54 protein-coding genes and 1 pseudogene (2 of these 55 running past the window's edge) are annotated in these 57,671 nt (G+C 53.5%); 16 read left to right on the top strand and 39 right to left on the bottom strand.

Translation table 11 applies throughout. The annotated features are described in order from the left end of the window. A protein-coding gene (gene icd, locus NST37_RS06885) for an NADP-dependent isocitrate dehydrogenase (protein ID WP_003387989.1) crosses the window boundary here: on the bottom strand, nt 1-885 show its 5' portion. Its footprint begins 399 nt before the window's first position; the window shows 885 of its 1,284 coding nt (coding positions 1-885); the start codon lies at nt 883-885; its stop codon lies off the left edge, out of view. Between the two features lie 152 nt (nt 886-1,037). Further along, on the bottom strand, nt 1,038-2,150 hold the full coding sequence (citZ, locus tag NST37_RS06880; protein ID WP_003387990.1) for a citrate synthase: 1,113 nt from the start codon (nt 2,148-2,150) through the stop codon (nt 1,038-1,040). Between the two features lie 423 nt (nt 2,151-2,573). Between citZ and ytvI the strand changes: the two genes are divergently transcribed. Continuing rightward, nucleotides 2,574-3,704, top strand: coding sequence for a sporulation integral membrane protein YtvI (gene ytvI, locus NST37_RS06875; protein ID WP_003387992.1), 1,131 nt, complete (start codon nt 2,574-2,576; stop codon nt 3,702-3,704). Between the two features lie 44 nt (nt 3,705-3,748). Here the strand turns inward: ytvI and NST37_RS06870 are convergent, their stop codons facing one another. Further along, nucleotides 3,749-4,147, bottom strand: a complete 399-nt coding sequence (locus tag NST37_RS06870) for an FxsA family protein (protein WP_003387993.1) — start codon at nt 4,145-4,147, stop codon at nt 3,749-3,751. Between the two features lie 2 nt (nt 4,148-4,149). Continuing rightward, the gene (locus NST37_RS06865; RefSeq protein WP_003387995.1) at nt 4,150-4,581 is read right to left on the bottom strand and encodes a thioesterase family protein; all 432 of its coding nucleotides are present in this window, start codon (nt 4,579-4,581) and stop codon (nt 4,150-4,152) included. A gap of 194 nt (nt 4,582-4,775) precedes the next feature. Between NST37_RS06865 and NST37_RS06860 the strand changes: the two are divergent. Continuing rightward, nucleotides 4,776-5,012 (top strand): annotated as a pseudogene (locus NST37_RS06860) (NIPSNAP family protein); the annotation flags it as partial. A 51-nt stretch (nt 5,013-5,063) separates the two neighbouring features. Continuing rightward, nucleotides 5,064-5,552 carry an NUDIX hydrolase gene (locus NST37_RS06855; protein ID WP_031932235.1) on the top strand — a complete coding sequence of 163 codons (489 nt, stop codon included), beginning with the start codon at nt 5,064-5,066 and terminating at the stop codon, nt 5,550-5,552. A 63-nt stretch (nt 5,553-5,615) separates the two neighbouring features. Here the strand turns inward: NST37_RS06855 and nrdJ are convergent, their stop codons facing one another. From nrdJ to NST37_RS06805, 10 genes are all read right to left on the bottom strand, one after another. Continuing rightward, nucleotides 5,616-7,871 carry a ribonucleoside-triphosphate reductase, adenosylcobalamin-dependent gene (gene nrdJ / locus NST37_RS06850; RefSeq protein WP_003387997.1) on the bottom strand — a complete coding sequence of 752 codons (2,256 nt, stop codon included), beginning with the start codon at nt 7,869-7,871 and terminating at the stop codon, nt 5,616-5,618. A 460-nt stretch (nt 7,872-8,331) separates the two neighbouring features. Then, nucleotides 8,332-10,086, bottom strand: coding sequence for a pyruvate kinase (gene pyk / locus NST37_RS06845; RefSeq protein WP_003387999.1), 1,755 nt, complete (start codon nt 10,084-10,086; stop codon nt 8,332-8,334). A gap of 31 nt (nt 10,087-10,117) precedes the next feature. Then, complete coding sequence (gene pfkA / locus NST37_RS06840) at nt 10,118-11,077, bottom strand: 6-phosphofructokinase (protein WP_251237812.1); 960 nt, start codon at nt 11,075-11,077, stop codon at nt 10,118-10,120. Nucleotides 11,078-11,297: 220 nt separating this feature from the next. Continuing rightward, the gene (gene accA, locus NST37_RS06835; RefSeq protein WP_024983173.1) at nt 11,298-12,254 is read right to left on the bottom strand and encodes an acetyl-CoA carboxylase carboxyl transferase subunit alpha; all 957 of its coding nucleotides are present in this window, start codon (nt 12,252-12,254) and stop codon (nt 11,298-11,300) included. 2 nt (nt 12,255-12,256) lie between these two features. Continuing rightward, nucleotides 12,257-13,165, bottom strand: coding sequence for an acetyl-CoA carboxylase, carboxyltransferase subunit beta (gene accD, locus NST37_RS06830; RefSeq protein WP_003388003.1), 909 nt, complete (start codon nt 13,163-13,165; stop codon nt 12,257-12,259). A 21-nt stretch (nt 13,166-13,186) separates the two neighbouring features. Then, entirely contained in the window at nt 13,187-13,369 is a 183-nt protein-coding gene (locus tag NST37_RS06825) for a hypothetical protein (protein ID WP_003388005.1), read from the bottom strand. An 85-nt stretch (nt 13,370-13,454) separates the two neighbouring features. Then, nucleotides 13,455-14,126, bottom strand: a complete 672-nt coding sequence (locus tag NST37_RS06820; RefSeq protein ID WP_003388006.1) for a FadR/GntR family transcriptional regulator — start codon at nt 14,124-14,126, stop codon at nt 13,455-13,457. A gap of 91 nt (nt 14,127-14,217) precedes the next feature. Then, on the bottom strand, nt 14,218-15,462 hold the full coding sequence (locus NST37_RS06815; RefSeq protein ID WP_003388007.1) for a malic enzyme-like NAD(P)-binding protein: 1,245 nt from the start codon (nt 15,460-15,462) through the stop codon (nt 14,218-14,220). Nucleotides 15,463-15,618: 156 nt separating this feature from the next. Beyond that, entirely contained in the window at nt 15,619-19,047 is a 3,429-nt protein-coding gene (locus NST37_RS06810; RefSeq protein WP_024983171.1) for a DNA polymerase III subunit alpha, read from the bottom strand. A gap of 255 nt (nt 19,048-19,302) precedes the next feature. Beyond that, the gene (locus NST37_RS06805; RefSeq protein WP_221175480.1) at nt 19,303-19,395 is read right to left on the bottom strand and encodes a putative holin-like toxin; all 93 of its coding nucleotides are present in this window, start codon (nt 19,393-19,395) and stop codon (nt 19,303-19,305) included. A 181-nt stretch (nt 19,396-19,576) separates the two neighbouring features. Here NST37_RS06805 and NST37_RS06800 point away from each other — a divergent pair, with 181 nt between their 5' ends. Further along, nucleotides 19,577-19,888: a YtpI family protein gene (locus NST37_RS06800; protein WP_031932232.1), complete on the top strand. Its 312-nt coding sequence runs from the start codon at nt 19,577-19,579 to the stop codon at nt 19,886-19,888. 443 nt (nt 19,889-20,331) lie between these two features. On the opposite strand, the gene NST37_RS06795 is transcribed toward NST37_RS06800, so the two are convergent. After that, nucleotides 20,332-21,642: a DRTGG domain-containing protein gene (locus tag NST37_RS06795; protein WP_003388010.1), complete on the bottom strand. Its 1,311-nt coding sequence runs from the start codon at nt 21,640-21,642 to the stop codon at nt 20,332-20,334. 207 nt (nt 21,643-21,849) lie between these two features. Then, complete coding sequence (locus NST37_RS06790; RefSeq protein ID WP_003388011.1) at nt 21,850-23,007, bottom strand: DUF445 family protein; 1,158 nt, start codon at nt 23,005-23,007, stop codon at nt 21,850-21,852. A 93-nt stretch (nt 23,008-23,100) separates the two neighbouring features. Here NST37_RS06790 and NST37_RS06785 point away from each other — a divergent pair, with 93 nt between their 5' ends. The 6 genes from NST37_RS06785 to NST37_RS06760 all read left to right on the top strand — a co-directional run bounded on the left by NST37_RS06785 (nt 23,101) and on the right by NST37_RS06760 (nt 29,718). Further along, nucleotides 23,101-24,516, top strand: a complete 1,416-nt coding sequence (locus tag NST37_RS06785) for a YheC/YheD family protein (protein ID WP_003388012.1) — start codon at nt 23,101-23,103, stop codon at nt 24,514-24,516. Nucleotides 24,517-24,520: 4 nt separating this feature from the next. After that, the gene (locus NST37_RS06780; protein ID WP_039071185.1) at nt 24,521-25,600 is read left to right on the top strand and encodes a YheC/YheD family protein; all 1,080 of its coding nucleotides are present in this window, start codon (nt 24,521-24,523) and stop codon (nt 25,598-25,600) included. 15 nt (nt 25,601-25,615) lie between these two features. Then, on the top strand, nt 25,616-26,989 hold the full coding sequence (locus NST37_RS06775; protein ID WP_003388014.1) for a YheC/YheD family protein: 1,374 nt from the start codon (nt 25,616-25,618) through the stop codon (nt 26,987-26,989). A 38-nt stretch (nt 26,990-27,027) separates the two neighbouring features. Then, nucleotides 27,028-28,341: a YheC/YheD family protein gene (locus tag NST37_RS06770; RefSeq protein WP_003388015.1), complete on the top strand. Its 1,314-nt coding sequence runs from the start codon at nt 27,028-27,030 to the stop codon at nt 28,339-28,341. 6 nt (nt 28,342-28,347) lie between these two features. Next, nucleotides 28,348-28,818 carry a GNAT family N-acetyltransferase gene (locus NST37_RS06765; RefSeq protein WP_039071186.1) on the top strand — a complete coding sequence of 157 codons (471 nt, stop codon included), beginning with the start codon at nt 28,348-28,350 and terminating at the stop codon, nt 28,816-28,818. Between the two features lie 171 nt (nt 28,819-28,989). Further along, complete coding sequence (locus NST37_RS06760; protein ID WP_339186471.1) at nt 28,990-29,718, top strand: hypothetical protein; 729 nt, start codon at nt 28,990-28,992, stop codon at nt 29,716-29,718. A gap of 72 nt (nt 29,719-29,790) precedes the next feature. Here the strand turns inward: NST37_RS06760 and NST37_RS06755 are convergent, their stop codons facing one another. The 4 genes from NST37_RS06755 to NST37_RS06740 form a co-directional block, all read right to left on the bottom strand. Continuing rightward, on the bottom strand, nt 29,791-30,339 hold the full coding sequence (locus NST37_RS06755; protein ID WP_031932229.1) for a hypothetical protein: 549 nt from the start codon (nt 30,337-30,339) through the stop codon (nt 29,791-29,793). 132 nt (nt 30,340-30,471) lie between these two features. Continuing rightward, entirely contained in the window at nt 30,472-31,020 is a 549-nt protein-coding gene (locus NST37_RS06750; RefSeq protein ID WP_024983167.1) for a peroxiredoxin, read from the bottom strand. A gap of 42 nt (nt 31,021-31,062) precedes the next feature. Beyond that, on the bottom strand, nt 31,063-31,308 hold the full coding sequence (locus tag NST37_RS06745; RefSeq protein ID WP_003388021.1) for a glutaredoxin family protein: 246 nt from the start codon (nt 31,306-31,308) through the stop codon (nt 31,063-31,065). Between the two features lie 25 nt (nt 31,309-31,333). Further along, entirely contained in the window at nt 31,334-32,257 is a 924-nt protein-coding gene (locus tag NST37_RS06740) for an FAD-dependent oxidoreductase (RefSeq protein ID WP_003388022.1), read from the bottom strand. Nucleotides 32,258-32,546: 289 nt separating this feature from the next. Here NST37_RS06740 and NST37_RS06735 point away from each other — a divergent pair, with 289 nt between their 5' ends. Further along, nucleotides 32,547-33,497, top strand: coding sequence for a cation diffusion facilitator family transporter (locus NST37_RS06735; protein WP_024983166.1), 951 nt, complete (start codon nt 32,547-32,549; stop codon nt 33,495-33,497). A gap of 198 nt (nt 33,498-33,695) precedes the next feature. Here NST37_RS06735 and NST37_RS06730 read toward each other — a convergent pair whose 3' ends face one another. Next, entirely contained in the window at nt 33,696-34,112 is a 417-nt protein-coding gene (locus NST37_RS06730) for a VOC family protein (protein ID WP_122958639.1), read from the bottom strand. A gap of 323 nt (nt 34,113-34,435) precedes the next feature. Between NST37_RS06730 and nhaC the strand changes: the two genes are divergently transcribed. Beyond that, the gene (gene nhaC, locus NST37_RS06725) at nt 34,436-35,782 is read left to right on the top strand and encodes a Na+/H+ antiporter NhaC (RefSeq protein WP_251246942.1); all 1,347 of its coding nucleotides are present in this window, start codon (nt 34,436-34,438) and stop codon (nt 35,780-35,782) included. 1 nt (nt 35,783) lies between these two features. On the opposite strand, the gene NST37_RS06720 is transcribed toward nhaC, so the two are convergent. From NST37_RS06720 to NST37_RS06675, 10 genes are all read right to left on the bottom strand, one after another. Continuing rightward, nucleotides 35,784-36,998: a GGDEF domain-containing protein gene (locus tag NST37_RS06720; RefSeq protein WP_003388026.1), complete on the bottom strand. Its 1,215-nt coding sequence runs from the start codon at nt 36,996-36,998 to the stop codon at nt 35,784-35,786. Nucleotides 36,999-37,061: 63 nt separating this feature from the next. Continuing rightward, the gene (locus NST37_RS06715) at nt 37,062-37,394 is read right to left on the bottom strand and encodes a DUF3870 domain-containing protein (protein ID WP_003388027.1); all 333 of its coding nucleotides are present in this window, start codon (nt 37,392-37,394) and stop codon (nt 37,062-37,064) included. A 332-nt stretch (nt 37,395-37,726) separates the two neighbouring features. Continuing rightward, nucleotides 37,727-38,629, bottom strand: a complete 903-nt coding sequence (gene murQ, locus NST37_RS06710; protein ID WP_003388029.1) for an N-acetylmuramic acid 6-phosphate etherase — start codon at nt 38,627-38,629, stop codon at nt 37,727-37,729. Then, entirely contained in the window at nt 38,622-39,608 is a 987-nt protein-coding gene (locus NST37_RS06705) for a BadF/BadG/BcrA/BcrD ATPase family protein (RefSeq protein WP_024983163.1), read from the bottom strand. The genes murQ and NST37_RS06705 overlap by 8 nt, the downstream gene beginning before the upstream one ends. Then, nucleotides 39,595-40,419 (bottom strand): carbohydrate ABC transporter permease, encoded by an 825-nt coding sequence (locus NST37_RS06700; protein WP_003388031.1) that lies wholly within the window; start codon nt 40,417-40,419, stop codon nt 39,595-39,597. Before NST37_RS06700 ends, NST37_RS06705 begins: the two co-directional genes overlap by 14 nt. Nucleotides 40,420-40,514: 95 nt before the next feature. Then, complete coding sequence (locus NST37_RS06695) at nt 40,515-41,462, bottom strand: sugar ABC transporter permease (protein ID WP_051925435.1); 948 nt, start codon at nt 41,460-41,462, stop codon at nt 40,515-40,517. A 75-nt stretch (nt 41,463-41,537) separates the two neighbouring features. After that, entirely contained in the window at nt 41,538-42,860 is a 1,323-nt protein-coding gene (locus tag NST37_RS06690) for an extracellular solute-binding protein (RefSeq protein ID WP_031932224.1), read from the bottom strand. Nucleotides 42,861-42,898: 38 nt separating this feature from the next. Further along, a complete protein-coding gene (locus NST37_RS06685; protein WP_311067695.1) occupies nt 42,899-43,945 on the bottom strand; it encodes a serine hydrolase domain-containing protein in 1,047 nt (348 codons plus the stop codon). Between the two features lie 17 nt (nt 43,946-43,962). Further along, nucleotides 43,963-44,814 (bottom strand): MurR/RpiR family transcriptional regulator, encoded by an 852-nt coding sequence (locus NST37_RS06680; protein ID WP_024983159.1) that lies wholly within the window; start codon nt 44,812-44,814, stop codon nt 43,963-43,965. Nucleotides 44,815-44,959: 145 nt separating this feature from the next. Next, nucleotides 44,960-46,219 (bottom strand): PQQ-binding-like beta-propeller repeat protein, encoded by a 1,260-nt coding sequence (locus NST37_RS06675; RefSeq protein WP_339186468.1) that lies wholly within the window; start codon nt 46,217-46,219, stop codon nt 44,960-44,962. A gap of 297 nt (nt 46,220-46,516) precedes the next feature. On the opposite strand from NST37_RS06675, the gene NST37_RS06670 reads away from it, so the two are divergent. After that, nucleotides 46,517-47,809, top strand: coding sequence for an amidohydrolase (locus NST37_RS06670; RefSeq protein ID WP_122958636.1), 1,293 nt, complete (start codon nt 46,517-46,519; stop codon nt 47,807-47,809). A 202-nt stretch (nt 47,810-48,011) separates the two neighbouring features. Here the strand turns inward: NST37_RS06670 and NST37_RS06665 are convergent, their stop codons facing one another. Next, on the bottom strand, nt 48,012-49,274 hold the full coding sequence (locus NST37_RS06665; RefSeq protein ID WP_339186467.1) for an MFS transporter: 1,263 nt from the start codon (nt 49,272-49,274) through the stop codon (nt 48,012-48,014). A 161-nt stretch (nt 49,275-49,435) separates the two neighbouring features. Between NST37_RS06665 and NST37_RS06660 the strand changes: the two genes are divergently transcribed. Continuing rightward, nucleotides 49,436-50,215 carry a MerR family transcriptional regulator gene (locus NST37_RS06660; protein ID WP_171506218.1) on the top strand — a complete coding sequence of 260 codons (780 nt, stop codon included), beginning with the start codon at nt 49,436-49,438 and terminating at the stop codon, nt 50,213-50,215. Nucleotides 50,216-50,327: 112 nt separating this feature from the next. Here the strand turns inward: NST37_RS06660 and NST37_RS06655 are convergent, their stop codons facing one another. Together NST37_RS06655 and NST37_RS06650 are read right to left on the bottom strand one after the other, a co-directional pair. Further along, a complete protein-coding gene (locus NST37_RS06655) occupies nt 50,328-50,786 on the bottom strand; it encodes a tryptophan-rich sensory protein (RefSeq protein ID WP_003388042.1) in 459 nt (152 codons plus the stop codon). Nucleotides 50,787-50,872: 86 nt separating this feature from the next. Next, nucleotides 50,873-51,466, bottom strand: coding sequence for an ankyrin repeat domain-containing protein (locus tag NST37_RS06650; protein WP_122958663.1), 594 nt, complete (start codon nt 51,464-51,466; stop codon nt 50,873-50,875). 260 nt (nt 51,467-51,726) lie between these two features. Between NST37_RS06650 and NST37_RS06645 the strand changes: the two genes are divergently transcribed. After that, nucleotides 51,727-52,596 (top strand): LysR family transcriptional regulator, encoded by an 870-nt coding sequence (locus NST37_RS06645; RefSeq protein ID WP_039071192.1) that lies wholly within the window; start codon nt 51,727-51,729, stop codon nt 52,594-52,596. A gap of 4 nt (nt 52,597-52,600) precedes the next feature. Here the strand turns inward: NST37_RS06645 and NST37_RS06640 are convergent, their stop codons facing one another. From NST37_RS06640 to NST37_RS06625, 4 genes are all read right to left on the bottom strand, one after another. Next, nucleotides 52,601-53,293, bottom strand: a complete 693-nt coding sequence (locus NST37_RS06640) for a metal-dependent hydrolase (protein ID WP_035979174.1) — start codon at nt 53,291-53,293, stop codon at nt 52,601-52,603. A 106-nt stretch (nt 53,294-53,399) separates the two neighbouring features. Further along, nucleotides 53,400-54,035 carry a cyclase family protein gene (locus NST37_RS06635; RefSeq protein ID WP_339186465.1) on the bottom strand — a complete coding sequence of 212 codons (636 nt, stop codon included), beginning with the start codon at nt 54,033-54,035 and terminating at the stop codon, nt 53,400-53,402. A 223-nt stretch (nt 54,036-54,258) separates the two neighbouring features. Then, the gene (locus NST37_RS06630) at nt 54,259-54,471 is read right to left on the bottom strand and encodes a hypothetical protein (protein WP_039071194.1); all 213 of its coding nucleotides are present in this window, start codon (nt 54,469-54,471) and stop codon (nt 54,259-54,261) included. Nucleotides 54,472-54,621: 150 nt separating this feature from the next. Beyond that, nucleotides 54,622-55,455, bottom strand: coding sequence for a sugar nucleotide-binding protein (locus tag NST37_RS06625; RefSeq protein ID WP_339186463.1), 834 nt, complete (start codon nt 55,453-55,455; stop codon nt 54,622-54,624). A gap of 157 nt (nt 55,456-55,612) precedes the next feature. On the opposite strand from NST37_RS06625, the gene NST37_RS06620 reads away from it, so the two are divergent. Then, on the top strand, nt 55,613-56,287 hold the full coding sequence (locus NST37_RS06620) for a MerR family transcriptional regulator (RefSeq protein ID WP_003388050.1): 675 nt from the start codon (nt 55,613-55,615) through the stop codon (nt 56,285-56,287). A gap of 131 nt (nt 56,288-56,418) precedes the next feature. Here the strand turns inward: NST37_RS06620 and NST37_RS06615 are convergent, their stop codons facing one another. Then, on the bottom strand, nt 56,419-57,671 hold the 3' portion of the coding sequence (locus NST37_RS06615; protein WP_003388051.1) for a sodium:solute symporter. It continues 223 nt past the right edge of the window; only the last 1,253 of its 1,476 coding nucleotides appear in the window; its start codon lies off the right edge, out of view; the stop codon is at nt 56,419-56,421.

Below are 57,671 nucleotides of genomic sequence, written 5' to 3'. Positions count from 1 at the left end.
CAGGAATGCATCGGCAATCACGTCTTTTACGATGATTTTGCCTGCTGCTTCTGCTTCTTTTTGCGCTTTGTCAGCGTCGCCGCCTTCTGCTTTGATGCGGTCGTATTGCGCCCATGTGAATACTTTGTCGCCGAATTCGGCTTCAGCTACTGCATAGCCCCAGTTTTTGAACGCGCCTTCGGTGAATTTCATGATGTTGCCTTTGTGTACGAGGGTTACGGATTTGCGCTTGTTGTCGATCGCGTAGTTGATCGCTGCGCGAACCAGACGCTCGGTACCTTCTTTGGAAACAGGCTTGATGCCGATACCGGATGTTTCCGGGAAGCGGATTTTCTTCACGCCCATTTCGTTTTGCAGGAAGTCGATTACTTTTTTCACTTCCGGTGTACCTTCAGCCCACTCTACGCCAGCGTAGATGTCCTCGGTGTTTTCGCGGAAGATCACCATATCTGTCAATTCAGGATGTTTTACCGGAGAAGGAACGCCATCGAAGTATTGAACAGGACGTACGCAAGCGTACAGATCGAGCTCCTGGCGCAGCGCCACGTTGATGGAACGGATTCCGCCGCCGACTGGTGTAGTCAGAGGGCCTTTGATTGCGATCAGGTATTCGCGAACAGCAGTGAGGGTATCCTCAGGCAGCCACTCGCCGTATTGGTTGAAGGATTTTTCACCTGCGAATACTTCGAACCAAGCGATTTTCTTTTCGCCTTTGTATGCTTTTTCTACGGCTGCATCCAACACGCGAACAGATGCATTCCAAATATCAGGACCCGTACCGTCCCCTTCGATGAACGGGATGATCGGGTTGTTCGGTACTACCAGTTTGCCGTTATCTACTGTGATCTTTTGGCCAGAAGTTGGCTGCGACAAGTTTTTAAACACAAGAAATCCCTCCAGTATATGGAAAATAATGGTAGAAAAATATTTCCAGACGTAGGAGAACTACCACACTCGGTGGTAGTTCTCAAGCAGGTGCTTAGGAGTGTGGGCCCGCTATGGTGCCGCCTCCTCCACGATCGGAATAGCAAGGGTCATTAGCGGCGGTCGATTGGCACGTAGTGCTGGTTGACCGGTCCAGTGTAGTCGGCGCGCGGACGGATCAGGCGATTGTTTTCGTACTGCTCCATGATATGCGCAGTCCAGCCGGACATTCGGCTAATCGCAAAAATCGGCGTGAACAGATCGCTTTCCAGTCCGAGAGCGGTGTAAACGGAAGCGGAATAGAAATCGACGTTTGGCTTGAGGCCTTTTTCGCCAGTCACCATTTCTTCCACCTTGACGGACATCTCATACAGCTCTGGACGTCCGATTTGAGCGGTGAGCGCTTTGGACATTTGCTTCAGCCATTTCGCGCGCGGGTCTCCGTCTTTGTACACGCGGTGTCCGAAGCCCATGATTTTGTCCTTGTTGTCCAGCTTTTGACGGATGTAGGATTCCACATTGTCCATGGAACCGATTTCTGCCAGCATGGCTGCTACAGCTTCGTTGGCTCCGCCGTGCAGAGGGCCCTTCAATGTGCCGATCGCCGAAACGATACCGGAATAGATATCGGTCAAGGTCGCTACAGTCACACGCGCTGCGAACGTAGAAGCGTTGAACTCGTGGTCCGCATGCAGAATCAATGCTACGTCAAATGCTTTTTCTGCGGTTTCGGTAGGCTCTGCACCAGTCAGCATGTACAGGAAGTTTTTTGCAATCCCGTAAGACGGATTCGGAGCGACAGGTTCCAGTCCCTTGCGCATACGTGCATACGCTGCGATCAGGGTTGGGGTTTGAGCCATCAGGCGAATCGATTTCCGGTAATTGGCCTCAGGAGTCATGTCCTGCGCTTCTGCGTCGTAGAGCGCTAGCGAAGAGACAGCTGTGCGCAACGCCGCCATCGGGTGTACGCCTTTTGGATAGGCGCGAATGCTGTCGATTACCTCTTTCGGTACCGCAGCATTTTCGCCCAGTTGCTTTTTCAAAGCATCCAGCTGATCGCGCTTCGGTAGGGCTCCATGCCAGAGCAGGTACACAACCTCTTCAAAGGTAGCGTTTTCAGCGAGCTCGTCGATGTTGATACCTCCATAGCAAAGTACCCCATCGACAATCGAACAGATCGAAGATTGAGCGGCGACCACGCCTTCAAGTCCGCGAGTAGCTGTCATGTAACTCTCTCCTTTTCCACTCTAAGCTATATGAAATTGTCCTGGTGGTTCCTTTTACGACCACCCTCCGCACATGAATGATTGACAAATCGGCTTACATAATCATTCGCTTTTATAAAAAACGCGTATTTCAGGGAGGAGAGACCCACGGGTCCTGCTGCTGCATGGTTATAAAAAGAATCCAACCATAATTCGACACAATTATAAAAGATTATTGCGATTTTGTGAATGATAAATGTACAAGATGCAAAAAAGCCGGTGTATATGGCAAAGCTTGCTTGCACCTACCAGCATACTGCATAATAGTTACAAAGCGGTCACGATCGTTTTTTCACGCTGATCGGAGGGACAGCCGCCTGGAAACATTTATGAAAACAACGAATCCATCTCTCTATTCCTCCGTGGATAGAAAGGAGAGTACTATTGAACCGGCATAACTGGGTTGAACGCCTCTTTCAAATCATTCGGTTTTTATGGGTTTGCCTTGTCATTTATCTCGGCTTCAAGCTCATTGTATTCGCATCACCTTTACTGTACCCATTTCTAATCTCCTTAGTCATCGCACTTGTCATTCATCGGCCTGTGACGTTTTTGACCAGAAAGGCCAAGTTCCCCCGGTGGCTGTCCGTAACGATCGCCCTCCTTCTTTTAATCGCGATTTCCGGCGGCGTCGTCACGCTCGTCATCACCGAGACAGTCGTAGAGATTGGAGAATTGGCGAGAAAGCTTCCCGGATTTTCCAACGAGCTTGCTCAATACCTGCAGCGGACGATTTCCCAGGATTTTCTGACCGGCCTGTATGAGCAGATTCAATGGTTCTACTCGCATCTGGACCTTGCGTACAAGGATAAATTGGACAACACGATCAGACAGGGAATTACATCGATTACGCAAGCTGGACAGCAGCTCATTGTGCAGTTTCTCGATGGCTTGAAAAACTTCCTCGTGTCGCTGCCGAACCTGGCGACAGTGTTCGTGATTTCCTTGCTCGGCGCATTTTTCATTGCCAAGGATTTCTTCCTGTGGGAAGAGCGCTTCAGAAAGCTTCTCCCAAACGGTGTCAACAACCGGCTTGACGAGATTTTCAAGGATCTGAAAGCCGCTTTGTTCGGCTTCCTCAAAGCCCAGCTTACGTTGATTTCGTTGACAGCTGCCATCGTCATCATCGGCCTTTTGATCCTGCGGGTCGAATACGCAGTCACGATCGGACTGATTACCGGTCTCGTTGATCTGCTGCCGTACCTTGGCACAGGGACGGTATTTATCCCGTGGATCATTTACCTGTTTTTCAAAGGGAACTACAGTCTGGTCATCGGCTTGTCGATCCTGTACGGAGTCGTGCTGATATTCCGGCAGATTATCGAGCCAAAGGTCGTTGCCGAAAACGTCGGATTGGACCCGCTGCTAACGCTGGTCGCTCTGTTCGTCGGCTTGCAGATTTTCGGATTTCTCGGCCTCATCATCGGGCCTGTTTCCCTGGTGTTGATCAACGCGCTTGTAAAGGCGAAAGTATTTACCGATATTTGGAGGTACATCAAAGGGACCGAAACGTAAGAAAAAGGAGGCGACGGCCTCCTTTTTTGCTTGTTTTTATGATGTCAGCGCCGGAAGAAGAAATGAACCCGCCCGGAAGAGATCAGCGACCACAGCCATCTTTTTATGAAGTGGCGAATAATCATCCGTGTATAGGGAACAAGGAAAATGACTCCGACAACATCGGAAAAGAAGCCTGGCATCAAGAGCATAATCCCGCCTGAGAGCACCAGCGCTCCGTCAATCAGGGTCTCTGTAGGCATTTGGCCTCGGGAGAGCTGCAGCTGGAGCATCCGCATGACCTGCAGCCCCTGCTGCTTGGCCAGCCACGCTCCGACAAAGCCGGTCAAAATCACCAGCGCGATCGTATACCATGGACCGATCACCTTTCCGACCGCGATCAGCCCCCAGAGCTCTACCGCGGGAACGACGATAAACAGAACAAGCAATATGCGAAAAAGCATGGCTATTTCCCCCCAGCACACCGCTCTTCCAGCAGCGCGTATACCTCCGGCACCACGCGGGCCAGCCGGATCGGCTTCATCTCCATCGTTGTAAACGCATGCTTGGTCTTGCCTGCAACGAGCAGTTGTTCGTCAGCCACCCGGTATATTTCATAACCGAACGTCAATCGGACCATAGACAGCTCCTCCAGCTGCGTCCTGATTTCCACCCAGTCATCGTACCGTGCCGGCTGCTTATACGATAACGAGACGTCTGTAACGGGCAAAAGGATTCCCTTTTCCTCCAGACTCCGATAGGTCACGCCAGTCTCGCGAATAAATTCAGTCCGTCCCACTTCAAACCAATTGAGGTAGTTCGCATGGTAGACCACTCCCATCTGGTCCGTTTCACTGTACCGAACACGTATCCGATGCGTATAAACAGTCGAGTTCAACGCGATCGCCCCTTTCTATCCTTATTGTATCACAGACAACACCTTTTCTACTTCTTTTGCCGACTCGATTATCGGCGTCGCCCATTCGTCATTCCGCTTCTTTCCCAACCCGGCGGCTCCATCCGGGAAACGGTTTTTGCACTGTTGCGTCTATCATACAGTTGGAAAAAATAGAAAAAGAGAGAAGGGATCAAATGCTGTACCGCCGACGTACCTATCAAATTGATCCAGCCAGACAAGCGGCATTTCAGTCATTTTTCCAAGAATACCTGCTCCCTGCCCAGCTCAAGCACGGTGCCCGGCTGGTCGGACGATGGTCGACAGAGCGCGGCGACGAAGTGACTGCCATCTGGGAGTACGACAGCATGGAAGCGTATGAAAGAATCGAGAACGCTGTCAAGTCTGACGAACTGCATCGCCTGGCTCAAGAAAAGCGCAACAGCCTCGAACCGTTGTACCTGTCATGCAAACAGGACTTCCTGATTCCTGCCAGCACCTACAACCCGCCCAAGCACATCGTGGCAGCTTTCGGCTATATCACGAACGACGACGGCGAGGTCCTCCTGGTGAAGGCCCGAAATCGTCAGGATACATGGGAGCTGCCCGGCGGACAGGTAGAGGTCGGCGAGAGTCTGCTGGATGCTGTCATCAGGGAAATCAGAGAGGAATCCGGCATCGAAGCCCGGCTCACGGGCATCACCGGAGTCTATCACAACGTAAGCAGCGCCATCGTCGCTGTCGGCTTTCGCGGAGTCGCCATCGGGGGCTGCTTGCAGACATCGGAGGAGACCACAGATGTCCGTTTTGTCAAACTGACAGAGGAAAACCTGCATGAATACATCACCCGTCCCCAACTGGCCAGCCGTACGCTCGACGCCCTGACAAAAGGCTCTATCTGCTTGGAGATGTTTCGGCTGTCCCCCTATGAGCTGATCTACCGGATGGAAGAACCGACAGCCGCACCGCAATAGCAAAAACCGGAGCAGAACGATTGCGCCGTTCTGGCTCCGGTTTCTTCATATCCATGTATGCGATTAACGAATCGGGCAAGCCCCTGTCTCGCAAGAATCTGCCGTCGAAAGATCGGAGTCTCCCCCGCTTTCGAACATTTGCAGAATCGCCGGATCAAACGGCTTCATGCTCGCCTTGAGCGCTTCGTACTGTTCTTTCGTGCACGCTTCGTAAGGCGCCAGTTGATAGGTTCCTCCGTCCAGCTGCAGGAAGGATACCCCGACGAAGTTGTCCCAATTGCTGTAGACGATCTCCTCTACCTCGTCCCACTCCTCTGGACGGACGGTAATGGTGTTGGACGAGTTGTGCTCCGTGTACTCTTTTTGGAAACGGAAGTAGGTGTCAAACTGGCGTTTGGCGTTTACTTCATTTTTCGTCTCGCGCGCACCGGAAGCAACCGGGAAATCGATTACCAGCGTACGGGCATTAGCCATGCGCTCCTCATGGGTTTCCCCAGGCGTCCCCACCTCGGGATGAACCGTCCAGCCCAAAGTCTGAACCGCTTTTGCCAACGGATCTTCGGCATTGATCCGAATCCGGCGAATGTAGTACGGAGAATGCGACCAGTGCAGACCGCTGGACACGCCGCCAGCTACCTGGGAGAGCGTTCCTTCCGGCTTTACTGTGGTCACCAGCAGCGGCGAGTTGACTCGCAGCTCATATGCATAACGGTCGGCCTCTTCGCGGGCTGCATTGCCGAGCAGGCGGAGCAGCTCGACTTCTTGTTCCTCCGTATATCCCAGCGATGCGATCGCATCCTTGACGCCTGTCAGAGAGGTTCCCAGCAGTCTGTCGCGCTGTTGAACGACATCCCAGTGAGGCAATTCGAGCGTCACCAGAGTCATGCGCAGGCCGGCACGTGCCGATTTGCGCTGTGCATCCAGAAGTCCGTCCAGATCGAGGTATTTGGAGCCGTCCGGACTCTCTTTTACAAATTGGACCAGGTTGACAGTCGTCAGGTTGCACACGCCGTAAGAGTCCAGCAGGATTTCGGCGCAAGGATTGAGACCTTCTGCATTCGGACGGCGGCGGTTGGCTTCCTCCAGATTGACGAAGCCCGGTTCGCCCTCCAGTTGCATCATCGTGAATACGAGATGCAGGAACTCGCGGCTCGGCATTTGGTTGAACGCGATCGAGTTGTTGGACATGCGGCGGTGATCCAGACCGAAACGGCCGTCGCCCACCTTTTGGATGTTGTCAAACCAGGAAGGCTTTTTGTCGCCGAGCAGCTCTCCCACTTTTTGGTGATGGGCGATCTGCTGCTCTGTCCAGAAGCCGTTGATACCGTATTTGGCAAACAGGCACTCATAGTCATCGTGGTCGAACAGGAAGATCTCTGCCGTACGGCGAACGCCGCCCACAACAACGTTTGCGCCGATCAGATTGCCGATATCGAGGACGTGGATCGGGCGAATCTTGCCGTAGCCTTTCTCGTCGACTTCGATCGGATCAAGGGAAGCGTCAATCTGGTTTTTCAGCACCTTGTCGATGCCTTCGAACATTTCGCGAAGCGGTTCATGGCCGCTGGCAGTTCCGCCAAAACGCTTCAGGCGCTCGCCTTTTGGCCGTACGCTGTTATAGGAAATCTTGACAGTATGAATTTGCTCATATGCAGGGTCGGTCAAAATATGCAGATAGTGGCGGAGCGATTCGACCCAGCCTTCCTTGCTGTCGCCAACGTAAATTTTGGCGTATCCGTTCCCCAGCACCTTCAGCTCGGAGCGCTCCAGTCGCTGATGCATCGGCAGCGGCTTGTACTCGGAAGAAAGCAGAGTGACATTCGTCCGGATCGGAGCCAAGCCTTCAGCCATTTGCTTTGTGCACTTGAAGCCCACTCCTGTTCCCACCAGCAGCAGGTAAAAGAGGTCGCACAAATCTTCCCAGGATTTGATGTTCAGGAAGGAGCAGTTGAAATTGGCCAGCGGATACAGATCGGCTACGCCATTTTCCGCGCCGCCAACCCAAAGTGTGCGTCCGGACAGGAATTGCTTCAGGTTGAACATGTTGTCAAACAGACCCTCGGCCTCTGTCTCCAATTCACGCAGATCAGGGGTGAGTCCGATTTTAATCATATGCTGGTAAGCCAGCTTCATATTGTAGTCGATCGAACGACGGCAGGTTTCTTTCCACGTCTCGCGTCTGCCGAGCTCAGGGATAAACCGGGAGTAGGTGCGATAGTAGACAAATTGCCCCAACGGGTTCATATGTAACGGAAAATCCGGGTATTGATTCAGGAAATCATCCCGCAGAAAACGGGTTCTTGTTTCTGTTGCCAGCATTTCGGTTCCTCCTTCTGATATAGCCAAACTACGTCCGATGTACCTGTCCGTAGCTACGCGCTTGTGCCCACATCTTGTCTTGCAATCTCTCTTTCTAGTTAACTATGTTTCCCCCAAAAACACAATAGATTTTTCTATATATTGTGCGAAAGATTTTTCGACAACACAATATATTGTGTTTTCCGCAAAAAACAGGACTTGACAAGCTTTTGCTGACAGACGATCAAGAGCAGGCGAAAATCCAATTTTACCAGATAAAATTCTGATTGGCACCCCTCGTCCGATAGGAACATATTCCTAATTGGACAAGCGTGCGACACAAAATACTCACTTCCTGCCTCGAACAAACCATACTTTTCTCCTATAGACTACCAGCGGACGATAGACAACAAGCACGACAAAGAGAGGGTACATATCGGCACCCTCTCCCCATTATATGGAAAACACTTTTGCCTAGTTCCTACAGTACGCGTGCATGTCCGGTGTAAATGTGGCCACGCTCTGCATCAACAGTCACGGTTTGACCGTCTTTCAGCAAGTCCGTCACCTTTTTGACGCCTACGATGACCGGTACGTTGAGGTTCAACCCGACGATTGCGGCATGGGACGTTAGTCCTCCCTCTTCCGTAATAACTGCCCCCGCTTTTTCAAATGCAGGCACCATATCGGAGTCTGTCCCGATCATCACGAGAACGCTCCCCGCTTCGGTCTTTTCCAATGCTTCAGCAGCCGAACGGGCAACGACAACCTTGCCACTCACGATTTTGCGGCCGATTCCCTGCCCTTTCGCTACAATGTCGCCAATTACGTGGATTTTCATCAGATTGGTGGTTCCGACCTCCCGTACCGGAACGCCTGCCGTAATCACGACCAAATCGCCGTGGCGAACGAAGCCGGCCTCCAGTGATTTCTGCACGGACAGCTCCAGCATCTCATCCGTTGTATTGGCTACTGTTCCGAGCACCGGATACACACCGTTGACCAGGGCCAGTCGGCGCATGACGCTCTCATGCGGAGTGACCGCCACGATCGGGGCCTTCGGACGATATTTGGACACCATTCGGGCAGTGTGTCCGCTCTCGGTAGCCGTAATCACCGCTGCCGCGTCCAGATCCAGCGCCGCATTTGACACCGCCTGGCTGATGGCGTCCGTGATCGTCACCTGTTTTTGCACCGCGTGAGCAAACAGAATTTCCCGGTAGTTCAGCTCTTGTTCCGCTCTGACCGCGATCCGGTTCATCGTCTCCACAGACTCGACCGGATACTTCCCTGCTGCCGTTTCGCCGGAGAGCATGATCGCGTCGGTGCCGTCAAAGATGGCGTTCGCCACATCGCTTGCCTCGGCCCTTGTCGGACGCGGGTTCCGCTGCATGGAATCGAGCATTTGGGTAGCGGTAATCACCGGTTTCCCCAGATCGTTGCATTTCTTGATCAGCTGTTTCTGTACGAGCGGCACTTCTTCTGCCGGAATCTCGACGCCAAGGTCGCCGCGCGCCACCATCAAGCCGTCGGCAACAGCGAGAATTTCATCGACATTGTCTACGCCTTCCTGGTTCTCGATCTTGGCGATGATGTCGATTTTGGCATGATGACGCTCCAAAATCTCGCGGATTTCCAGAATGTCCGATGCCTTGCGGACAAACGAAGCTGCGATAAAATCTACGCCTTGCTCGATGCCGAACACAATATCCTGTGCGTCCTTCTCCGTAATGCCCGGCAGATTGATCTTGACGCCGGGCACATTGACACCCTTTTTGCTCTTCAGTGTACCGCCGTTTTTAATCTCGCACACAATTTCGTTGCCTTCTACTTTTTCTACAAAAAGTCCGATCAAGCCGTCGTCGATCAGGATCGTGTCTCCAGCCTTTACGTCGCGGGGAAGCTCCGCATATGTAATCGAGACGCGTTCGGCTGTGCCTGCCACTTCCTCTGTCGTCAGGATCATCCGATTCCCTTCGACCAGCTCGACAGAGTCTACACCGAGTGTGCCTGTCCGAATCTCCGGCCCTTTGGTATCCAGCAGGATCGCTACCTGTTTGCCTGTCTCCTCGCACGCACGGCGAATATTCACGATGCGCGCGGCGTGCTCTTCATGCGAGCCGTGGGAAAAATTTAGCCGAGCTACGTTCATTCCTGCGTGAATCAGTTTTTTCAGCGTCTCGACTGATTCGCTGGCAGGTCCAATGGTACAAACGATTTTTGCTTTACGTAACACAAGAAGTCCCTCCTAAGCTATGTGCTCCCGATTAAATGGAGAGCGTACGTGCCAATTGATAAATGGATAAGTCAAGCTGATGCTTTTGTGAAAGTGCTTCCTGGAAATCGACGTCGACGATCGCATTGTTGCGAATGCCTACCATGCGGTCCCGTTTTCCTTCGATCAGCAGATCGACCGCTGCAGCTCCCATTCGGCTGGCGAGCATCCGGTCAAATGCAGTCGGCGAGCCTCCCCGCTGAATATGGCCAAGCACGGTTACACGCGTCTCCAGGCCGGTCAGCCTTTTGATCTCGTCAGCGTAATAATTCGCGCTGCCTACGCCTTCTGCCACGATGATGATCGTATGTTTTTTCCCGCGGCGGTGTCCCGATTCGAGCCGCTCTACGATATCCTCGATATCATTCTCCGCTTCTGGGATCAAAATAGACTCCGCCCCGGCTGCGAGACCTGCCCACAGGGCAATATCTCCGGCATCCCTGCCCATCACTTCAATGATGTAGGTACGCTCATGCGATGTGGCTGTGTCCCTGATCTTGTCAATGGCTTCGACAACTGTATTCAATGCGGTATCAAAACCGATGGTGAAGTCCGTGCAAGGGATATCGTTGTCGATTGTGCCGGGAATACCGATTGTCCTGACACCCTTTTCGGACATTTTCTGGGCCCCCCGGAAGGAACCGTCACCGCCAATGACGATCAATCCTTCGATTCCGCGTCTGTTCAGTTGATCCACCGCTTTTTGCTGCCCGACTTCGGTCTTGAATTCTTCACTTCGCGCTGAATAGAGAATGGTTCCGCCGCGGTGGATGATATCACCGACCGAGCCCAGCGTCATTTCCTGTATATCGCCATACATCAAACCCTCGTAGCCATGATACACGCCATACATTTGAATCCCGTGGTACGCGGCTCGCCTGACTGCTGCGCGCACGGCTGCGTTCATGCCGGGTGCATCCCCGCCGCTGGTTAAAACTGCAATTTTCTGCATGGAAACCACCTCATCCATTCTTTCCGTCATTAGGATGCCTTGAAACCAAAACAGTATGTACGATATTCCCTTTCTTACACGCTGTATTAGTTACAAGGACATATCTGTTACACTCACGGGAGCAATGTGCTATACTTTTAGAAAGATCTGACAAGTCCCGGTTACGAATACGATTGTATCAGATTTTATCGACAGAAAAAAGCAAAAAGCGCCCCCCATTTTAGAGGGAGGCGTAAGAACCGATCTGTTTAAATTTCTCGTAACGATCCTGTATCAATTCTTCTGGACTGAGCTGTTCTAGCTGTTTCAGCCCTTCCAGCAGCTTGGCCTTGACGAGAGAAGCCTGCAGCATCACATCGCGGTGAGCGCCGCCAAACGGCTCCTCGATGATGTCCTCGATAACTCCCAGCTCCTTCAGATCGGGAGCCGTGATCTTCATCGTTTCCGCCGCGCGCATCGCCAGACTGGCATCTCTCCACAGAATGGCCGCCGCGCTTTCCGGTGCGATCACGGAGTAATAGGAATTCTCCAGCATATAGACGCGGTTCCCCACTCCGATCGCCAAAGCTCCGCCGCTGCCGCCTTCACCGATCACGACACAGATGATCGGCACGCGAAATCTCGCCATCTCCAACAGGTTGCGGGCAATCGCTTCGCTTTGCCCCCGCTCCTCCGCCGCTTTCCCCGGATACGCCCCCGAGGTGTTGATGAAGCAGATGATCGGACGGCCAAATTTGTCGGCCTGCTGCATGATGCGGAGCGCTTTGCGGTAGCCTTCGGGATGGGCCATACCGAAATTGCGCTTGATGTTGTCCTTTGTATCTTTGCCTTTTTGGTGCCCGACAATGGTAACCGGACGTCCGTCCAGCTTGGCAATGCCCCCGACAATCGCCAGGTCGTCTCCGAATAAACGATCACCGTGCACTTCCAGAAAATCAGTAAAAATATGATCAATGTAGTCCAATGTGGTGGGTCGCTCCGGGTGACGGGCGAGCTGTACGCGCTGCCACGGCGTCAGGCTTCCGTAGATCTGTTCGGCCAAATCCTTGGCCTTCTGCTCCAACCGCGCTACTTCTTCGGAAAAATCAATCCCTTTTTCTTCGGTGAACCTGCGCAATTCCTTGATTTTATCCTGCAACTCCACCAATGGTTTTTCAAAGGGAAGTTCGTTCGCCATCTTTATACTCCCTCCCGAATCGTGTGCATCTCAACGAGCTTGGATAGCGTCGAGCGCATGTCCTTGCGATGCACAACCATATCGAGTTGCCCGTGATTCAGCAAGAACTCGGCTGTTTGAAAGTCTTTTGGCAGCTCCTGACGGATTGTCTGCTCAATTACGCGTCTGCCGGCAAAGCCAATCATCGCTCCAGGCTCGGCAATATTGTAATCGCCAAGGGAAGCAAAGCTGGCAGAGACACCCCCGTAAGTAGGGTTGGTCAGGACAGACACGAACAACTGGCGTTCCCGGTCCAGCTTTGCCAATGCCGCGCTTGTTTTCGCCATCTGCATCAGACTGAGCACGCCTTCCTGCATCCGCGCACCGCCTGAAGCCGAAAAAAGGATAAAGGGGAGCTTGCGCTCTGCAGCCTGTTCGATCGCCCTCGTAATTTTTTCACCGACGACCGAGCCCATGCTGGCCATGCGAAAACGCGAATCCATTACGCCGATAATGACGCGCTGCCCATCCAGAAGCCCTTCGCCTGTCATGATCGCCTCTTTCAGATTCGTCGCTTCCATATCCTTTTCCACTTTTTCCAGGTAGCCTGGGAAGCCAAGCGGGTTGGCTGTCACCAAATCCGTGTCGAATTCTTCGGTCAGCACGCCGTCGTCAAGCAATGCCGCAATGCGCTCCGGCGCCGACATCGAAAAATGGAACTGGCATCCCTTGCAAACGCGGAGATTCTTCTCCAGGTCCTTGGAGTAGTGAATCGTTCCGCAATGCGGACACTTATTCATCAGTCCCTCGGGAACTTCCTTGCCTTTTGTGACGGCTTCGACAGCGCCGTCAGCCTGGGGAGTTCCACGCGATATTGTTTCCGAGGGGACTGTAGCAAATTTGCGCTTTTTACCAAAGAGATCCTTAAGCACAGTTACACCTCACCTTTCCCTTCAGTGAAGGATCGTGCCGAGTACTTCCTGGACTTCGTGTACCTCGCTCTCGGGGACGAGAATCTCGTACTGTTTGGAGACCTTCGCCTCGCGAACCTTTACCAGGAATCCTTCATCTGTCAATCGTTGCTGTATCCGTTCCGCGATTTTTTCGCTGGGAGCGATATAGATGACCGTCCACATGGTGGCTTCCTCCTTGATCGTCCAATACAGGTCTGCATCATCATATCACAGCCCCAGCAACTGCCGCAAATCGGGCCGGGAGAAGTCAGAGCTTGGAGTTTTCCAGATGCTTTCTCATCCGTTCTACAGCCTGCTCCTCGTCTCCTGCTCGTATCGCTTCCATGATCTGACGATGCTCGTTTACTGCTGATCTGGCCCGTCCTTCACGGGAGAGCGATTCACTGCGGACAGAATCGCTGTATTCCACAAGCGGCGCCCAAATCCGGTGGAGGATGGAATTGCGGCTGGAGCGGCAGATAACGCGGTGGAACTGGTAATCCTCTTCAGTCGGAATTTCTCCCTGTTCGATCCGCTCCTCTGCCGCAGCGAGGATCCGCTCCATTTCTTCAAAGTGCTTCGCGGTAGCCCGGCGGCAAGCCATCCGAACCGCATCCAGCTCCAGGACCTGGCGCATCTCAATCAAATCTTTTTTCGTTTTGTAATCCCGGAGGATAAAAAAGCCGAGAATATCAATCAGGCGGTTGTGACGGTAATGCTTTAAAAAGGTGCCTTCTCCCCTGCGGGTTTCGATCAGGCCAAGCAGTTCCAATGCCCGCAGCGCTTCGCGTACAGACGAACGGCCGGCACCCAGCTGCTCGGACAGCTCCCGCTCGGAGGGCAGCTTGTCACCAGGACGCAAATTTTTTTCTTGAACGATCTGATGGATTTGCAGGAGAATGCCTTCGTATACCTTTCTCTCCTGTAGCGAATCAAGCATCCTTTCGCTCCTCCTCCCCGATTGCCTTCGGTGAAGCACCCTCCAAGGATCACTTTGTCCCGGAGGGTGTTAGTCACATGACGTCCGCAATTTACGCTTTTTGATAGGAAATGGCTGTCAGCGCCGCCGTTTTTTGGCGGATCGCCTCCGGATCGACGGAAAGGCGAGCTACGCCTGTCTCCATCGCCGCTTTTGCCACGGCCGCAGCTACCTGTGGAGCCACGCGCGGGTCAAACGGAGCCGGAATTACCTTGTCCGCAGACAGCTCTTCGGCCGAGATGAGGTCGGCGATGGCGTAAACGGCTGCCAGCTTCATCTCTTCGTTGATTGCTGTTGCGCGCGTATCGAGCGCGCCGCGGAAAATGCCCGGGAATGCGAGTACGTTGTTTACCTGGTTCGGGAAGTCGGAACGGCCCGTACCGACGACAGCCGCCCCAGCCGCTTTCGCCTCTTCCGGCATGATCTCGGGAGTCGGGTTTGCCATCGCGAAGATGATCGCGTCGCGGTTCATCGATTTCACCATTTCCGGCGTGACAGCGCCGGCTACCGAAACGCCGATGAATACGTCAGCGCCCTTCATCGCATCAGCCAGATTTCCTTCCAGCTTTTGGCGGTTGGTGATCTTCGCCATTTCTTCCTTGATCGGGTTCATGCCGAACGTACGGCCTTCGTACACGATGCCTTTGGTGTCGCACATGATGACTTCCTTCACGCCCATGGACAACAGAAGCTTGATGATGGCGATCCCCGCTGCCCCGGCCCCGTTGGCTACGACACGGATTTCTTCCAGCTTTTTGCCGACAACGCGCAGGGCATTGATCAGACCGGCAGCAGTAACGATTGCCGTACCGTGCTGGTCATCGTGGAAGATCGGGATATTGGTCTCGCGCTTCAGGCGCTCTTCTACCTCGAAGCAGGCAGGCGCCGCGATGTCTTCCAGGTTTACCCCGCCAAAGGTCGGCTCCAGCATTTTTACAGTTTCGACGATTTTGTCCACGTCGGTTGTATTCAGGCAGATCGGGAACGCGTCAACGCCTGCGAACGACTTGAACAGGACCGCCTTGCCCTCCATAACCGGCATAGCGGCCTCAGGTCCGATATTGCCCAGTCCGAGTACGGCTGTACCGTCGCTGACAACGGCTACGAGGTTTCCCTTCATGGTGTACTCGTATACTTTCGCCGGGTCGTCGAAAATCTCCTTGCAAGGCTCGGCAACACCTGGGGAATATGCCAGGCTCAGATCGTGCGCATTGCGCACCGGCACCTTGGTTACAGCCTCCAGTTTCCCCTGATGTTTTCTGTGAAGTTCCAGTGCTTCCTCTCGTAAATTGGACACAAGTACCACTCCATTCTTCATTTGTATGTATGTTTGGGCTATCTATACTGAACCTGCGCTTAGTGGTCAGACCACTTTTTTAAATTATGTTCTCATTATAGCAAAACCGTTTCTCCTGTAAACCTCTCGAAATCGGCAAAAAAGGGAGGACTTTGGTCATCCTCCCCCGTTTACGGGCAATTCTTTTTGAATTACGCTGTCACGTCCCACAATTTCTCGCGCTTGCTCCAAAAATGACTCGTCCACCTCTACCCGAATGGCATCCGGAAGGCGAATTGTCCGTCTTTTCCCCTCGTAGTACAGAACGACGGGAATCGTACCTCTTTTTTCGACAAAAAGGCGCTGCAGGCTGTGAAGCGTCGAATCATGCTCCTGCTCTGCCGATATTTTGACAAACAACACGGGTTCCATGGATGGCTTGGGCAGCGAGGCGGCATCCCAAAAGCGGTTGGCAATCAGCTTCACGATGTCGTCCTGATGATCGATCCGCGCCTCTGCTACGACGACCTGCTCTTTTTTCAACAGCTCCGCGTATTTGGCATACACCTTTGGAAAGACAACGGTCTCCACCTGGGCTGTCTTGTCCTCTAGCATGAGAAACGCCATCGGCTCCCCTTTTTTGGTCTGGATGCGCTTTTCCTCCGTAATCATGCCGACGATCTTGACGGTCTGCTCCCGGGAACATTCGGACAGAGCCGATACGGCGTGCACCTCCGGCCGGTTGAAGAGATGCGAATACTGATCCAGCGGATGGCCGGACAGATAGACGCCGAGCAGATCGCGCTCCTCCTTCAGCTGCTGGCTGCTGGAAAAAGGCGGCACCTCCGGATATTCCGACGGCTGACGGAGGGAATCCGCTTCGCTGTCTCCGGCAAACAGGTTGAGCTGGTCGGCATCCCGTTCGCTTCGCTTGCTTGTCGCCTTGCCCATCGCCTCGTCCAGGAGCACCATCAACTGGCTCCGGTGTCCCGGCAGCGAGTCCAGCGCGCCGCAAAGGATCAATGATTCGACGACCCTCCTGTTGACCAGTCGTCCGTCCACCCGGGCACAGAAGTCAAACAAGTCGCGGTACGGCCGTTTTGCCCGCTCCCGCACAATCGATTCAATCGCTCCGTAGCCGACGTTCTTGACGGCTGCAAGGCCAAAGCGGATGGCATCGCGGCTGACCGTAAAGTAAGCCTCGCTTTCATTTACATCAGGCGGCAATACCTGCAAATGCAGGCGGCGCGCCTCCTCCGTGTACTCCGCAATTCTCGTCTGGCTGCCGATGGACAGCGAAAGGAGGGCAGCCATGAACGCGAGCGGATAGTTGGCCTTGAGATAGGCCATGTGATAGGCAATCATCGCATAAGCGACGGAATGGGCTTTATTGAATCCGTAATCGGCAAAACGGACGATCAAATCGTAAATCTCGTGGCCAAGCTTCTCCCCGTAGCCTTGGCGGATACAGCCGGCGACGAACTTTTCCCGCTGCTCGTTTAACAGCTCCCGCTTTTTCTTGCCCACGGCGCGCCGCAGTATATCCGCTTCGCCCAGACTAAAGCCAGCCAGTCGGGAGGAAATCTGCATGATCTGCTCCTGGTAGATCATGAAGCCATGCGTTTCCCTCAGAATCGGCTCCAGATCGGGATGAGCATACTGAACGGAGCTCTCTTTGTGTTTGGCCCGGATGTACTGCGGGATAATCTCCATCGGCCCCGGACGGTACAGCGCCAGTACGGCGATGATGTCATCGAGTCCGGTCGGCTTCAGGTCCCGCAAAACATTGCGAAAGCCGGTCGACTCCAACTGAAAGACACCGGTCGTCTCTCCGCGGCTGAGCATCTGGAATGTCTTCGGATCGTCCGGCGGAATGTTCTCCAGGTCCACGTCTACGCCAGCCTGGCGCAAATGCCGAAGCGCTTCCTGAATAATGGTAAGGTTGCGCAGGCCGAGAAAATCCATTTTCAACAGCCCGATTTCCTCCAAATCCTCCATCGGAAACTGTGTCAGGGCCAAGCCTTCACTGCCTGTCTGCAGCGGGACATACGCAGTCAACGGTTCAGGGGCAATAACCACTCCCGCCGCATGCGTGGAGGCGTGACGCGGCAGCCCCTCTACTCCCTTGGCCGTCTCGATCAACTGGCGTGCCTGGACATTTTCCGCACACAGCTTGCCGAGGTCCGGATTGAGCTGGAACGCTTTGTCGATCGTCATTCCCGGCGACTGCGGGATCATTTTCGCCACGCGGTCTACCAGTGCCAGCGACATGCCCAGCGCCCTGCCTGTGTCGCGGACCGCTGCACGGGCGGCCATCGTTCCAAAGGTAATGATCTGGGCAACGCGGTCACGTCCGTATTTGTCCGCTACATAGTGGATCACTTCATCCCGCCGCTCCACGGAAAAATCGATGTCGATATCAGGCATCGTGACCCGCTCGGGATTGAGAAACCGCTCAAACAAGAGGTTGAACGCAATCGGGTCGACATTCGTGATCTTGAGGGCGTAGGCGACCAGACTGCCCGCCGCCGATCCCCTTCCCGGTCCCGTCGCGATTCCTGCTTCATGAGCAAAACGCATGAAGTCCCACACGATCAGAAAGTAGTCCGTAAAGCCTGTGCGGGTAATGATGGACAGCTCATGATCGAGCCGTTCGCGGATTTCATCCGTCATCGTCCCGTAACGCTCGATGCAGCCCCGCTCGCACAGCTCGCGCAAATATGCTGTCGGATCCTGTCCTTCCTCCAGCGGATATTTCGGCAGGATGTGCTGTCCAAACGACAATTCCCATTGGCAGCGCTCCGCAATCTCTACCGTATTGGCCAGTGCACCAGGCACATGGGCAAACAGCTTGGCCATCTCCTCGCCGCTTTTCAGATAGTACTGGTCCGTCTCGTAGCGGAAACGGTTTTCTTCATCGACCGTTTTTCCCTGTCCGATCGCCAGCAAAATATCATGCTCGCGGTGCTGCTTTTGGTAGACGTAATGGACGTTGTTCGTGACCACGAGCGGCAGTCCCAGCTCATGACCGAGTCTGAGCAGGCGCTGATTGAGGCGGCGCTCGATCTCCAGCCCGTGATCCTGCAGCTCCAGATAAAAATGCTGCGGGCCGTATACATCCCGGTACCACAAAGCTGCCCGTTTGGCCTCCTCCGCATCGCCAGACAGCAGAGCTCTGGCCACCTCTCCTTCCCTGCAGCCGCTAAGAGCGATCAAGCCTTGCCTATGCTTCGCCAGCGCCTCTTTATTCAAACGGGGCAAAATAAAATGACCATCCGTGCCTGCGATTGTGGCCAGCTTTAAAAGATTGGCGTACCCTTCCTGATTTTCTGCCAGCAAGACCAGATGGCTGGGCGGCGGCGCACTCCGGACCCGATCCTGAAGGTTTCCTTCTATTACATAGACCTCCATCCCGATGATCGGCTTGATCCCCGCTTCTTTACAGGCCTTGTAAAAGGGGACAGCCGCATACAAATTGGCATGGTCCGTCACAGCCAACGCTTTCATTCCCAGCTCTGCGGCTCGCTGCACCAGCTTCTCCACTCGTGCCGCCCCGTCGAGCAAACTGTATTCCGTATGCACATGCAAATGCACAAAGGGGGTCATCTCGATTCTCCCTTTCCTGCTTTCCCGTCTTCTTTTTCTTTCTCTCTTCATTATAACGAAGTGGTTCCCGATAAAAAACGCTTCGGTCAAAGACCCCGCATCCGCGCGGCCTGCCTTTACAATCACGCGTGCGGAAGGTATAGTGAAAGAAAAGGACCGAAGCGTTGCCGCGCTCCGGTCAAGTACAATCGGTGCCCGCAGAGGAGCGGCCCGCCGGAAAGAGGTAGCTCGCCGAAAAGATCCGTCAGGTGCGAGCTACTTCTTTTTGTTGCTCAGATCATGGGTGACGAGTAGAACGACCAGGGAACCGAAAGACAGCATAAGACTGATGGCTTCGAATACAGTCATGGCATCACCCCCCTTCCTTCCAAAGTGGGGATGAGCTCGCTGCCCCTGGCAAGCTGTCCGGATTGTACAAGAAAATTATACCACAAAGTATAACCAGAACAAACATTCCCATACCCGATTTGACCTGTTTTGCAAACTTTAGTAGGATTATCCTAGATTCCAGGAGAGGATGAATCCATTTATGTGGTTTGCTACCTATATGACGGGCGTGATCGCATCGTTGGTGGCCAGCGTCTATTACAGCGTGACAGCCCGTCAGCGAGGCATTCACCCGCTCGTCTCCAGAATGACGCTCGGCAAAATGAATATATCGCTCGGGGTATTGGTCACCTTGTTCGGGTTGAACCAATTTTCCTTTGATGAGCTGGACCAGATTCGGATCTTTGTCGCTTTGCTGCTCCTGTTCGTCGGAGTGATCAATCTGGTCCTGGGCACACGCAACTATCTCCGCTATCGGGCTGCCTGGCAGGCGGAAGTGAAGAAAAGCTCCTGACCATGGTGGAGCTGTAAGCTTTGGGGCTTGCGCGCCTTATCCTTTTAAAACGGGAAGCTTTTCCTTTATTCCCATCCGTTTTTTCTGGCTAAACGTTTTTTTCTTGCGCTATAATGGGCGTGTGTGACATTCTATGCTTCAGACAACCGGAGAGCTGTGCCGACGGTTGTCCTTTTTATTTTCTTGGAAACGATTTCCACTCTCGTTCGTAATACATAGCAAAACGAAACTGTTATGCAGGGGGGCTTGGACTGTATGCGCAAGCAATCACCGAATCATTTACTGCTCTACCTGGGGTATGGACTGATCGGTTTCTTCGGCTTTCTGGTGTTCGTTGGCATCATCAACTTCCTCCTCAGCAGCGCCAGATAAATATTTGCGAGAAAAAAGGAAGGCGAGCATGTAGGCTCCCTTCCTTTTTGTTTCATCTATTCGGTTCGATCCTACCGGTCAATAATCTGTGCAGTCACCATCGCCTGCCCTACCATTTGCTCTCCTTGATAGACGGACACTTCGACTTTCCCGAAGCGCCGGCTGATGTCAAGCAGACGCGGACGGACGTGAATCCGGCTCTCCATCTGAACCGGCTTCAAGAAGTAGACGGTGATGTTTTCCGGCACCATATCCCCTTTTCGGTGGATGCGCAGCAGGTTGCAGCCGACCTCAGCGATCACGGTCGTCATGATGCCGCTGGCGATTGTCCCCAGATGGTTGGTCATTTGAGGCGTAACCTCTCCCGTATAGACGATATCCTCACCCTGCCGCTCTTCGCGGAAATGGGACATGATCAAATTGGGGAAGGTCTCGCTCATCTGCGGCTGCTTGGCCGTGTACTGGAGCGCTTTCAACACGTCGTTGCGGCTCAGCACCCCGACCAGCTTGCGGTAATTGTCCACCACCGGCAACAGCTCGATTCCTTCCCACACCATCGTATGGGCGGAAGACGCAACAGAGACTCGCGGCGAAGTGGTAATCGGATTTTTCGTCATCACCTTGTCGATAGAGGCCGTTTGATCGTGGCCGATGATGTCCTTGGACGTCACGATTCCGATCAAGCGCATCTGCTCGTCCACGACCGGAAAACGCGTATCGTGGTACAGCTCCGTATACTGATGCCACTTGGCTACCGGATCGGTAGGCAGCAATACCGGCGTCTCTGCCAACGGCTTCAAAATATCTTCGACCATTACGATCTCTTTTTTGATCAGCCTGTCGTAAATGGCCCGGTTAATCATGGCGGCGACTGTAAATGTGTCGTAGCTCGACGAGATGATCGGCAGCGCCAGGCGGTCCGCCAGCTGCTTTACCTCTTCACTTGTATCGAAGCCGCCGGTAATCAAGACAGCAGCCCCTTGCTGCAGCGCGATTTTATGTGCTTGATAGCGGTTGCCGACCAAAAGAAGGCTGCCCGCATCGATATAGCGCATCATCGCTTCCAGCTGCATGGCGCCGATGACGAATTTGTTCAGCGTCTTGTGCAGTCCTTCCCGGCCCCCGAGTACGTGGCCATCGACGATGTTGACGACTTCGGCAAACGTCAGCCGCTCAATGTTTTCCTTTTGCTTTTTCTCGATCCGGACCGTCCCGACACGCTCAATCGTGCTTACATATCCTTGTGTCTCCGCTTCCTTGATGGCACGGTAAGCCGTTCCCTCGCTGACATCCAGATCTTTGGCGATTTGGCGCACCGAAATTTTTGACCCGATCGGTAACTTGTCTATATATTGAAGGATTTGTTCATGTTTGGTTGCCATCTGTTTCGTGCCCCCCTCCCCTTTCTCCATACACGCAATCTCCTTGGAACAATATACCCGATGAGCGGACAAAAAAAAAGGGTAGCTTTTCGGCTACTCCGGCAGAAAGTATATCATTAAGGGGGTTTTCATCGTGTCTTTATCTTACCCCTGGAATATTACAGGATGATTACAAGCCGTTTACAGTTTCGTTTCAATGTGACAAAACTACCCAAACAAAAGGGATAACAGGCCCTGCACAAGCCCGATCATGCCTCCGAGGATGAATCCGAGTACCGTAATCATGCGAAATTCCCGTCCCGAAATGCCGACAACCATCTCTTCAATCCTCTCGATCGGGAAACCTTCCACCTGCCGTGTTACGATCTCGCGGATCGGAAGCCTGTCAAACAGCTTTTCCACGTTTTTCTCAAGCGTCTCTACCAGCCAGCCGGATACCTTGGGGATCAGCACTGTAGTGACTGTCCCGCGGAGCGGGGCCAACAGCTCAGACAGAGGCTTGTCTGCCCAGCGGAGCACTTGCTCCTCCAATTTGTAGAAGGCTGCATCCGACCATGACTGGATTTGCTCGCTCCCGATCCAATTCTCCACATCCCCGACTGTCTTGTCCAGCAGCTTGTCGGCTTCTACGCGCAGGACCTCATAAATTTTCCGGGCCAGGGCCGGATTGGTCAAAAGCTCGTCCAGCGCAGGCAGAAGCTTTCCGATGATCTTTTCATCTCCGAGGAACATATTGACCAGACCGCCGAACATCCCCCCGCCACCGCCGACGAGTCCGCGAATCATCTGCTGCAGCGTTTGCAGGCCCTCCGGGGAATGCAGATAGGCGCGTGACTTTTCCAGAAAGAGGCGGCTCACTTCCTCCAAAGCCGTTTCCAGCTTGGCCATCCCCGCTTCGGGAATCATCTGGCGCAGCGGTTTTTCCCGATATTCGGCAAGCCGGGATTGAAGCCACTTCTCCCAGGCCTGTTTTACCGGCAGGCGAATATGCTCGCTGATACGCCCATTTTCATCGATTGCTTGCGGATACAAAGTCTGTGTCCACTGGTGTAGGGTGCGGCTGTCCTCCATCCATCCCCGGGCCGCTTTCTCCAGCCACAAGCTCAGATTTTGCTCCATTTCTGCTTGGGCGAGAGCCCTTTTCACACCCTCCTTGGTCAACAGATGCTCTTGGACCAATCGTCCCATCTGAACCGCGATCTCATCCCGTCTGCGCGGGATCAGCCCAGGCGTAAAAGGCACTTGCCACCTGCCGATTCGCCATGGGCGATGGGGGCGAAACAGCATGCGAATAGCCAGTTCATTCGTAATGCCGCCGATGGCGGAGCCCACGATTACGTTTATTGCCAGCATCCAAACGTTCATCTACATTAACAACCTCTCTTTTCCGCATGGAACCAAAGTAAGTGCCTGCTCATAAAATAGACCAACTTCATGCCTGATGGGAAGGGGATTGCCATGTCGTATGTTCCAGTCATTTTGCAATCGTACGAACCCAAAACAGACACCGACCTGTACCTGCCCCAGGCGCACATGCGCAAATGGAATCTCACACCGTCTTCGGTCACCGTTCAATTTGGCAGCAAAACTGCCAGGGCCAAAGTGAGCGGCCTGCAGCAAGCCCGAAATTCCCTGATCCGTCCGTCTCTTGCCCAGATGCTTCATCTGCCCAAGGGAGTTCCCCTGCTGGTACGTTATCAAGCGAGCCAGCAGCGTCTTGTTTTTGGACCCTATCTGGGCATACTCGTATCCGCGTACAATCCCCAGTACTCTTTATCCCCTTTTGGCGGACTCACCCCGTTCTTCAATGAGGTGGCCGATAGCTGCCGCAAACGCGGAGGAATCGTTTGCATCTTCCGGATGCAAGACGTCAATTGGAATACCGGGATTGTAAAGGGTATGGTACGGCAAAATGGGCAATGGAGGCAAGTGATTCTGCCGCTTCCGCAGTGCATCTACAACCGCGTGGTATCTCGCCGGCGAGAGCGCAGCGAAGCGATGAGCGACTGGATGCAGCGGTGCAAGGAAGCAAATATCCCGTTTTTTAATGAACAGTTTCTGAATAAGTGGCACGTGCATACCGCTCTGGAAAACGAGCCGGGTGCTTCCGAGCATCTGCCCCGCACCATCCTCTATCAAAGCAAACAAGACTTGGAAAGCATGCTCCAGTCCCACAAGACGGTATATGCCAAACCGGTAAACGGAAGCATGGGGCGGGGAATTGTACGCATTCGCCGTACAGGTGGCGGCTATCAGCTAAGCCGCTCCGGCGGCGGCTCCAGACAGTTTGGAAGCATCAGCGACCTGCACCGTCATCTGTATCAGCAAACCAAAGGCAAGAAATATTTGCTTCAGCAAGGGCTTTCCCTCATCGGCATCCAGCAGCGTCCAACCGATTTTCGAGTGCTGGTGCAAAAGGACCGGCAGGGTGCTTGGGGAATCACTTCGATGGTCGCCAGGCTGGGACAGAACCGGGTCGTATCCAACGTATCCCGCGGCGGCTCCATGGCTGCACCCGCCTATGCTCTTCGGATATGCGGTCCCTGGATGACAAGTGCGCGCCCGACCGTCCAAACGTTGCGCAGCGTTGCACTCAAGCTGTCACAGCTGCTGGAACAATCGCTCAGTGGCCATTACGCGGAGCTTGGGATCGATCTGGGAGTAGATGTCCGCGGACACGTCTGGCTGCTCGAAGTGAACAGCAAGCCTTCCAAGACGACAAACTCCCTCCCGATGCAAGGCGGAGAAGACGGAACGTCCAGACGGGTGCGACCATCCGTATTGCGGATGCTTGACTACTCCTCCTACCTGAGCGGCTTCCCGCGGTCAGGGAAAAGCAAATCAGAAGCACGCAAGAAATCAAGACGAGGGTGACCTTATGTTGGCAAACCAAAAAAGCCTGGGCATCATTACGATTTGCCGCGGCTCTTCCTTTGTCGAAAAAGGGTATTACAAAAAATTGACCTTGATCGGTCGCAAAGCCGGTATCCGCGTGTTCGTCTTTTCTCCGCGCCAGGTGGATTTTTCCACACGCACGGTGACAGGGTTTGAATATCGCGACGGCAGCTGGCGGAGCGGAACCTTTCCGTTGCCCGCCTATATCTATGACCGCTGCTTTGTTGGTCCTTCCTACCGCCACTATAAACCATTCGTAGAGAAGTTGCAAAACGATCCATCGATTACGTTTTTGGGGCATGGGCTGTCGGGAAAATGGCAGGTGCATCAGATGCTGATAAAATCGCCTCTGCTTGCAAAATGGCTTCCGCCTACGAGCCTCTTTTCCTTCCCCAAGCTCCAGCAGACACTCAAGCGGCACGGCTCTGCCATCATCAAGCCGATTGCCGGCACACATGGAATCGGTGTGGTGCGGATCGATCAGACCGGAGACAGCTACCATCTCACTGGCCGCAATCTGGAAAATCAGCCTTTCTCCAAAACGATTCGCACCCAGAATGGGTTAAACACCTATTTGGCCGGATTTATCGGCGGACGGACGTTTCTCGTACAGCCCTATCTCTCCCTGCATACACCAGACGGCACGCCGTTTGATGTCCGCGTGCTGGTACAGAAAAATGGAAACGGCGAATGGGAAACGACCGGAAAAGCCGTACGGCTGGGAAACAAGCAAAGCATCACGTCCAATTTACACGGCGGAGGAAAGGCGGCCCCGCTGCCGATCTTTCTCGCCAAGCACTTTTCCGAGAAGACCAGAAGCAAAATTGAGATGCAGCTCGATCAGTTAGTAGCAGAACTGCCTCCCTTTTTGGAGCTTGAACACGGCCGACTTGTCGAGCTTGGGATTGACGTCGGCATCGATACGTCAGGGAATATCTGGATCATCGAGGTGAACAGCAGGCCGGGGCGTACGGTTTTCCGAATGATTGATGATCCCAAGGCAAGGCTTCATTCCATTACTCAACCGGTCCGCTACGCCCGTTATCTTATGAAACATGCGTAGGAGGTAAATATAAGCATGGAATCGATCAGAGTGCGGCTCCGCTTCCTGTCTTATCCCCATGTATCCGGCATTATCCTGCCGTCTGCACTTGTTACGAAGCTGCAGCTTCGTCCACGGCAAAAAATCAGGATTTCTCTGGGGAAACGGGAAGTGGTGGCTACCATTTTTCAAGACCGTCGTAATCAAGAAGGCAATGTCGTCAAAGTAACCAGCATGCTGAAAACAAATTTGGGCATCCCGCACGGTGGTCTGATTCAGTTGAAGAAGGAAGGAGAAACCCTGCGGATTGGTCCCGCAATCGGCATCGTCACCACTGGCCTCAAACAAAACGCCCGCCAACCGATTGGCCAGCGCACATCATTTTTCCAAAAACTGCTCCAGGCCCAGGAAGGAAAAGGCGTCTTCTACTTCATCTTTGCGCCAAATGAAGTCGACTGGGAGACCAATCGCGTGAATGCCTGGTTTTTGCGGCCGAGCAAGCAAGGCGGATACATCTGGAAAAAGATGAATACTGCTCTTCCAGATGTGGTTTACGACCGGATACCGTCTCGGTCAGCCGAGCGCCATGAAGCAGTTCAGGAATTCAAGCTGAAGCTGGCCAATTATTCAACGCCGATGTTCAATCAAGGATTTTTCAACAAATGGGGAGTCCACCAGCTCCTCTATCCCAACCCGGAAGTAAACGAATTTATACCCGAAACGTACCCTTCCCCGTCTTTAGCCACTGTCCGCTCGCTGCTGCGCAAGTACCCGATCGTCTATCTCAAGCCGAAAAACGGCAGCTTGGGCTATGGCATCGTCAAGATCGTTCACTCTCCCGGCAAAGGATATGACGTGTCCTATCACAACGGGGGAGGAAATGTGAAACGGCGCTTCACAACCCTGTCCGCACTGTACCAGCATGTCTTCCGTACGCGCCGAGCCAGCGCCTACCTGGCCCAACAGGGAATATCGCTGCTGACATTCCACGGCCGTCCCTTTGACTTCCGGGTCCATCTCCACAAAAATCTGCAAAATGAGTGGGTCGTATCCTGCATGGCCGCAAAGGTGGCCGGTTCAGGCAGTGTGACGACGCATGTCCGTACAGGCGGCACGGTAATCCCCGGAGACGAGTTGCTGAACTACTTGTTCGGCAAGCAGAAAGGCCTGATGAAAGAACGCGTCTCGCAAGCAGCGATCCGGTTGGCGACTGCCATCGAACAGGCAAAAGGGATGGACCTCGGCGAGCTGGGTCTGGATATGGGCATTGATACGCACGGACATGTTTGGATGTTCGAGGCCAACTCCAAGCCTGGACGCTCCATCTTTAAGCATGCCCGGCTCAAACAAGCGGACATTGAGTCGAGAAACCTGCTGGTCGACTACAGCTGCTACCTCGCCAACTTTTGACAGACGACCAAACCACCGTACAGGAAGGAGGAACACCCATGCCTCAACTGCGCTCCGGGTGGTTGACCATCTTCCCCGGCGGCCGTTGGTTTTTGCAGTTACCGCGTCAAAATCTTCATATCCTGCGCGGACGCAAACAGCTGTACTCCAGACTGGGAGCGTTTGATACGCCCAAACGCGTGTACCTCGGCCTTCCCAAACGGCAGCCAGGCCGCATTCGCACCCGCATCAACTGGAGAACAGTGAATGACACCCTGAAGCTGGGCCCGTTGATCGGGATTTTGACAGTGGGAAACGGTCAACATTTTTTTGGCAATCGACAAAACTTTAAAGACATTGCTCTCTCCGGCAAAAAGCTCGGTGCTCTCGTGTATGTCTTCACTCCGCAAAGCATCAACTGGGACAAAAAAAGCGTCCGCGGCTTCCTCTACGACGAACAACAAGATCACTGGCTGGAGGCAGACCTTCCCTTTCCCCATGTGGTGTATAACCGCATTCCTTCACGCAAAGCGGAAAAACGCTCGGATGTGCAGGCGACATTGAACCAGATCGACAGCTTGCAAAATGTGACGTTGTTCAACCGCTGCTTTTTCGATAAGCAAAAACTGTTTCAAACGCTGAGCAATTATACCGAAGTAACCCCTTTTCTTCCGGAGACAAAGAAGTTTGATTCTCTCCAACGCTTCCGTCTGTTTTGCAACCAGCATCGGTTCGTATATCTAAAGCCGGTACTGGGGAAAGCAGGAGAGGGAATCATGCGGGTGGAGCACAAACGAGACCACTGGCTCGTACAGCGGCTCAAGGAGCAAAAAGCCGTTACACGCCAGTTTTCTACTCTCGAAGGTGTTTGGAAGCATGTAAAAGGGCACACACGCGGCAAGCATTACATCATGCAGCAGGGAATCCATCGGGCGCATTACTTGAGAAAGCCATTTGACGTCCGCGTTCTGGTCCAAAAAAACGGCAAAGGGGAATGGGGAGTGACTGGCATCGGCATTCGCCGGGCAGGTATCCAGAGCATAACGACCCACGTCCCGCGCGGCGGCTCGATCCACTCTCTGGGAACCGTCCTGCGAGCGATCTTCAAGGAGGATGCCGGCAAGATTGAAGGCAAAATAAAGGAGACGGCCTTGACCATTGCCTCCGCTTTGAATCATGCGATTGAGGGACTTGCAGAAATGTCGATGGATATGGGGCTGACAAAGGAAGGGCAGCTTTGGTTGTTCGAAGCAAATGCAAAGCCGGAAAAATTTGACGAACCAACGATCCGACGGACCTCGCTCTCCAATCTGATCCACTACTCGCAATACGTCTCCCGGCTCCAGAACAATCGGGAGCTTGCTTCGGGGTAGCACACAATGAAAATCATCAAGGTGTCCCCCATTGCCTTGACATCAATCAAAGCTACCCTGCTCCGCTTTGTCAGGCTGGAGGGTGAACGCCGGATTACGGCAGAGGCGCGCGACTGGCTGGCAGAGCTGACTCCGGAAAAACTGAAAAGACAGGAAGCCGTCTTGCTTGCAGCTGTCGAAGGAAAGCGTCTGGTCGGCTTGTTCGCCGTCTCCAAGTGCGGGCTCGCCCACTCGTTCCTTGTCGTCGACAGGCGGAGACGAGGGCACGGAATCGGCAAGGCGATGGCTTCCCGGATGTGCAGGCTGCTGCCCAAGCTTTATGTCAGGATCGCAATCGACAACGAACCGAGCCTTTCTTTATTCCGCAGTCTCGGATTTGCGCCGGCAAAAGCATGTATCGGCCCTACCGGCAAGCCGACTCTATGGCTCGCATACGGCCAATGGACTCCCGAGGATTTGCAGGTATCTGCAGGGTAGTGCCCTTCTGCCCTTACTCTCCCAAGCTGACCGTTTTGACCGGTACCTTGGGAGAGTTTTTTTTGTTATGCAGATATTTTCACAAACAGTACAAATCCGAATTCTCTTTTAACAGGGGGTGATGAATCAGCTACTAAACATTGGAAAATATAGTTAATGGAGGTGGTCAAAATGACCTTTCAAAATTACTTGCCGATCCAACAAGCTCCTTTTTCCAGCTCTGCCAACGCCGTTTTTCAACCCGGATTTGCCGGTACGAATGCACAAGAGGTCCGCTACTTGAATAACGGTGGACAAATTCCGGCAGCATCTACATACGGAGCTCCTGTGCAAGGCGGTTTTGGCGGGGTACAAGCTGTTTTCCAACCTGGCTTCGCCGGCACGAACGCCCAAGAGGTACGTCAACAGAACCAAGTCGGATTCGCTTCCTTTGGTCCTGGCCCAGGCTATCAGCAAGCCGCATTTGGCTATCCGCAAGCCCAGGCTGGCTATCAGCAGCAATTCACCGGATCGGCACAATCAATCTTCTCTCCTGGTTTTGCCGGTACGAATGTACAAGAAGTGCAGGCCCGGAATAACACCTCCTTTGGCGGAGGCTTCAACAATGCCTATACAGGCTTTGCCGGACCCGCAGCAGGCAATGTCGGCAGCATCTTCTCTCCCGGCTTCGCTGGTACGAACGTTCAGGAAGTACGCCAACTGAATCAGCCAGGCTACTCGTCGTTCGGTGCAGGCTTTGGCTTCCAGGCGCAGCCGCAGCAATCGTTTGCAGCGCCGTTTGGCGGCAGTGTACAAGCTGTGTTCCAGCCAGGCTTCGCAGGCACGAACGTGCAAGAAGTACGCGCTCTCAATGCAGGCCAGCAAGCCCCCTATGCCGGTTATAATTTCGCTGGCTTCTAAAGGAAATGACACTTATAGCGAGCAAGATCGTCTGGATGCGAAGTCCGACGGTCTTGTTTTTGCGCTTTACGTCTACTCGCTTTCGGCACGTACTGCCGCAATCGCTTCGTACAGGGCATGCAAGCTCTCCAGGCTTTGAGTGTCCACTGTAAAAAGGGTTTCGCCAAACCGGTACAAATCCCGTTCTGCTCCCGGCAGTCGCCGATTTTTGGGATCGCCTTCCCATTGGGCATCTACGCATTTTTCCGGCTGCTCAAGGTAATGGCGGACGTTGACATGGGTTTCCAGCACGTCCCGAAACTGCTCCATGATCCGGGCGTGTCGTCCATCGTTTTTCGCCAGACGGTAGAGGGCCATTTCGATCTGCAGCCAGCACGTTACATAGAAGTGAAACTCCAAAAACAGCGTCGTCAACGCCCCGTTAACCGCCTGCTGCCGCTGTTGCCGTTCATCCTCCTTTGCGCCTGTCCACTCTGCCAGCGCCCGCTTCACATCCGTTTTCTTCTCCTGGATCAGATCGTAGTGGTTCACAGCTCCCCGGTAAAATTTGCGGACGATGTTGTAGAGCATCTCCGGTGTGCGCGGCGGCAACCCCTGGTACCGGTTTTGTACATCTCGCATAAGCAGCTCGCCTCTTCTCTTCCTTATTCTCGCTGACGGCTTTTCTTTCTCTCATTGTACCCTACCAGCTAAAAAGAGCAAAAGCCCGCTGATGGCGGTCAGCGGGCAGGGGTTTGCTACTATGGGTACTGCTTACAGGGTTTTCATGCCTGGCTTCCAGTTTGCCGGGCAAAGGCCACCAGCCTGCAGCGCCTGCAGGATGCGGAGCGTTTCGTCAACGCTGCGGCCGACGTTCATGTCGGTAACAACCTGATAGCGGAGAATGCCTTCCGGATCGATGATAAACAGTCCGCGGTGAGCGGCACCGGTCTCTTCATCCAGAACGCCGTAAGCTTCCGCAGTCTTTTTGGTGATGTCGCTGGCAAGCGGAAAGTTGACTTCTCCGATGCCTTGTTGGTCGCGAGGGGTGCGAATCCATGCGCGGTGAGTGTGCACGCTGTCTACAGATACACCCAGTACTTCGCAATCCAGATCCTCAAATTCCGCGATGCTGTCGCTGAAGGAAGTCACTTCTGTCGGGCATACAAAGGTAAAGTCAAACGGCCAGAAGAACAGGATCAGCCACTTCCCTTTGTAATCCGCCAGAGTCGCGCGCTCCTCCAGCGTCTCCAGATTTTTTGTGGTCACCATATTAAAATCAGGTGCTTTTTTTCCTACTTGCAGTTGTACGCGATCGCTCATTGATGTCCAGCTCCTCTCATTTTTACAGATGTCTGTTCCTGATTATTCGGCTGCTTCAAGCGCAGCCAGCGCTTTCTTGATCCGATTCGGGTTGAAGCCGAGAATCTGCTTTTCGCCGATCAGTGTCAACGGAACAGACATCATTCCGAGACGGGCCAGCTCTTCGCGGTAGGCTTCATTCTCGTCAATATTGCGTTCATCATAGGAAATGTTTTGTTCTTCCAGATACGTTTTAAGCTGCTTGCAAAAACCGCAGTTTGTGCTGGAATATACGATTGCTTGTGCCATGTTCACTCTCTCCTTGCCGAGGGTTTTATTTGTATTGGGGAACGATCTTGCTCCGTTTGTTGATATACCTGTCGACAGCCATGGCCGCGATCGCTCCGTCAGCGGCTGCCACCACTGCTTGCTTGACAGGCGTTTTGCGAACTTCGCCCGCGCCGAATACTCCCGGCACAGAGGACTGCATAAATTCATCCAGGATCATGAAGCCTTCATCATCAAGCGGTACCTGATCTTCGAGGAAATCCGTTCCGGGCTTGCTTCCCGAGAGGAAAATAAACACTCCGTCCACCGAGACGAGCTCTTCCCTGCCATCTGCGTGGCGTATTTGAACACCTTCGACAGACTGCTCTCCGACAATTTCCACGGGACGAGTGCGGAACAAAAATTCCGTTTTGGGCAGCTCGGGTACTTCGTCTACCCCTTGGAGCTCAGCCCGGGGAACGATGAAGACAATCTTGTCTGCAAACTTGGTCAGTGCATGCGCCTCTTCCAGCGCTTCCTCGGAATCCCCGATCACCGCAACACTTTTTCCTTGGTAAAAAGCTCCGTCGCACGTAGCGCAGGTACTGATGCCTCGGCCCAGCAGCTTCTCTTCGCCCGGGAGCATGCGGTTGCGCCCCTTCGAGCCGGTTGCCACAATCACGGCCTTAGCCTCGAATGTGCCGTCTGCGGTGTAGATGCTTTTGACTTCATCCTCCACATCCACAGCGGTAATCGTTGTTTGCAGGAATGTCGCACCGAAGCTCTCCGCCTGCCTGCGCATAATGTCCAGCAGCTCTTTTCCCGTCATCTCGCCTTCCGCCCCTGGGTAGTTGGCGATTTTATGTGTCAGCGCCAAGGCCCCCGTATTGGGTGCTTTGTCGATCACCAGTGTCTTTAAGTTGCCGCGCGCCGTATAAATCGCTGCAGATGCTCCTGCTGGTCCACCGCCGATGATGATTACATCGTACATGCACGCATTCACCTCACGATCCATATTTTATAATGATTATTAACTAGTAACAGTTATCATTTTACCCAATACAATATAAAAGTCAATATCTTTTTGTAATTATTTTAAATAAAGGGCAAATTGCTCTTGCTTCTTTCCAAAAGATGCATTACTTTTTAAAGGAGGAAACTGTTCAAAAATCACCCAAAATGAAAATCCAGGTAACGAACGCTGCCACTAGATGGCAGCTTTCGCGCTTTACAGGGGATGAAACTGTTTCTCACTTCATATATGAAAGGAAGACATGCCGATGAAAAACATGGATTATCATCATCTCGATCACGTAAAAGACCAGCAGACATCCAAAAAGACGCTGTGGATTACGCTGTTCATTACCCTGTTCTTCACCATCGTCGAAATCGTTGGCGGACTGCTTTCCAACTCGCTCGCGCTCCTGTCGGACTCCGCACATATGATCTCGGACGTGCTGGCGCTGGGACTGAGCATGACAGCCATCTACATGGCCTCGCGGAAACCGAATAGCCGCTATACCTTTGGATACCTGCGTTTTGAAATCATCGCATCCTTTCTCAACGGAGCGGCGCTCGCCGTCATCGCGGTCGGAATCTTCATCGAGGGGATCAAGCGGATGATTACTCCGCAGGACGTGGATCTCAAGCTGATGCTGACGATCGCCTCCATCGGCTTGGTCGTCAACATCATCCTGACCGTCGTCTTGAGCCGCAGTTCGAAAGAAGAGGAAAATTTGAACATCCAGAGCGCCCTGTGGCACTTCATTGGAGATTTGCTCAGCTCGGTCGGGGTTATCCTGTCCGCCGTCATCATTTACTTTACCGGCTTCACCATTTTTGACCCGTTGATCAGCATGGTAATCGGCGCGATCATCTTTACCGGCGGAGCCAAGATCATCCGGGCATCGTACCTGATTATTATGGAATCCGTTCCGGAAAAGTTTGACCTCGAAGAAATCCGCCAGGACATAGCGGCGGTGGAGGGTGTCGAGGACGTGCACGAAATGCATCTTTGGGCAATTTCGACTGACCATTATTCGATTACCGCCCACGTGTTTGTCCGCGAAGATATTCAGCCGTTCTGCGTTATCCTGGCAGTGAATGAGACTTTGAAGAACAAGTACGGCATCAATCACTCCACGATCCAGGTGGAGCATGCGCAATTCCACGATCACGGAGAGTACGGGAAGATGTTTCTGCAGCAGCGGGAGGAGCAGTTTTCTTCCTGATCCGATTGCTTTGCGTCCTGGCTGGCAGCCATTGTCAATAATAAAAGCCGCTTTTCCGGGATTCCGGGAAAGCGGCTTTTTGTGCGAGTCGGCACCTGTTCATATTTGCGTGTGGAGATGGCCCGCCAAGCTGCCGGCGATAGCGTGCTCGTGCTTCTTCGCTTCTTTGCTTTTTTGCTTTTTTAGCTTATTCGCTTCTTAAACGGCTTCGCCGCCGCTTTGATCCATATACATGACTTCCCACAGATGGCCGTCCATATCCTGAAAGCTCCAGCCGTACATAAAGCCGTGGTCAAAGCGGTCATTTGAAGCTTTTCCGCCTGCTTCCAGCGCTTTGTTCACAATCTCATTGACCTGCTCCCTGCTCTGGGCCGATAACGCCATAATCACTTCCGTCGTTTTTGTTGCATCGGACAGCTCTTTTTTGGTAAATGTCTGGAAGAAGCTCTCGACCAGCAGCATGACAAAGGTGTTGTCATTGATAATCATGCAGGTAGCATTCTCATCTGTGTACTGGGGATTGAATTCGAATCCGATTTTCGAAAAAAAGTCGATGGATTTGTTCAGATCCTTTACTGGAAGATTCACAAACGTCATTTTCGCTTGAAGTCCCACGATCAATCACCTCTACGTTATTTTTTGCGGTTGGTTTGGCAAGATAGGCCTATTCTAGCATGTGCCTTTTGGCTTCATTTCTTATGAATTGCTATGTTTGCAATCTGCAGACAAATTCGTTTCCTTTATTCGAGACTTTCTGCCAATTAGACGAATATACTGTTTACATAATTATTTTGCGATTGCGAAAACTGCCGAACGCATTGACGTATTCAACCATTCAAGCTAAAGTACCCCTATCGCTTGAACGCGAAAAAGCGAAAAAGCACAAAAGCATAGCCGCACAAAAGCGGCGGTGCAGACGAGTAGGAGTCGTTATTGCCATGAACAAATCGATCACCTTTGGGCAGAGCCTCTCTGTTTTGCTTGTTGTCTTTGCCATATTGTTTCCCGCCCTGTTTTTCGGAAAAGCAGAGCCTCATATGCCATTATTGACCGCTCTCGTAGCATCCGCGGTTTTTATCCGCCTTTTCGGAGTGACGTGGGAGGAGATGGAGGAGGGCATTATCAAAGGCGTTCAGTCAGCTGTCGCCCCCCTGCTCATCCTGTCTCTCATCGGCATCCTGATCGGTGTTTGGATGATGAGCGGGACGGTGCCGACCATTCTGTATTACGGGATTTCTTTGATTTCGCCGGAGTATTTTACGATCAGCGCTCTGTTTTTGACCATTCTCGTCTCAACAGCCACAGGAAGCTCCTTTACGACTGTCAGTACGGTCGGGGTAGCGTTGATGGGGGTAGCCACTGCACTGGGGATGGACCCGCTTGTTACGGCTGGTGCCGTCATTTCAGGGGCCTGTTTCGGGGACAAAATGTCTCCGTTGTCCGACACGACGAATTTTTCTGCGGCTGTAGCCGGTGTTCCCCTGATGTCGCACGTCCGTTTCATGACCCGAACGACGGTACCTGCGATTGTCTTGACGGCTGTCTTTTTTGCCTTTCAGAGCCAGCCTGACGCCGTCAATCTGTCCAACATCGCGCTTATCCAGGCGGAGCTGGAGAAGCACTTCTCGCTGTCGGTCTTTACACTGCTGCCCGCTGTGGTCGTGATCGGGTGCTCCCTCTGGCGCAAACCGATCCTGCCCACGCTGATCGCGGGTATCGCCAGCGGAATTGTTACCGCAGCCATATTCCAGGGAGAACACTCGCCGCTTGCGTGGCTTTCCGTGATGCAGAACGGATTCCACGGCGAGTTTTCAAATGAAATCGTCGGCTCGATCGTGAACCGCGGCGGGCTGTTGTCGATGACGTGGTCGCTGTCGTTGATTCTGATCGCCCTTTCGCTAGGCGGTCTGTTGCAGCGAAGCGGAGTCTTTCATGCCCTCTTTGGTTCCTTGCTCAAGCGAATCAGGCACGAGGGCGGCATCATTACCATGGCAGGCTCGTCCTCCATACTCGTGAACGGGTTGACTGGCGAGCAATACCTTTCCATCCTGCTGCCGGGGCAGATGTTTCGTGATTCCTTCGAATCCAGAGGCATTTCTCGCGTAAGGCTCTCCCGCACGCTGGAGGATTGCGGTACGCTGATCAATCCCCTGATCCCATGGGGCGTAAGCGGTGCATTTTTCACTTCCACCCTGCATGTGGCAACACTGGATTATTTGCCGTACGCCCTGTTCCTCTGGCTGTCGCCGCTCTTTACCTTTTTGTTTGCCTGGATCAGGAGATAAGTTATCCCGCTCCGTAAACGGTCGCACAGTTTTTCCCTCTTTTCTTGGAGCGGTACAGCGCCTCATCCGCGGCCCGTTTCAATCCGTCCGCGCTGTCGGCATGATCGGGATAAAGCGCGATCCCGGCACTCACTGTTGCCGGGATGAGCCGCCCTTGATAAACCAGCGGGTGTTTGTACAGGTATTCACGGATGGCGAGCACCTTGTCCATCATTTCGCGCAGGGTTGCATCGGGAGAGAGAAGCATGAATTCGTCGCCGGCGTATCGGTAGACGCTCTCCCCTGCTCCCGCGTTCACTTTCAGCGCCTCGGCGATACAGCGGATCAACTCGTCTCCTACGTGATGACCGTATTGGTCGTTCACTGCTTTCAAATGGTCCGAATCCAGCATGATCAGTGCTACGGATGACTGCCCCTCTTCCAGAAGCTTCTCCAGATCGCGGTGAAAAGCCCGATAATTCAGGATTCCGGTCAAATCATCCCGAAAGGACATCTGGTACATCCGATCGTACAGCCTCGCTGTCTCGACCGCGCTGGCTACTTGAGAGCCGATGATTTTCAGCAGTTCCTCGTGCTCTTTTTTGTAGGCAAACTCCCGATACGATTGCGCGGAAATGACGCCTTTCATCTGATTCCCCAGCATCAAGGGGACAAAAATGCACGTATTTGTGTCGCTTTCGGGATTGCCCCAACGAACGGCAGAGGCGCCCACTGTTTCATCCCGGGAGGTTCGGAGATGTACGGTTTCACGAGTCGCAATCACTTTGGAAATAATCCCTTCCCCGTAAGGAAGCGTGATCGGACCGTAATTGACTCCTGAATCGATACTGATCGGGATTTGAATTTCACTGTCGCCTTCTTCGTAAAGCGCGATAAAAAAGGCATCCGTCCTCATTACACGGGAAACCAGCTCAAAGGCCTTCGTGAGTATCTCTTCCTCATCGTAGGTTCTGGAAAACGTGTGGCTGAGGTCATGCAGTATTTTCAAATGCTCGGATAGCCAGGACAAATGTGCCACTTTTTCATTTAGTTTGACTATTTTGTCCAGAATCTGCTCGTGCTGCTCCAGTTCGGAAACACCCAATATCCCTCCCAGTTCCCGAGAGATTGCGAATATTTCTTCCCGGTCAACAGACTCGATATGGTTTAGCCATTGGTTGTACCGATCGAGCAATCGCTTTACGGACTCTTCCCTTGACCACGTATTCTCTACCATGCACTACCCCCTCGTACACTCGGGCAATCCAATCAATTTTCATTGCAATCTAGGAATTCGGAATCAGGACTGCCTTTTTGTCTCCAGAAAGCGTTCGACCGCAGCCCTTATCGCCTGCAATACAGCCCCTTGTCCCGGCGCCAGAAAACGCTCCTGAACGACCTGGGTGATCTCCGTCATCCCGCCTGCAACCGACCTGCCGCGAAGCAGGCCGGCTAAAAAATCGCTGGTCTTATCCATCACAAAGGTAAAGCTGGCGTCACAAATGACTTCCTTCTCTACATCGATGATGAGCACGCAGCCAACTACTGAAGATACTTCATACAGAGTCGTTCCTTTTGGAATTTGAGCAAACCCAGCCGTAAGTACAGTTTTTGCTTGAGACCAGTCGGTCATCTGCCTCTGCCTCCCTTTTACTTCCGTGTCCAGGAGTGTTCCCGCCTGTTCGATGCATCTATTTGTCGTGTTCCTTCCCCCGTGGGACGAGAAAACGGCTACCCCGGTTGTTGGAAATAGCCTATCGCCTTTTCTTCTACTAAGTACAACCAATATTACCCTATTCCCTCTGTTCTTACCATCCCTAATGCAGTTTGCGTTGCGAAATCTTCTCCCAAGTCGCAACTTGCACATGCGCTGGCAGTTCAGCTTCGTTTACAGTGAACGAAAAAAAGAGGCACCGATATCGATGCCTCAAACGCATAGCCTGTATTTCACTCATAATTATCTCTCTACCTTTTTTCCATGGCCAACCGCAGCTTTCCGCCAGCCTGGTTCAATCGCTCCCGTGCTTCTTCTGCCGAAAGTCCGGTCTGCTTCATCACGATCGCTACCCGGGCGTCTCCGCCTGCGAGCGTGATATGCCGCTCCGCCTCCTCGTAGCTGGCCCCCGTCACCTCCATGACGATGTGCTTGGCCCGCTCCCTGAGCTTCTGGTTGGTCGCCTGGACATTTACCATCAGATTGCCGTAAACCTTGCCGAGGTGAACCATGCTGGCTGTCGTCAGCATATTCAGCACCATTTTTGTGGCCGTGCCTGCCTTTAACCGCGTTGAGCCGGTCACCACCTCGGGTCCGACCACGATGTTGATCGAGACGTCGACTCCCTGGCTGATGTCGGGGGTAGGATTGCAGGACAGCGAGATCGTCACAGCCTGTCTCGCTTTGGCTGCCTCCAGTGCTCCGATGACATAAGGTGTCCTTCCGCTGGCGGCTATGCCCACCACTACATCACCCGCGCGGACACCGCTGCGCATCACGTCTTCTTTTCCGAGTTCTGCCGAATCCTCCGCTCCCTCGATCGCCTCCACCAGCGCATCAACCCCTCCGGCGATCACGCCCCGGACAAGCTGCGGATCTGTGCCGAACGTCGGCGGGCATTCGGAAGCATCGAGGACTCCCAACCGTCCGCTCGTACCGGCGCCAAAATAGAAGAGTCGCCCTCCGTCCTCCAGCGCACGCGAAATCAAATCGACTGCCCTGGCCACCTGGGGCAAAACCTGCTCGACGGCATGCGCTACTTTTTTGTCCTCTTCGTTCATCAGTGTCACAATCTCCAGGCTGGTCATCTGGTCCAACGCTTCACTAGCTGCATTTCGCATTTCCGTAGTCAATTCATGCAAGTTTTCACCCATGGGCGTCCTCCTCTGCTCCTTCTGTTTGCTTCCCTGCAAGTCTTTTTTTCATCTGCTCATCGATTGGCAGCCCGGCCCGCAGCAAAGCTGCAGCCAGGCATCCCGATACGGGAGTTGCCTGCGGAATGATTACATCAAAGCGGGCCATTTCCAAAAGTCGTCTTCTCAGCATCGTATCTGACTCCAGCAGCCCGCCTGCCAGAACGACAGGCATGCTGCTGGAAGTCCGCGTCCGGCATGTCTCGACCAGCTCCAAAAGCGAGCGGGCAGCCTGGTTGATGCAACGAATCGCTGCTTCGTCGCCGCATGCAGCCGCCTTCTCAGCCAGGACGCTCGCTTCAGCCAGGTCCTTGCGGGGGTTTGGCGAGCCGTACAAGCGGGCGATCAATTGATCGGGCCGGTCGATTCCAAAGTGGCGATTCAAAAGCTCGCTCAAAAGCGTCGGAGCCCCGCGGCCGTCGAGTGCCCGCAATACAGCAATGACCGCCTGTCTGCCCAGATCATAGCCGCTGCCTTCATCCCCCAAAAGATACCCCCAACCGCCGACCCGATGGCGCTCTCCCGCAGGTGTCAGCGCGTAGGCGATCGAACCGGTACCGGCAATCAACACGATACCCGGCCCGCCCCACGTACCGGAATAGAGGGCACCTGCAGCGTCATTGTCGATGTGGAGACGTCCTCCCCACGACGGTCCGAATGCGCTCTCAATCCAGCCTTTTACCTCTGGCCGGTCAGCACCCGCTATGCCGAGGAAGATCCCCTCCACGTCATCCGCCGTACCGCCAGCCTGTACGATCAGTTCGTCTATGAGCTGACGCAAGGTGTTTTCGACCTGCGGCCAGGGCCGGGAAAGCGGGTTCGCACCTTCTCCGACGGCAAAACCGACAATCTCTCCCGTTTCATCACAGATCGCAGCCTTGGTTTTGCTGCCACCTCCATCCATTCCGATAAATAAACGTCGCGCCTTATTTAACTGCACCAGCCGTCAACCCTTCCATAAATTGCCTGGATGCCATCAAAAATACCGCGATCATCGGCAAGGCAGAGAGGGTCAAGCCTGCGAACAGCAGACTCCAGTCCGTCTCGTACTCGCCGAACAGCACCATCATCCCCACCGGAATCGTTTTCAGCGCTTCATCCTGAATAAAGATCAGCGGAAAAAAGAAGTCGTTCCAGGCATGAATAAAGTTAATGATTACGACCGTCCCCAAAGCGGGGCGGATGAGCGGCAGCAGGACTCGCCAAAATACCTGAAAGTGATTGCAGCCGTCGATCCTCGCCGCTTCCTCCAGCTCCACAGGCAGCGTCCGAAAAAAGCCTGTCAAGATAAACACGGAGATCGGGATGCCGCTGGCCGTATAGATCAAAATCAGCGACCAGAGCGAATTGAGCAGCCCCAGCTTTTTCATCAGCAAAAAGAGCGGGACGATCCCGAGCTTGATCGGAATCATCAGCCCGAGCAGAAAGAAGAAGTAGAGCAATCCCGTCCATCTGTACGAAAAACGCGCCAGATAAAAAGCTGCCATGGCGGACGTGACCGTGATCAGAAGCACGGATGTGACACTGACCACGACGCTGTTCATTAGAAAATCGGCAAAGGGCACGACCTCCCACAGCTTCCGGTACGTGTCCAGACTGAACGTCTTCGGCAATGCCAGCGGACTTGTGAAAATCTCCGCATTTGTTTTAACAGACGAGCTGACCATGAGCACGATGGGATAGAGGGCTACCAGTACGAAAAGGTAGGCAAAAAGATACTGCAGGGAACGTCTGCCGATGCCAGCTCTCATGCCGCTCTCCTCCTTTTGGGCGGCATATCTGCTACATGCCGCTTTGAATCACGCCGCTTTTTTGTAGTCGAAGGCCTGCTTCCTGGTTGTCTGGATCAGTGCTGGATTTCACGCTTACGCATCACCCTGAGCGAGAGAGCCGATACGGAGGCTACGATGAAAAACAGCACGACGGCAAGTGCAGAGCCGAGTCCGATGGAAACATCCCCTGCTCCTCCCGAACCGCTGAAGGCGAGCCGATAAAAGTAGACCGCGAGCGTATCGGTAGAGTGGAACGGCTCTCCCATCGAGCCCTGCATCGCATATACCAGCTCAAAAGCTTCAAACGCCTGAATAAACGTGAAAATGGTCATGATCGTGATCGACGGCATCATCAGCGGCAAAATGATGCGTCCCAGCATAGTGATCCCCTTGGCTCCATCCAGCCTCGCCGCCTCGATCAGCTCCTCCGGGATGGATTGCAGGCCCGCGAGGAAGATCAGAACGGCAAAGCCGATCCCGAACCAGCAATTGACCAATATAATCGCAAGCAGTGCTGTATCCGGGTCCCCCAGCCATGGCTTGGCCCACTCCTCCAGCCCCAGCTTTGCCAGGAACGTATTGAGCGCCCCGTAGTTCGGATTCAGGATCAATTTCCACAAAAACCCAACCACAATGACGGAAAGCAGCCGCGGCATGAAGTACGCAATCTTGAGAAAGCCCGCTCCGCGAATTTTGCGATAAATCAGAAAGGCGAGGATAAACGCAATTCCGTTCTGGACCACCATCTCGACGAGAAAATAGATGACGTTGTGTCCAAAGGCATTCCAGAACAGTTTGTTAAACGGCTCCACCTGAAACAGCGTCAGGAAATTTTGCAGGCCGACAAACGCTCCCCGGGCTATCCCTTTCCACTCGTACATGCTGTAGGTAAAGGCAGAAAGGATCGGATAGACAACGAACAGTGTATACAAAATGAAAGCAGGGAGAGGGAACAGATGCAGCAGCCAGCGCGCCTTCGATTTCCTTTTTGGCTGTACCTGCTCCCGCTCGGGTACGCCCATGACGACCACCCCTTGTATGTCGGCGGCAAAGGGCTGAGTGACCAGCCCCTCTACCGGCCGAATCCATTTTCTTTGTTATTTTTTGAATGCGGGGAACCAGCTCGCCGCCGATTTCTGCACCTCTTGGCTCACCTGCTCCGGTGTCAATTTGTTCAAGTACATGCCTTGCAGCGCGTTTTCAAGCGTTTGCTTGGTCGTCGGATTGCCTTCTGCAAAGTGGACCACCATCAGGTAAGGGGTCGAGCTGCTGGCTGACAGCTCCGCCATTTTGTTGACGAGCGCATCGCTTGTCGTTACACCGGGGATGGCACTGATGCGTTTGAATTCGTTGGCAAACAGCTCACCGAACTTCTTGCTGGCCATAAACTCGAGAAACTTGAGCGCTTCCGCTTTATGCTTGGACTTTGCGTTGACCGCGTAAGAACCGTCTACCCACGTCGTCAAAACGGTTTTTCCGTCATCCGTCGGCATCGGGAAGAAATCGAGCGGCAGATCGGGATTCATTTTCTGCAATCCTTCCAGCTCAAAGCTTCCGTTAATGAACATAGCGGCTTTCTCCGTGAAGAACATCGTCCGGGTGTCATTCAAATCAAGTCCAACAAAATTTTCCGGGAAATAAGGAACCAGCTCTTGCATGCGCTGAATGGATTTGACGAATTCAGGGCTGGTAAAGTCAGCTTCTCCATTCAGGATTTTACCTATGAAAGCATTGCCATTGTACGTTCCGGGAGCGATGACGCCGTGACTGAGCGAGAGCAGCCAGCCTTCCTTGGCTCCGAAGGCAAATGGCACCACACCTTTGTCTTTCAGCGTCTTGGCCGTATTGATCAGTTCGTCCCAGGACTTCGGTTCACTCAAACCGTTCTGTTCAAACAGTTTCTTGTTGTAATAAATTTGTGTCGAGTTGAGTGAGAGGGGAACGCCGTACACTTTTCCATCTTTGCCGGTAGAAGCTGCAAGTACGTCCTTCGAGAAATTCTCGATGCCTGGCAGTTGATCCAGCGGCTCCAGATGCCCTGCTTCGGCAAGAGAAATTCCGGGAGCGTACGGGCGAAGCTGCAAAATGTCAGGGCCGCTGTCGCTCTGCAGAGCAGTGTTGAGTATGGTGTTGTACTCCGTTGCCTTGAACGGCTTGAAGTCAATCTTGATGCCGGGATTCTCTGCTTCGAAAGCCTGAATGATTTTTTTGTAGCCCTCAGCGTCCTCCACGCGCCAGCTGTGCATGGATAACGTCACTTGCTCAGCCCCGCCGCCAGCGCTGCTGCCTGGATTGCCGGTCTGCCCCCCGCTCTGTCCATCTCCGGCAGGCGAACTATTCGTCCCTCCGCTGCATCCGGCGAGCACCAGCATAGCAGTCAGCATAGCGGAAACAAATGCGCGAGATCGGTACCTCCTCATCCTCTTTCATCCCCCTTTTTTCCACTGCTTTGGCTTTATTAGGTCAGGCTCTTTTTGAGTTGAGCCGTGACTGCGTCATGCAGAACAGGACGAAGCTTGCGCAGGCTGTGGTCCCGTCCCAAATGAACCGCATTGGTCAAAAAGACGACTGCCAGCTCCTGTTCCGGATCGATCCAGAGACTCGTTCCGGTAAATCCCGTATGCCCGTAGCTGGAGGGAGAAAAGCCGGAGCCGCAACTGTTGCCGCCCTCATGACCGTTTATCTCCCAGCCGTACCCGCGGTTTCCTCCCTTGCCTTCCGTGTGGTTGCGGATCGCTTGGCTTCGGATTTCCCCGGAGATTAGCGGCGGTGCGCCGGTCATCCACATCTGTGCATAGCGGCAAAGGTCATCCGCCGTCGCGAACAGGCCGGCGTGGCCTGCTACCCCGCCCATGACAAAGGCTTTTTCGTCATGAACCTCACCGGAAATGTACCGGTTTGTCAGACGGCAAAACTCCGTAGACGCAATATTCGGAAAAAATTTGGCATACGGACGGAAACAAGTCTGTCTCATCTGGAGCGGCGTCCATACCCTTTTCTCGAGAAACTGGTCAAAAGGCTCATGGGTGATCTTCTCGATCAACAGCCCCAGCCAGATCATGCCAATGTCGCTGTAGACGACGCGCTCTCCCGGGGCGTGTGCCAACGGAATTTCATAGAGCAAGTCCGGCAACGCGATAGAGCCGTCACGCCTGCGCTCCGCAAGGTCTGCGGGCAATCCGGACGTATGCGTCAACAACTGGGCGATCGTAATTTCCCGCTTTTCTTCCGGGCAATCAGGGAAGTATCGGGAAAGCGGATCGTTTTCGTGAAGCAATCCTTCCTGCAGCAAAAGCAGTACGGCAGGTAGCGTCGACGTCACCTTGGTAAGAGACGCCAAATCGAACAAGGTATCCGCTGAAACGGGCCGCCCCTGCGGGGTACAGCTTGTTTTGCCGACATCGGCGGCATAGATTACTCGTCCTTTTCGCATAATGCGCAAGGCAGCGCCCGGCACTAGTCCTTCCTCCACCCACGTCCGCAGCAATTGTCCAACCGCTTCCATCCTCTGCTCCCCTTTTCTCACGACCGCTTGGTACGGCTGACAGCCAACCGGGTCTTTTCCAGTAGTGGAATCACTTCTTCCTGCTGTCTGCTGACGAGGGTAATAAACAAAATATCAATCACATTCAGCTGCGCAATGCGGGACGCCATGGCCCCGCTGCGGATGCTTTTCTCCACGGAGCTGGTGAACAGCCGGATATCGGCCAGCTCCGCGACCGGCGAGGGACCGAATTTTGTCAGCGTAATAATCGTCGCGCCCTGCTGCCTGGCCTCCGTGAGCGATTGGATGATGTCCTCTGTTTGTCCCGAATAGGAAATGCCGAAGGCCACGTCCCTCTCGGACAGTGTGACTGCCGAGGTCAGCTGCGCGTGAAAATCGGAGTATGCTTCGCACCACAGATTGATGCGGGAAAACTTTTGCCGAATATCAGCGGCGATGACGGCAGATGCGCCGACTCCGTACACGTCAATCTTGCGGGCTTTCGCCAGCGCATCGACGGCCCTGGCAACCTCTTCTCCCGACAGAACGGAAAGCGTATCCTGAATCGACTGGATATTGTTCCAACTGACCGCCTGCATGATCGACTCTACCGAGCCTTCCATCATGATTTCCTTATAGCTGCCCGTCGCCGTCTGTTTATTCAGATCACCGGCGATGCGCAGCTTCAACTCCTGGTAGCCCTTCATGTTCAGAGAACGTGCCAGCCGGATAATCGTCGCCTCCGAAACACCACTCAACTCCGCAAGCTTTTGTACCGAAAGCTTGACCACCTCTTCCGGATGGGCGAGAATAAAATCCGCCACTTTCCGTTCGGATGGCTTCAAGTCCTCCAAAATGGCCTGCAAACTGACAAGACCTCCATGTAGCATCCTCACACCGACCTTTTACCAAATCTTACCTACATTGTATGAAATTTTATTTCCATCGTCAATTAGTCGATAATAAATAATATTACAGCACCGAACAAAAAATGTCCCTCTTTATCAAACGCAGAGGGACATTTTTTTCGCTATGCTAGTTTCTTTTTTGTTGGATCGAAATGATCCCCATGCCATCCGCAGTCATGAGCACCGCGCCGTTTTTCCCGGGCCAGACTTTGCTGAAAACAAACTCCGGATCGTTTCGCTCCAGAATAAACCTCTCCTTGCCATCCTTGTCGAGTCCGTACAAGTTTCCGCCGTAATCGGCAAAGTAGAGATTTCCCTCTGAATCCGAAAATCGTTCCCAACTGACGAACCCTGTCTCTCCCTCAGGTGTGTGATAGCTCCACAACACCTTTCCCGTCCGGTCTATTTTTCCTATGGTGTTATTGCTGAGGGGAATGTAGTAACCGCCCGTTCCATCATTCGGGATGCCCAGCTTGGACAGGATGTCATGATCTACGGGTGCCTCAGCGATATCCTTGCCATCGGCGGCGTTAAAGAAGTGAAGTCCTTTTTCCCCCAGTACGTAAACGATACCATCGGACGAATAGTACTGGTCTCCCCAGTCGAGCCCTTCTCTTTTCCACCTGATCTTGCCAGCTTCGTCCAACCCGATAAACGTTCGCCCGTCCAACCCGACGACCAGCGTGCGCTTGGACTCAACCCAGTCGATACTGTGCACGCTTGGGAACAGTGCTCCCTCCTGCAATGGGACTGTACTCAGAATTTCTTTGTTGCTCCAGCGTACGTTTCCTTCCTTGTCCACTGCCGTGACGCCTTGATCGGTGAGCAAAAAGAACGTGCCGTTACTGGCCACATCGAAATCCCGGTAGCTGCGGCTGAGCATATATGGAAACTCGATCGCCCGAAGCTCTTTTCCTGTTTTATCCACTACAATCACATAGCCGGGCGCTTCCCATTCGTACTCCAGCGTGTTGTCCCAGATGACGTACAGCAGTCCGTCACGCCCCATCTCCAGATAATGGGCCCAGTACATCCACAGATCGCTTTTGCCCAGCAGCTTTCCTTCTTGATCGAGACGATAGAGAAAACCGTCCGCCCCGGTCACATACATGATCCCTTGTTCGTCGGTAACCACGTTGGAGAGATATTCGTTTTCCAGCGAGTTTTGCCACTTTACTTCGTACTTGTCCCCACCCTTGAGAATTAGCGCCTTGCTTTCTCCATTTTGCGAGACGATAACGGAGGTCTTCACCTCGGGCAAAGAGACCGTTTCCGCAGTTTGCGGCTGCCCTGCTTGAGTCTGGCCGTGTGCAGCAGTCGGCAGAATCAAGGCGAGTGCAAGCGCGAGCAGTGCGACTTTTGTCTTTGCCCCTGTCCTTATGTTCATCAACGCAGCCCCCAATGCCAAAAATTTCCGTTCCCTACTCCATCTTACTTTCCTTCCGGTTTGCTTTATTCCTGCTTTGCTTCCTCTTACTTTTACGTTTCCGCTTCTTTCCTCCTGGTTTGCTCCCGTTTTTTTCCTGGTTTGCTCCTGGTTTATTCCTGCTTTGTCCCTATTTGTCCCTGCTTTATCCCAGCCGGCTAACCCGGCGCAAAAACCCGATTTTTCCGATACTCTTGACCTTTCCGCCGCGTCAACCCTTACACTTGAGCTCGCAGAATGGACGAAGGAGGAAATGGAATGAAACGTATCTTGATTAAAGAAGGCACCATTTTGAGCATGAAGGAAGGCGAGCAGGCCTTTACCGGCGATCTGCTGATTGAAGGGGATAAAATCGCGATGGTGGCCCCGATGATCGACCAACCCGCGGATCAAGTGATCAGCGCCAAAGGCATGGCAGTCATGCCCGGTCTGGTCAATGCCCACAATCACGGGGCGATGTCGCTTCTGCGCGGCTTTTCCGACGATCTGAAGCTGATGGATTGGCTGGACAAAAAAATGCTTCCGGCCGAAGCGAGGATGACGGAGGAAGACGTCTATTGGGGGACGAAGCTGGCGATCGCGGAAATGATCCGCTCGGGCACCACCACGTTTGCCGACATGTACGTCTGCATGGATGCTGTAGCGAATGCGGTCGTGGAAAGCGGCATGCGGGCCTCGCTCACTCGCGGGCTGGTGTTCCTGCAGGATGACGGAGGCAGGAGAATGCGGGAAGGAATCGATCTGGTGGAAAAATGGTCTGGTGCCGGAGATGGCCGCATCACCACCATGTTCGGTCCGCATGCCCCCTATACCTGCCCTCCTGAACCTTTGCGCGAGGTAATTGCGCTTGCGCGTCAGCGGCGCATCCCGCTTCACATCCACCTCGCGGAAACCAAGGAGGAGACCGTGAAGATTCGGGAAAATTACGGCGAGACCCCTACCGAATACCTCTACCATCTCGGCATGTTCGAGCATACGCACGTCCTGTTGGCCCACGCCGTCCATCTCACCCGCAAGGATATCGGGTATTTGCGCGGCATGCGCGGCGGTGTCGCCCACAATCCGGTGAGCAACCTCAAGCTTGGCTGCGGCATCGCGCCAGTCATGGAGTTCAAGCGGCAAGGCATCACGGTCGGGATGGGCACAGACGGGGCGGGCAGCGCCACGACACTCGACATGTTCGCCGAGATCAAGGCAGCCACCTGGATGCAAAAGCTCGACTACGGCGATCCGACTCAGCTTTCGGCAGAGGAAGCGCTCCGCATGGCGACGATTGAGAGCGCCAAGCTGCTCGGCATCGACCATGAGGTTGGGACGCTGGAAGCGGGGAAAAAGGCCGACCTGATCCTGATCGACTTGAATCAGCCGCACCTGCAGCCCATTCACAATCTGTTTTCACTAGTTGCCTACAGCGTCAATGGCTCAGACGTCGACACCGTTATCGTAAACGGACAAATTCTGATGAGACAGCACCAACTGACGACCCTCTCCTGGGAGGAGATTCAGCGGGAAGCCGCCAGTCGGGCTGCCCGGTTGGTAGAAGGGCTGTAGGGGAAAACGGGAGAACGAAACAATGCCGTCCTGTCGCGGGACGGCTTTTTTCATTTATGATGGCGGTATTAATATATGGCCTCACCCTTTTCCTCTCTCCCGACGGTACCGGCTCGGGCCATGCTATTCTCGATATCCCGTTTTTTGGTTTTGCTTTTGCACGGACGTTTGTTTGACTCCGATGATCTGCTTGTTCCCGTCGTTATTCTCGGGATCGGCATGGTGCTGAAGCTGCTCGTCCATCTTCTCTATTTGCAGTGGCAGGCCTCGCTTTGCAAAACGGCAAAACGATCAGTGCTGCCAACAGAAAGCATATCCCTGCCGCGCCATAGATGAGTTCCAGCGGGAGCGTCCTGGCTGCTATGCCGGATACGCTCATCATCACTACCATCGAACCGGTCATCAGCGGCGTCCGAATGCCGGTAACCCGGCCGATGTATGCTTGTTCGGTGTGCATCATGACCAGAGCGTTGTTCCCGATGAAAATGGCAGGCTGCAGAAGCGCGATCAAAAACTGGACCGCCATCGTCAGCCATAATACAGTAGACAAGCCAGACAGGATGATGCCAGCCGCATTCACAGCCAGCCCAAGCATGAGAAATCGCTGAGGCGCTATCTTGGCGGCCAAGCGAAAGGTCAACAGCCCTCCGATGATTTCGCCGACACCGTATGGGATTGTCATCCATTGCAAATCCTGTGCGGACAAACCCAGTCTTTCCGTGACGAGAAAGATTCCGAGCGGAGATATCAAACCGACGCCAAGTCCAACTGCCAAGAAGCACAGGTTTAAGGAGACGAGAACTTTTTTCGCCGCGACGTAACGGATACCGTCCACCATGTCTTGCATCACCGATGTCTGCATGCCCCTCTCGCCAGCGCCAGCCTGGTTGTCAGGCGGGATAAAAACCATCGCACACGCCGAGAAAAGAAAGGCTATCCCCGTCAGCAGGATAGAAAGGTAGATTCCGAGAGCTTGATACGCGATTGTGCCGAGAATCGGCCCGAGAACCATAAAGATGGAAAATACGGTTTGCAATAGCGACATGCCAGCCTGGGCCTGTTCGGCCGGCACGTGCAGCTTGAACAGCTTCATCCCGGCAGGCTGCGTGATTTGCGATAGGACAGCGGAGCAGCATGTCGCAAAAAACACAGCCGCCCACATCCCTGATTCGAGTGCAAGCAGCACGACGCCAACTGAAAGGGCGCTTGCCAGTTCAGACCAAATGATCGTCTTTTTCGGACGCCACCGATCCGCCAGCACCCCGCCAATCAACGAAAAAAGAAAGATGGGCGCGTATTCGGCAACCGAGATCATGGATACGGCAAAAGCGTCTCCGCCGGTTCTCTCCATGACATAAAAGAGGATGGCGAAATTTCGTATCCATATTCCGAGCTGGGAAAACACGTTTGCGATGAGGACCATCCGTATAAACGGGTTGCGCTGCAGCATTCCGAAAGTCGGCATGTTCATATTCCTCCCCTTGCTGCCATCAGGCAGGTGAATGTCGCATTCACTCTACCTCCTCCTGCAGCAGGAGAGTCAAACGTTTTTTTCCGTATTCAGAATGTCTTGACTCTGACCTAGGAGGAGCCTTTACGCTATGAACAGAGAGGAGTGGGATGAAAATGCTCTACACGGTAAAAGAAATCGCCGCGCTGTCAAACGTAACGGTAAAGACTTTGCATCACTATCACTCCATCGGCCTGCTGCTGCCATGTGAGATTAGCGAAGCGGGGTACCGCCTGTATGGAACAAAAGAGCTGGAGCGTCTGCAGCATATTTTGTTTTACAAGGAGCTTGATTTCCCGCTGGAAAAAATCAAGCAACTGCTCGAAGGCGCCCCTGATCGGCTGTCCATTCTGGCCAGTCAGAAGGAGCTTCTGCTCGCCCGCAAGCAACGGCTGGAAAGAGTCATTCAAACGCTGGACGAATCGATTTCACATGCCGAGAACGGTGAACAGATGAATCAGGCAGAGATGTTCAAGGGGTTTTGTGACGAAGAGGAGTGGATGGAGGCACTGGCCGAACAAAAACGGTATTTGGAGGAGACCTATGATTTTTCTCTTCCTTCCATCGACTCGTCCGAGGTCCCGGCGATGAACCAAATGGCGCGGGAAGCGAAGCGATTTACGGATGGAATGGCGGATTTTCTGGCGAAGGGCGTCAAATTTGACGATGAGAGTGTACACAGGCTGATTTCCGAGCATATCGCCTTCTTGAATCAGAGCGGACATGCGACCAGCGCTGACGATTTTGCGGCACGAACGCGCTTTTTCCTGGATGACGACTTTCACCGAAAGATGCTTGAGGAACAGCAGACAGGTCTTGCTTACTATTTATCCACTGCTGCGGAATCATTTGCAGCCAAGGAAAAAAGTACGACTGAAGCGAAAAAGTACGACTGAAGCGAAAAAGTACGACTGAAGCGAAAAAACCGCCGCAACGACTGATCGTTGCGGCGGTTTTCCATGCTTCCAAGCATCCATGCAATATTCAAACAAGGTGAGAAACATCCACCTATCGATTGAGCAAAAAGACCCCCCAAGACAGATACACCGTGTACAATGCCCACAGCAAATAGGGGATGAGCAGATAGGCCGCCGCCCGCTTGCGGGGCCGGATCATTTTGATCAGCAGCCAGGTGGAATAAGCGACAAGCACGGTGTCTGCCGCCGCTGGCAAGAGCAGATGCTTCTCTACGAAAAGCCAGGTAAACACCTGAACGACTGCCCAGTTGATAAAAAACAGCAGCAGGGTTTCTCCATCCATTTGCCGGCTTCTGGCCAATTGGACAATCGATAACGATATAAGTGCATATAAGATTCCCCACACGACGGGAAAGACGCTGGCGGGTGGAGTGCCTGGCGGTTTGGCAAGCGCCTCGTACCAGGCCCCACCCTCCGGATAAAGAAAGCCTGCCCATGAGTATATCGCATAGAGGGCGAAAAACAACAGCGCGGAGGTACCGATTTTCACCGCACATCCCATCCTTTGACATCTGATCTTCTTGCCATAGTTTATGAGACGTGCCTTCGTTTCATCACGATTTGTCCAACGGGATTTTAACGTCCTCCGGCTTTGATCAGCATCTCTTCGATTTCGCGGTATCCGCGCTTTTTCGCATGGGCAAGCGGCGTTACCCCGTCCTTGTCGGGAATATTCACGTCGGCTCCGTGATCGATCAGCAGCTGCACGATCTGCTGATGGGCCTCTCCTCCGTCGCTGAGCACGATCGCTTCCATCAGCGCTGTCCAGCCCAGATTGTTCACGTGATTGACATCTACACCAGAGCGGGCGAGCAGCTCCTGTACAACTTCTACATGCCCTCTTTCCGACGCAGGGATCAGAGCTGTCCCGCCGTATCTGTTGGTGAGCTTCGGATCGGCACCCGCATCAATGGCCAGCTTGACGATATCCAGAAGTCCCTCTGCCCCCGCATACAAAAACACGTTATCCAGGCGGTTGTCCCGGATATGAATATCGGCCCCGGCTTCGATGAGCGCTTTGACCGTTTCCGCGTGATTGCCATGCGTAGCTGCCAGCACCGCCGTCCGTCCTTTTTCATCCGCAGCATTGATGTCCGCACCTTTTTTGAGCAGCTCCAGCACCGCAGCCGTTTCCCCTTTTTCCGCCGCCTTGATGAGCTCCTGGCCCATTTTTTCCTGCATCACTTTTTGCACACTCTCCTTTGCCATATTCTGTGCATCTTGCAGAACTTCCCCTGTGCTGGCAGGCTCCTCGCAGCCTGCCAGTATCAATAAAGAAGAAAAGAAGGTCACAGCCAGACGGATCATGAATCCTTCCCTCCCTTTGCTCGTTCGCTTCCTTAATGCTATCATGGCAATTGATATACGAAAAATATTACTTTCATTATAAATAATTACTTTTCCCATATATTATTGAAAGGGGAGTCTCGGTGGATATCAAACAGCTTCGCTACTTTATCGCCATTGCAGAGGAGAAACAAATTTCTGCGGCTGCCAAGCGGCTTCATCTCGCGCAGCCGCCGCTTAGCCAGCAGTTGATCAATTTGGAGAAAGAGCTGGGCGTCGCCCTGGTCGTCAGGCACGCCAGAGGTCTGGAGCTGACAGAGGCGGGACGCATCCTGTACAAGCACGCCGTCAAAATTGCCAGCCTTGTGGAAGAGTCGGAGATCGAGGTAAAAGAGGTAGGCGAGGGCACGAAAGGGACACTCAGTATCGGTGTCAACACGCTCTCTTCCGAGCTATTGCCCATACTGTTGAAGCGGTTTCAGGAAAGCTATCCCCACGTAACGTACAAAATCCAGCAGAATGAATCCGATCAGCTTCTGAAAATGGTAAAAGAAAAAGCCATTGAGCTCGCGATCATCAGGCTGCCGCTTGAACTCAATGACTTTTCGATCCTGCATCTAAAGACGGAACCGCTGCGCTTCGCCAGCTCCACTCGCATTCCCGGCTCATCCGCGACAATCACCTATGAGCAGATTTGCCATCATCCGTTGTTGTTGCCCAGCATCGAAGGACTCGGCGTGTACCACTTGATCCTCGAGGAATTCTCCCGGCGCCGATTGGAGCCTGTCATCCTCGGCGAATGCTCGGATATCGCGGTCCTCTTGCAATTGGTTTCTTCCGGCTTTGGGGCGACGATCGTACCGGAAGTCGTTCTCAGGATGCACCCCGGGCATGATCTGCAGGTGTACGAGATTGCGGATGCGACGATGGCTGCTTCATCCGGCGTCATTTGGCTGAAGGACTACTACTTGTCAAAGGCGGCACAGAACTTCCTCGATCTTTTGAGAAAGTAACGCCTTACAGACGTGTCGACTCTCCCGGCTTCAGCGCGGCCCCGTCGATTCCTTTTTCTTTCAGGCTGTCGACAAATGCCTTCCCGTCCTGCTTGATCGGGGGGAACGTATCATAGTGCATCGGCACGACGAACTTGGCTCCTACCCACTCGGCCGCGGTTTTGGCATCCTCCGGTCCCATCGTGAACACATCCCCGATCGGAAGGAAAGCTGCGTCGATGTCGTGGCGCTCGCCGAGGAGCTTCATATCTCCAAACAGTCCGGTATCGCCCGCATGATAAACCGTCTTTCCGCCCATCGTGACGATAAAGCCGCCCGGCATTCCCAAATAAACGATACGCGTATCTTCTTCAAAAACCATGCCCGAGCTGTGGAATGCTTGGGTCATTTTTACTGTACCGAACGGAAAGGAAGCGGAGCCTCCTAGGTTTAACGCCATCGTCTTGGCACCTTGCCATCCCAGGTAGTTGGCCAGTTCAAACGTAGCGATGATGGTAGCGTCATTTTGCTTCGCCAATTCTACGGCGTCCAAAATGTGATCCTGGTGTCCGTGCGTCAAGAGAATGTACTGAACCCGAATATCGGACAGCTTCGTGGCAGCAAGCGGGTTTCCGGTGATGAACGGATCGATGATGATTGAATGTCCTTCGCTGGTCAGTTGGATGCAAGAATGACCGTGATACTGGATTTCCAACATGTGCATTCCCTTCCTTCTTCGCAATCTACTATTCATTCCTGATGATAGGTGGGAATGTCAGCCATGTCAAATCAGTTGGCGCATGTTGTTTCAAACATTTGAATAATCAGTCAAACAGAACCGCAAAGGCTCTCGTAAAAGCGCCGTCGCTCCCTTTAATCTTGAGCGGCGCAGCCGCGAAGAAGACGCGCTTGCGGTCAATTTGCTCCAGGTTTTTCAGGTTTTCCACGATCCCCAGCTTGTTGCCGAGAAAAATGTGGTGAGCGGGGAAGTTTTCAGTCTCGATCGGGTCGGGAGAGATGAAGTCGAGCCCGACTGCCCGAACTCCGCGCTCCACCAGCTCCTTGGCCATTTCTTCTCCGAAGTAAGGGTAGTCGGTTTCGTAAGCATCCGTCCCCCACTGCTTGCTGAGGCCCGTACGGAACAAAACGATGTCTCCCGGGCGAATGTCCGCGCCTTCCAGAACAGCCGGACTCATTTCCCGCTGTCCGTCGAGGTGGACGTCCACGATCACAGCTTCGCCGACAAAACGCTCCAGCGGGATTGCCTCGATGGTCTCGCCATTTTGAATAAAATGGGCTGGTGCATCGCAATGCGTTCCAACGTGAACGACTGCGTGAAAGTCGGTCACCTGAAACCCGTCCGACTCTACTTGAGAAACCTGCTTGAACTCAGCAACCGGCTGACCCGGGTACTGGGGCATTCCTGACTCGAGCACTTGCGAAAGATCGATAATGCGCATGAGACCCTCCATTTTCCCAACTTTACAAGTCGGAATAGTATGTGTTTTGCTAATATTATCCAATCCCAAAAGCGCTATCGCAAGTGTTTTTTCTGCCCTCCGCGTATGTTTTTGCTCTTCCGTCCGATTATGTAAAAGGCTGCGAGAGCCGACAGCCAGTCCGTTCCTTCACGGCTTTCGCAGCCAGTCCGTTCCTTGCCGGCTTGCGTTTGACACTACCGGCTTACGAGAGGAGATTGTCTTTGTGATGGGGATCCTTCAATTCGACGAGCGCGATGATTTTCGAGTCCCGAATGACAACGCGCTTGCCTTCATTGTCCCGCAGAATCAAGGTAGAGTTTTTCACATCCACCAGTTTGCCGACGAAGGTGCCATTCACTGTATCGACCTTCACTTTTTCCCCTTCGAGCTTTTTGGCCTGATCACGAAATGCCATGGTTGATCCCTCCTTTACCTGCATCCTATGTACATGCAACGCCATTCAACCAAAGCAAACGTGGATTTTTCTCCAAAATGTGCAGCCACCCTTTGGCAATGATCCCGGGTGACATTTGGCCGTTTACTCTGCCTTGCTGGACGTTCGGCACTATACAGAACGAAAGGACGTATGCAAGCTGCGGCAGGCCAATGATGTATCCAGCCTGAGGTCGAGCTTGATCCCTTTGTTTGCCGCGTCTTCCCTACTTATTTGGTCTTCTTCTACCATGGCCGGGTCGTATCCAAAGCGAAGCGCTGTCTTCTGTGCAAAGGTGTAATAGCTCTCAAAGCTGCTCGGTCCCACATGCAAAGTGCCCGTCCACTCGCTTCCGGCCAGCTCCAGCAAAGCGTTCGCGAGATCCTCCACGTGGATAAACGTGCGAAGGACATTGCTGCTGCGGACAACCCGCTCCCCTTTTTCCCATGCCTCTGTCAACTGGCGCACGCGATTGTCCCAGCGCCCGTCCGCATCCGGCCCGTAAATGGGACCTGATCTGACGATAGCATGATCCAAATGGCCGCTCCTCACCATCTCCTCGCCGGCAAGCTTGGCATTGCAATAAGCCGCCAAGCTGCTGTCCCTGTTCCAGAAGGAAGGAGCGTCCCGTTCCTGGTACGGTCCTTGAGCCCCTTCAAAAACGCCATCAGTCGACACGAACAGCAGCCTTGTCGCTGGCGAAATATGGGAGAGAACTCCGGACAGCCCCTTCTGAATCAGGGCAGTTTCGTTCTCTCCGCTCATCACTGCCCATATCACCACATCAGGATTCGCTTGCCGGAGCAGCTCTGCACAGGCGCTTTCTTCCCTCAAATCTACCTGACTGTACTGCGCATGGAGGTTTTGAAAGCACGTCCCCGTCACTTCCCATCCTTGCTTTTTTCCGTTTTCAACGATCTTGGAACCAAGATAACCGCTCGCACCGAGAATCAATAGTCGTGACATGAATCCTTTCGTTCCTCTCTTTATGGGTTATGGGACGAACCCTGATAGAATTTGTCGTACGTTTGCAAACAGGAGTTTACTTAGTGTCAGCGAAGTGTACAAGCATAATCATTTCACAATGTTCGGAATACTTTTGTCAGAACGGGAGGGAAGTCATATGAAGAACGTGATCGAACTGGTTGCCAAGGAGAAAACCTACTCCGGACGTGAACTGGCCGAAATTCTCGGAGTCGGAGCCAGCACGCTGCGAAAGTGGAGCATGCTCCTGGAGCAGCAGGGGTACCGGTTTTTGCGGGACAGTCAAAACCGCCGGGAATACAGACAGTCGGATGTCGACGCACTGCGCTCGTTTTATCAGTTGACAAAGGAAAACCTGATGCCGCTCGAGGAAGCGGCGCGGACCGTAGCCGGACGCACTTCCTTTCAACAGACCAAGCGGGAAACTGCCGCTTCGCTCAGCCTTGTTCCCCCGGTCGTGCCCTCTGCCGGCTCTGCACCTTTCCCGTCAAACCATTCGGCTGCACTGTCTGCGAGCACATCCGCTGCTTTGGCTCTTCGGACCAGCGCCCATGTCGATCGGCTGGAAGAGAAAATCCACTCTCTCGCCCAGCATGTACAGCATCAGGATGCAGTTCAGATGGAGCTGATGGAACGCTTGGAAAAGCAGGAAGCGTACATCCGCAATAGTCTGAAGGAACGCGACCGCCGCTTGATGAAAGCCATGAGCGACATCATCGAAGCCAAGCAGCAATTGGCCCAGCTCCGCGACGAGCAGCGAAAAAAATCGATCTGGCACCGCTTGTTTCGGACACAGTATGATTCGTCGCTTTGAATCGAAAACCTCTTGCTGTTTTTGTCCCTCCGTATCGCTGCCGACCCGCATAGAAACAGGGCCGCTCCGATTGTACAGTCATCTCCAATCGGAACAGCCCTGTTTTGTTGTTTGTCTCGGAAAACCAGTGCCTACGCTGCGTTGATAGTCTCGTCGTTTGCCCTCGCGCTGCCTTTTGTAGCGAGGCTCACAACCGTCGTCACTGCAAGATTGACGACCAGTGCGATAATGCCGACGTTCAGATCTTGAATGGACTGCGGCAGGAATGGGAAGAGGGTGCCGATCGTGATGCCGCTGATCGTGACGATCGCAACCGTTGCCACACCGGCGATGATACCGGCTGCCGCTCCCTGCTTGCTGACAAAATTGCGTTTGGACAGGCTGAACAGAAGCGCAGGGAAGAGCTGGGTAACGAGACTGTAGCCCATCAGCAGCAGGGTGACGAGTGTATCTCCGCCCTTGAATGTAAAGTAAAGCGAGATGAGCGCGACTACAGGCACCAGATAACGGGCCAGCTTGGATACCTGTTCGTCCGTCGTCTTCGGTGCGAATACCTTGTACACGTTTTTCGCAATCAGCGTCGACGAGGACATCAGAATCATCGACCCCGGCACGATCGCTGTCAACAGCCCCGCCGCGCCGATCACCCCGACAAACCAGGGATCGAAGGTTTGGATAGACAGGCGCAAGAGTGACATGTCGCCATCCGCCCCTTCCAGTCCGGGCACCTGCAGGATCGCGGCAAACCCTACGAAGAAGACGAACAGCAGCACCAACTGGTAAAGCGGCATGACGATCGCGTTTTTCCGGAAGACCTTCTCATTTTGAGCAGAGTAGACCGAACCGAAAGTATGAGGCCACATATAGAAACCAAGCGCTGTCAACAGAACAGTAGAGACAAACCAGGACGGACTGAGGCCTTTTTCCGGCAGAGCGACAAATCCTGGCTTGGCCGCTTCGACAGCCTGAAACATTTCGGTGATGCCGCCATAGTAGTGGAACGGCAGATAGAGACCGAGGAACACAACCACAAACAGAATCATGATGTCTTTGACCACAGCGGTCCACGCCGAGCCGTGGATTCCGGAGATCATCACGTATACCGTGACAGCCATGGTCCCGATCCAGATCGCCGCCGTGTTTGAGATGCTTCCGTAAGAAGCCTCTGCCACGATCAGCCCCAGGCCTTTTAGCTGGAGGACCAGATACGGGATGAGCGCCACTACCCCGACGATTGAGACGAGGACACCCAGGTACGGGCTTTTATACTTGCTGACAAAGAAGTCGGACTGCGACATCAGCTTGTTCTCTTTTGCGTAGCGCCAGATGGCGGGCAGCAGCCAGTACGACATGATATAGGCGAGACAGCCATAGCCGAGAATGT

The sequence above is a fragment of the Brevibacillus sp. FSL K6-6036 genome (assembly GCF_037964015.1).
Taxonomy (GTDB): domain Bacteria; phylum Bacillota; class Bacilli; order Brevibacillales; family Brevibacillaceae; genus Brevibacillus; species Brevibacillus borstelensis.
The sequence above is the reverse complement of the archived record's forward strand: the minus strand, read 5'-3'. Positions and strand labels throughout refer to the sequence as shown.

Coding starts and splice junctions, on each gene's coding strand:
- NST37_RS06870 (WP_003387993.1), bottom strand. CDS start 4,147: ATGCTTTTTCGCATATTGCTTGTTCTGTTTATCGTCGTTCCCGCGGTA.
- NST37_RS06635 (WP_339186465.1), bottom strand. CDS start 54,035: ATGCGCATTATCGATCTTTCGCAAGTGCTCGAGTCAGGAATGCCCCAG.
- accA (WP_024983173.1), bottom strand. CDS start 12,254: ATGGCGAACGAACTTCCCTTTGAAAAACCATTGGTGGAGTTGCAGGAT.
- NST37_RS06650 (WP_122958663.1), bottom strand. CDS start 51,466: ATGGGCCAGGAGCTCATCAAGGCGGCGGAAAAAGGGGAAACGGCTGCG.
- NST37_RS06740 (WP_003388022.1), bottom strand. CDS start 32,257: ATGTACGATGTAATCATCATCGGCGGTGGACCAGCAGGAGCATCTGCA.
- NST37_RS06620 (WP_003388050.1), top strand. CDS start 55,613: ATGAAGAACGTGATCGAACTGGTTGCCAAGGAGAAAACCTACTCCGGA.
- NST37_RS06680 (WP_024983159.1), bottom strand. CDS start 44,814: ATGCTACATGGAGGTCTTGTCAGTTTGCAGGCCATTTTGGAGGACTTG.
- NST37_RS06735 (WP_024983166.1), top strand. CDS start 32,547: ATGAAAAACATGGATTATCATCATCTCGATCACGTAAAAGACCAGCAG.
- NST37_RS06720 (WP_003388026.1), bottom strand. CDS start 36,998: ATGGTAGAGAATACGTGGTCAAGGGAAGAGTCCGTAAAGCGATTGCTC.
- NST37_RS06750 (WP_024983167.1), bottom strand. CDS start 31,020: ATGAGCGATCGCGTACAACTGCAAGTAGGAAAAAAAGCACCTGATTTT.
- NST37_RS06625 (WP_339186463.1), bottom strand. CDS start 55,455: ATGTCACGACTATTGATTCTCGGTGCGAGCGGTTATCTTGGTTCCAAG.
- NST37_RS06765 (WP_039071186.1), top strand. CDS start 28,348: ATGAAAATCATCAAGGTGTCCCCCATTGCCTTGACATCAATCAAAGCT.
- NST37_RS06685 (WP_311067695.1), bottom strand. CDS start 43,945: ATGGAAGCGGTTGGACAATTGCTGCGGACGTGGGTGGAGGAAGGACTA.
- NST37_RS06660 (WP_171506218.1), top strand. CDS start 49,436: ATGCTCTACACGGTAAAAGAAATCGCCGCGCTGTCAAACGTAACGGTA.
- NST37_RS06665 (WP_339186467.1), bottom strand. CDS start 49,274: ATGCCGACTTTCGGAATGCTGCAGCGCAACCCGTTTATACGGATGGTC.
- murQ (WP_003388029.1), bottom strand. CDS start 38,629: ATGGGTGAAAACTTGCATGAATTGACTACGGAAATGCGAAATGCAGCT.
- NST37_RS06770 (WP_003388015.1), top strand. CDS start 27,028: ATGCCTCAACTGCGCTCCGGGTGGTTGACCATCTTCCCCGGCGGCCGT.
- citZ (WP_003387990.1), bottom strand. CDS start 2,150: ATGACAGCTACTCGCGGACTTGAAGGCGTGGTCGCCGCTCAATCTTCG.
- nhaC (WP_251246942.1), top strand. CDS start 34,436: ATGAACAAATCGATCACCTTTGGGCAGAGCCTCTCTGTTTTGCTTGTT.
- NST37_RS06715 (WP_003388027.1), bottom strand. CDS start 37,394: ATGACCGACTGGTCTCAAGCAAAAACTGTACTTACGGCTGGGTTTGCT.
- NST37_RS06780 (WP_039071185.1), top strand. CDS start 24,521: ATGTTGGCAAACCAAAAAAGCCTGGGCATCATTACGATTTGCCGCGGC.
- NST37_RS06700 (WP_003388031.1), bottom strand. CDS start 40,419: ATGAGAGCTGGCATCGGCAGACGTTCCCTGCAGTATCTTTTTGCCTAC.
- NST37_RS06790 (WP_003388011.1), bottom strand. CDS start 23,007: ATGAACGTTTGGATGCTGGCAATAAACGTAATCGTGGGCTCCGCCATC.
- NST37_RS06760 (WP_339186471.1), top strand. CDS start 28,990: ATGACCTTTCAAAATTACTTGCCGATCCAACAAGCTCCTTTTTCCAGC.
- pfkA (WP_251237812.1), bottom strand. CDS start 11,077: ATGCAGAAAATTGCAGTTTTAACCAGCGGCGGGGATGCACCCGGCATG.
- NST37_RS06800 (WP_031932232.1), top strand. CDS start 19,577: ATGTGGTTTGCTACCTATATGACGGGCGTGATCGCATCGTTGGTGGCC.
- NST37_RS06810 (WP_024983171.1), bottom strand. CDS start 19,047: ATGACCCCCTTTGTGCATTTGCATGTGCATACGGAATACAGTTTGCTC.
- NST37_RS06690 (WP_031932224.1), bottom strand. CDS start 42,860: ATGAGGAGGTACCGATCTCGCGCATTTGTTTCCGCTATGCTGACTGCT.
- NST37_RS06795 (WP_003388010.1), bottom strand. CDS start 21,642: ATGGCAACCAAACATGAACAAATCCTTCAATATATAGACAAGTTACCG.
- NST37_RS06670 (WP_122958636.1), top strand. CDS start 46,517: ATGAAACGTATCTTGATTAAAGAAGGCACCATTTTGAGCATGAAGGAA.
- NST37_RS06695 (WP_051925435.1), bottom strand. CDS start 41,462: ATGGGCGTACCCGAGCGGGAGCAGGTACAGCCAAAAAGGAAATCGAAG.
- NST37_RS06640 (WP_035979174.1), bottom strand. CDS start 53,293: ATGTTGGAAATCCAGTATCACGGTCATTCTTGCATCCAACTGACCAGC.
- NST37_RS06630 (WP_039071194.1), bottom strand. CDS start 54,471: ATGGCATTTCGTGATCAGGCCAAAAAGCTCGAAGGGGAAAAAGTGAAG.
- NST37_RS06820 (WP_003388006.1), bottom strand. CDS start 14,126: ATGCTTGATTCGCTACAGGAGAGAAAGGTATACGAAGGCATTCTCCTG.
- NST37_RS06745 (WP_003388021.1), bottom strand. CDS start 31,308: ATGGCACAAGCAATCGTATATTCCAGCACAAACTGCGGTTTTTGCAAG.
- NST37_RS06785 (WP_003388012.1), top strand. CDS start 23,101: ATGTCGTATGTTCCAGTCATTTTGCAATCGTACGAACCCAAAACAGAC.
- NST37_RS06675 (WP_339186468.1), bottom strand. CDS start 46,219: ATGAACATAAGGACAGGGGCAAAGACAAAAGTCGCACTGCTCGCGCTT.
- NST37_RS06755 (WP_031932229.1), bottom strand. CDS start 30,339: ATGCGAGATGTACAAAACCGGTACCAGGGGTTGCCGCCGCGCACACCG.
- NST37_RS06775 (WP_003388014.1), top strand. CDS start 25,616: ATGGAATCGATCAGAGTGCGGCTCCGCTTCCTGTCTTATCCCCATGTA.
- NST37_RS06825 (WP_003388005.1), bottom strand. CDS start 13,369: ATGTGGACGGTCATCTATATCGCTCCCAGCGAAAAAATCGCGGAACGG.
- nrdJ (WP_003387997.1), bottom strand. CDS start 7,871: ATGCTGGCAACAGAAACAAGAACCCGTTTTCTGCGGGATGATTTCCTG.
- NST37_RS06805 (WP_221175480.1), bottom strand. CDS start 19,395: ATGACTGTATTCGAAGCCATCAGTCTTATGCTGTCTTTCGGTTCCCTG.